Source organism: Intestinirhabdus alba (genome assembly GCF_009711095.1).
GTDB lineage: Bacteria > Pseudomonadota > Gammaproteobacteria > Enterobacterales > Enterobacteriaceae > Intestinirhabdus > Intestinirhabdus alba.
Genome location: NZ_WMJZ01000001.1, coordinates 286,761 through 339,869, shown reverse-complemented (window position 1 = coordinate 339,869; position 53,109 = coordinate 286,761). Strand labels below are relative to the sequence as shown.

Here is a 53,109-nt window from a genome sequence, read left to right as displayed (position 1 = left end):
GCATTGATACGGCTGGCCGCGTAGCCGTCGTTATGCTGAGTGCCGATGGCCATCTGCGTCGTATCGGCCATGTTAATGGCCAGATCGCCCGTCAGATCGATCCGGCTTCCGGTCACGGCGTAAACGCCCCGGCTTCCCGCCGCGCCGGTGATGGTCAGATCCTCGCCGGTAATCACCCCGCCGCCCAGCGCCCACAGCCCCAGGGCCAGACTACCGTTGCGATCGACGGTAATATCGCTGTTTTTGAGATTAACGGTAGCGCCGGTAAACTGTGCCGAAGCGCCGTAGGAGCCGCCGGAGAAAACCGTATTCCGCTTATCCACCGTGCCGAAATAGTTGAGAGTAGTGTTCTGACCGTTAGCCACCAGCCCGCCGCCCCGGGCTGCGGAAATGTGGCTGTCCGCGCCAATATCAGCGGTGCCTTCGCGTACTTCAATGCCGTTAGCGCTATTGCCAGTGGTTTTTACCGTCAGCGCTTGCGCCGTAACCTCACCAAAACTCCAGATACCGTGCGCATCCGCGCCGCTGGTTTTAATCAGGCTGCCGCTGCCCAGATCGACGATAGCGTTATTTTGCACATTGATACCCAGGGCATCATCGCCCTGGGTATCAATGGACAGCGCAGTGGCGATAAAGCGTGCCGGGCCGTTGGCTGCCGTGCCGTTCAGGCCGTCGACATAAACGCCGTGGCTGCCACGTCCATTTGTTTTAACGGTGCTGCCGCTGCCCAGGTCAGCGCTGCTGCCGTAGTCGGAAATAGTTAACCCTGTGCCGCTGTCGCCGATTGTTTCAATAGAAAGCCTGTCGGCCACCAGCGTCGAAGCGGTATCGATCACCACCCCTGCCGTCATCGAACCAGCCGTGCTTACAACCTTAATCCGGCTACCTGTCCCCAGATCGGCATACGCATTTTGGCCGAATATATTCAGGCCAATTGCATTTTTACCGTACGCTTCGACAGTCAGGCCGTTTGCCGTTAAAACGCTACCAGCGCCTTTAATCTCAACCCCTTTCGCGTACAGGGTCGGGTCGGAAGCAATAACGGTAACGTTATTACCAAGATCAATGGTGCCTGTTTCACCAAAGGGATTCAGTACGCCATAAAGGCTGGCCGAAGTTTCGCCCTTGTCGGCAACAATACGCACGTTATCATTGACCGCTATGTTGGCACCGCTTTGACTACCTATATCAGCCGCCTGCGCCTGGGGGAGGAAAATACTCCCGCTCAGACTCAGTAAACCCGCATGCGCCAACCCGCGCCGGCGGAAGGCTTTCTTAAATTTATCCGTTTCAGTTCCCTGGGATACCCTGTTATGTAATTTCAAGTCCATACTCCCTTTCCATGACGAGATTACAAGCCAGACGGCCATAATGGGTGTAATATGGCCGTACTTTTCCTGCTAAAGATTGAGGGCTTTTTTACCTGCCGGGCAGCGCCCGACAAGAGACGCAGCGTTTTGAATGCCCGTCCGGACCTATTAAGGTGAGCGTAGCGAGCTAATCCTTACGAGCTACATATCTGTAGGGGGCACACTCCTGTGCCCCGGTTAAACATCGCTGCGCCAGACCCTTTAATACATCCGTTACCTGCGCGATTAAATCTTTCCGATAGCGTCAGAAAGTTTTATTTTATTCACCCTGGTATTGTCTGATAAATATAGGGCAGAGTGATATATACCCGTCATACTTCAAGTTGCATGTGCGTTGGCTTCGGGTTACTCGTCTCATCCATGAGACTCGCCCTGACGGGCCGCCGCTGCGCGGCGTTCAAATCTGCTCCAGGCAGATTTGTCGCTCACCCCGGTCACTTACTCCAGTAAGCTCCTGGGGATTAATGAGAGACAGCCTGCGGCTGTTCAAAACACGCTGCGTTTTGTCCTGCAACTCGAATTATTTAGGGTATAAGCCAGTTATTATCTGAAAACTTATCGCCCGATAGTCAGATCAATAATACTCACGAGTAAAGCCCAACCGGCGTCGGCAGCGGCAATTAACAGAAGTTGAAGCTAATGCCCGGTCCCGGTACAGAGTGTGGGCTCTGGAACAGCCTGCCACCAGCGGATAACTCGCAGTCTCGCAAATTACTTAAAAGGCATCAACCTGTTTTTCCCGGATTAAGTAGATGTTAAATGCGCAAATTCCACGCGCATAAGCAAGATCTCATTCACATTAAGATCCAGGCCATTACGCCAGCCCCCCCCTGTTTTGATATTTTCCTTTATTAATTTGCCATTGGGCAGGCGCGCAGACGGCACTATTACCCGGCGTCTCCGTAAGCCTCTCGCGGAATATGCCCGTCACCACTGCCCCGGCAAGGCGATTATTGGCAAGATTTTTAACGGATACATTCTCAGCCTTCCAGCGTTAACCTGCGCTATTCCTGGCTACATTTTCAGATTCACTCACCTGCAATATCCTGGATCGCAAGCTTGCTTAACTTACTTTTTACCCCACCACATAATAAAGCGCACGGGATTACAGGGTGCGGTAAACGGGCGTAAAAAAGCCGACGATAAACGCCGGCTCAGGTTGTTGACGAAGAGGGAAAAAACGTGGTTTTTCCCTCTTTGTGGTTAGCCGCCGAAAATCAATGAATTGATTTTCCCTGTTTATTTTTGTGGTGATTATGGCCGAACGAGTTCGGCCTGGGGTTTGTCATCAGTCTCAGCCGACGATAAACGTCGGCTGTGTTTCACACCGCTGGCGCTACTGGCGGCGGGCTTTCACCGCCTCAGAGAGCTGGCGCAGCAGCGACTCCGTATCGTCCCAGCCGATGCAGGCGTCGGTGATGCTCTTACCATAAACCAGCGGCTCGCCGCCGTCCGGATTCTGGTTACCCTCCACCAGATGACTCTCTACCATCACGCCGATGATCGCCTTCTCGCCGCCCGCCACCTGGCGACAAACGTCGGTGCAGACGTCCATCTGCCTTTTAAACTGTTTGCTGGAGTTGGCGTGGCTGAAATCGATCATCACCTGCACGGGCAGACCTGCCTTCCCAAGCCCCGCTTTAACCTCCGCGACGTGCTTCGCGCTGTAGTTCGGCTCTTTGCCGCCGCGCAGGATAATGTGGCAGTCGCCGTTGCCGCTGGTGTTGACGATGGCCGAATGCCCCCACTTGGTTACAGAAAGAAAGCAGTGCGGCGCACCCGCGGCATTGATTGCATCAATGGCCACCTTGATTGTGCCGTCCGTTCCGTTTTTAAAACCGACCGGACAGGAGAGGCCGGAGGCCAGCTCGCGGTGCACCTGCGATTCGGTAGTGCGCGCGCCGATGGCCCCCCAGCTCATGAGATCGGCCAGATACTGCGGGGTGATCATATCCAGAAACTCGCCCGCGGCCGGTAGCCCGCTGTCGTTGATATCCAGCAGCAGCTTGCGGGCGATGCGCAGGCCGTCATTAATCTGAAAGCTACCGTCCATATGCGGATCGTTAATCAGCCCTTTCCAGCCCACGGTGGTGCGCGGCTTTTCAAAATAGACGCGCATAACGATTTCCAGCTCGCCCTTCAGGCTTTCGCGCAGCGCCAGCAGGCGAGCGGCATACTCTTTTGCCGCCGCCGGATCGTGAATTGAACACGGCCCGATAACCACCAGCAGACGATCGTCACTGCCTTTTAAAATTTTATGGATCGCCTTCCGGGCGTGGGCCACCGTATTGGCCGCGTTCTCGGTGGCCGGAAATTTTTCCAGCAGGGCGACAGGGGGTAATAACTCGTTGATCTCTTTAATGCGTAAATCGTCGTTCTGATAATTCATCTCTGTTCCAGCGTTGCCATATTTATATTAATGAATGCAATCCCTCCAATCTATCTCTTCAGTCAGGAAGTGTAAACGTGATTTTACAGTTCCCCCAGACTAATCCTGGAAACCGGCAAAAAAACGCCAGATGGTCGCGAAAAACAGGATCTGACCTACAATTTTTATCTGTAAACGCTCTGTTTATTCTCTTTTTCAAGATTCCGTGCTGACTTACAGACAACACACAGAATCTTCAACCATCGCCCGGCGACTTCGCTGGCTTATGCACCGCGGAAAGACGTTGTTCGACTCTCACATGACAGGAGCACCGTATGAAAATGACTAAACTGGCAACCCTATTCCTCAGCGCCACCCTCAGCCTTGCCGGCGGTGCCGCGCTGGCCGCCGAAACCGGCGCTGAAACGAATAACGGACAGGCAAACGCCGCTGCGGAAGCCGGACAGGTAGCACCAGACGCCAGGCAGAACATAGCGCCGAACAACGTTGATAACAACGATATCAACGCCGGTGGCGATCTGCACCATTCAGACGGCACCTCCACCAATAATGACGCTATGAGTAAAGATGAGATACATAAAAATACGATGTGTAAGGACGGTCGCTGCCCCGACGTTAATAAGAAAACACAATCAGGTAACGGCACTAAAACCGACGGCACCACCCAGTAACGAAAAGCATCATCCGGGCGGGAGGGCGATGGCCCTCCCTTTTATTTAACCGGCAGGATGTCATACAGTTAAGAGGTTAACCACAACGGACTGACGCTCATGGCACATTCACCCTCCAGCAACACCGATTCCACTCCCATTGATAATAATGCCCGCCGGCTGCTGTTAGCGTTCTGCGTCACCGCCGGGTTTATGCTGCTTGAGGTAGTCGGCGGCCTGATCTCCGGCTCACTGGCGCTGCTGGCGGACGCCGGACATATGCTCACCGACGCGGCGGCCCTGCTGTTTGCCCTGCTGGCGGTACGCTTTGCCCGGCGGCCACCGACCCTCAGACATACGTTCGGCTGGCTCCGTCTCACCACGCTGGCCGCTTTCGTCAACGCCATCGCGCTGGTGTTGATTACCGGTTTAATCGTCTGGGAAGCGGTTGAACGTTTCCGTGTCCCCCGCCCCGTTGCCGGAGGGCTAATGATGACGATTGCGGTCTGCGGACTGCTCGCCAATCTGCTGGCCTTCTGGCTTCTGCACCGGGGTAGCGATGAAAAAAATCTAAACGTCAGGGCCGCGATGCTTCACGTCTTCGGCGACCTGCTGGGATCGGCCGGTGCCATCATCGCGGCGCTGATTATTATCTGGACAGGCTGGACGGTAGCAGACCCGATTCTTTCCATTCTGGTCTCGCTGCTGGTGCTGCGCAGCGCCTGGCGGCTGCTGAAGGAGAGCGTAAACGAGCTGCTGGAGGGCGCGCCCGCCTCGCTGGACGTTGCCGCCCTGGCGCGTCATCTGAACCGGGCGATCCCTGAGGTACGCAACGTGCACCATGTACACGTCTGGATGGTGGGGGAAAAACCGCTAATGACCCTGCACGTACAGGTGATCCCACCGCACGATCACGACGCGCTGCTTGAGCGCATCCAGCACTTTCTTAATCATCATTATCAGATTGCGCACGCCACCATTCAGATGGAGTATCAGCGCTGCAGCGGGCCGGACTGCCGCCTCAATCAGGCGTCGTCCGGCCATGTTCATCATCACCATCACTGACGGGAGAGCGCGCGGGAACCTCTTTCACGCGCGCTGTTAATCCACATCCGGCTACCGTTCAGGGCAATAAAGGTGAGAATCAGATACTCCAGCGACATCGCGTATACGCCCTGCAGGGCAAAAATAACCACGCTGATAACGTTGATTGCTACCCACAGCAGCCAGTTTTCCACATATTTGCGGGTCATCAGGATCATCGCCACCACCGACAGCACCATCATGCACGAGTCCCAGAAGGGGAAGGCGTCCGGTTCCAGCACGGGCATCGAGACCGCCAGCCCCATCGCCTGCATCATGCTCACCGCCGCGTGGGTCAATATGGCGAAGACCGGATCGATAAACGCCGTCATCAGACCAATCACCACTACGCAGACCACCAGCCATCCCAGCGCCTTCGACGCAGGGAGCCAGCGAATTTTCAGCGCCGCCTCGTTACGGTCGGTCTGCCGCGACCAGGCGTACCAACCGTAAATATTCGCGCCAAAGAAAAAGAGCTGCAGCAGCAGGCTGGCGTAGAGCTGAATTTGAAAAAAGATAATCGCAAACAGCGTGACGTTGACCAGGCCGAAAAAGTAGTTACTGATTTTCTCCATGCTGGCCAGCCCGATACACAGCAGCCCGGCCAGCGTACCAACGGCTTCGATCCACGACAGATCGTAGCCACCGGCCCCAAACGGAATATGCACCAGGATATTCTGCGTACTGAAAAAATCCATCTTGACTCCCCAGAGCGTAATGTGACGCGAAGTGGTTGTTAAAGCACGTAGTGTAGCCGCAAATTCCGGCATACGGTTTTTGCCCTTTTCCGCCGGGGCGGGATTAAAGATAAGTGCTGTCGACTCATCCTCCCGTAGCCCATCCATCGCTAACGACCTGCGCGGCCATGGCTGGCAGTCCCGCTTCCCTGGCCGATATCCTGACAGCGCTTCGGATGCTCGTTCAGCTCTGCGATAGCGCTGAAGCAACGTCCCCTTCGGCGCGTGCTTTGACCACAGCACAGGTATCCGTAGTCTGGCCAGGCGACAGGCGTGGCAAAACCTGACGAAAGCAAATAAATGACCGCGCGGCCCGCCGGATGTTTTTCATATTTAACGAAAAGACATATTAAAGCATTTTTGTGGCTAAGTTAAATTAATTTTGTTTTGTATATTAAACAAAGCGGAAATACCATAAAAAAAAAACGCTTGCTTTTATATTGTCTCCACCTGCGGCGGGGCATGTTGCCGTTTAGTTTGTCAGAAGTGGCGTGATGGATGGATCGGCAAAGGCGTCTATAGGGGCAATGGGCCAGATGAAATAAACCGGAAAACGTCATCGTTGAAAGGTATGGAGCGCCAAAGGCGTCGCAAGCGCCTTTTAGGTCGGTGCTCGTGCTCGCCCTGCGGGCCGTCGCCGCAGGCGGCTCCGTTGTCTCACTTCGTTCGACCCGAACCTGCTGCAGGCTGCCTCGTCTCCTCCTGAGACTCGCCCTGCGGGCCAGCGCTGCCGCGCCGGGCAAAATTGTTCCCGACAATTTTGTCGAATCATTAATATCGCAGATAGCAAAAAGGCACCTTTAGGGTGCCTTTTTACACTGGTGGGTCGTGCAGGATTCGAACCTGCGACCAATTGATTAAAAGTCAACTGCTCTACCAACTGAGCTAACGACCCCTTATGGGATTTACTGCTTTGTCCGTTCAGTAACGCTGGTTTACACAGAAGCTGAACCGTTCTCGCTTGCCTCACGCCTGAAGTCGCCATTATCCGAAGAATGGTGGGTCGTGCAGGATTCGAACCTGCGACCAATTGATTAAAAGTCAACTGCTCTACCAACTGAGCTAACGACCCCTTGCGGGATTTTACTGCTTTGCCTGGTCAGGCAACGGTGGGTCACACAGAACGGAGCTGAACCTGCCTCGCTCTCTTCACACCTGAACTCTCTTTTATCTGAAGCATGGTGGGTCGTGCAGGATTCGAACCTGCGACCAATTGATTAAAAGTCAACTGCTCTACCAACTGAGCTAACGACCCGGTGGTGGGTGATGACGGGATCGAACCGCCGACCCCCTCCTTGTCAGGGAGGTGCTCTCCCAGCTGAGCTAATCACCCGATACTACGCTGGAAAACCGCTTCCAATTTAACCAACAGAACCTGCAGAGTGGTCGGATACGCCTCTATAGAGCGCCGCTACGGATGTAACGTTATCCTTTACACGCTGTTCTCATTTCTGCCTGAAAAAATGGTGGGTCGTGCAGGATTCGAACCTGCGACCAATTGATTAAAAGTCAACTGCTCTACCAACTGAGCTAACGACCCATTTTTATGCTGCTTTCGGGGAGCGCGATATCCCGTGGCAACGGCGGCATATATTACTGATTTAAGATTTCAGCGCAACAAAAATTTTGATGCAGATCGCTTAACTGCCCAGGAATCACACGACGCGACCAGAAATAATACGTTTCCTGGTCGCATGCTGAACGTTACAGCGCGCCAAGGCGTTTTTGCGCCTGCCTGGCACCGTCGGTGCCGGGATATTTGGCGATAACCTGCTGATAGACTGCTTTCGCTTTCGCGACATCGCCTTTGTCCTGCATAATAACGCCGACTTTAAACATCGCGTCCGCGGCCTTCGGCGATTTCGGGTAGTTCTTCACCACCGAGGCGAAATAGTACGCCGCATCATCTTTTTTCCCCTTATTGTAGTTCAGCTGGCCGAGCCAGTAGTTGGCGTTTGGCTGATAGGTTGAATCAGGGTACTTCTTGATGAAATTCTGAAAGGCCACCAGGGCGTCGTCCTGGCGGGACTTGTCCTGCACCAGTGCGATAGCCGCATTGTAGTCGCTGTTGGCGTCACCGCTTTGCACCGGCGCGCTGCTCGTTGCCCCGCCCGCTGCCGGCGCTGACGTTGAGCCTGTCGCCGCCCCGCTTGCGTCCGCAGGCGGCACCGCCGTCGATCCGCCGTTGCCCAGGCTCTCCATCTGCTGCAGGATCTGCTTCTGGCGCTCAATCACCTGATTCAGCTGATACTGATTTTCCTGAATCTGGCCGCGCAGGGAATCAATATCGGACTGGTTATCGGTGAGCTGCTGCTGGAGCTGAGTTAAAAGCTGACTGTGGGCATTAGAAATGCGTTCAAGTTGAGTGACGCGGTCTTCGACCGAGCCTGAGCCGACACTACTGATTGGCGCCTCTGCAAAAGCGGCCCAGGGGGCCGCTATGCCAATCAGTAACGACAGACCCAACAGATGATGTCTGAAGTTACTGCTCATGCCATTCTCTTAGTAGACCAGTACGGCACGACGGTTTTTGGCGTAAGCCGACTCGTCATGACCCAGTACCGCAGGTTTTTCTTTACCGTAAGAAACGATGGAAATCTGGTCAGCGGATACGCCTTTACCCTGCAGGTACATCTTAACGGCGTTAGCACGACGCTCGCCCAGGGAGATGTTGTATTCCGGCGTACCCCTTTCGTCCGCATGGCCTTCTACGGTCACTTTGTAAGAGGGGTTGCTGCGCAGGAAGTTGGCGTGCGCATCCAGCATAGCCGCGAAGTCGGAACGGATATCGTATTTATCCAGATCGAAGTACACGATATTGTTCTGCTGCAGCTGCTGCATCTGCAGACGCGCCTGCTCTTCAGAGGACATGTTACCGCTGCCGTTGCCGTTCGCATCCATGCCCATACCCGTACCGGCACCCATCATACCTTCGCCGCTCTGGTCATTGCTGGCGTTCTTATTGGAAGAACATGCTGCGATTGCCATAACAGGCAGAGCGATCATCAGCCCTTTCAGCACTTTGTTCAGTTGCATTTCAATGATTCCTATATTAATCAATTAATTATTATCACAGATACGGCGACCAGGCAGGCGATTTAACCTGTCCATCGGTTGCCGGAAGACGCGCTTTGAAACGCCCATCTGTAGAAACCAGATTCAGCACGGATCCCATCCCCTGAGAAGAGCTGTAGATAACCATAGTGCCGTTGGGTGCCACACTTGGCGTTTCATCCAGGAAGGTTGACGACAGAACCTGTACGCCCCCCGTTACCAGATCTTGTTTGGCAATGTGCTGCTGACCGCCGTTGGTGCTGACCATTACCATAAATTTACCGTCGCTGCTGATGTCAGCATCCTGATTCTGCGAACCCTCCCAGGTAATACGCTGCGCCGCGCCGCCGTTAACGTTCACTTTATACACCTGTGGACGACCGGCCTGGTCAGAGGTAAAGGCCAGATTCTGGCTGTCCGGGAACCAGGTTGGTTCGGTGTTGTTGCTGCGCCCGTCGGTTATCTGACGAATTTGCCCGGAGGCGATATCCATCACATACAGGTTCAGGCTGCCGGTTTTAGACAGGGCGAACGCCAGCTTGCTGCCGTCGGGGGAGAACGCCGGCGCGCCGTTATGACGCGGGAACGAGGCCACCTGACGCACCGCGCCGTTGGACAGGGTCTGGATCACCAGCGCGGAACGCCCGCTCTCAAAGGTGACATAGGCCAGCTTTGCGCCGTCCGGGGACCATGCCGGCGACATCAGCGGCTGCGAGGAACGATGCACCACGAACGGGTTGTAGCCGTCGTAGTCGGAAACGTGCAGCTCGTAGGGGAACTGGCCGCCGTTAGTCTGCACCACGTAGGCGATGCGGGTGCGGAACGCGCCCTTAATGCCGGTCAGCTTCTCAAACACTTCGTCGCTGGCGGTATGACCCGCATAGCGCAGCCACTGCTTGTTCACTTTATAGGTATTCTTCGCCAGTACCGTACCCGGCGCGCCGCCGGTATCAACCAGCTGATACGCCACGCTGTAAGAGCCGTCCGGATTCGGCGTTACCTGCCCGACCACCACGGCGTCGATGCCCAGCGCTGACCATACGGCAGGCTGCACCTCCTGAGCGGTGCCCGGCTGCTGCGGCAGACGAGCGCGGTCCAGCGGGTTAAATTTACCGCTGTTGCGCAGATCCGCGCTCACGATACCGCCGATATCTTCAGGCGCGGCACCCGGCCCCGCCCACTGGAACGGCACAACGCCGATGGGGCGCGCCGAGTCGTTCCAGTCAGTAATATCAATACTGACCGTCGCGTGCAGCGCTGTCGCCCACAGCATCAAAAAACCCAATGTAACTCGTAATGCCTGCTTCATTGTCTCTCCCTTATCCAGGCGATAAGCCCGCGATAATTTAGCAGATTATTAACAAATCAATATACATAAAACGACCAGAACTCAGCGACAATCGTAGATGACTATCCCCGCCGTAGCAGGGAAAGTGTCATTTAAGGGGTAAAGTTCAGAGATGCGTCCTTAAACACTTCATACACCGCCTGACTTGGTGGCTTTGGAAACTTCGCCTGCTTAACCGCCGCCAGCGCGGCCTGACATAGCGCAGCATCTCCCCCTTTCGATTCAACGTCCAGTACCCGTCCATCGGGTGCCAGCTGGATATGCAGCCGACAAATCTTCCCTGCATAGAGCGATTTATCGTTAAGCTTACTGACGATAGCCGCCCGAACCTGATCCTTATAAGAGTTGATATCAGCGCCCGATGCGCCACTGTTTTTAGTATTACCACTCCCGGCAGGCGAAGCATTGTTCCCTTGCGTTCCGACCCCCGTTTTCGGTGCATTCTTACCGGAGCTGAGATCGCCGAAGAGATCATCAACGTCCGATGCGGCGGCTTTCTCTGCGGCAGCCTTCTTCGCCGCTGCGGCTTTTTCAGCGGCTGCCTTATCAGCGGCCGCTTTCTTCTTCGCCTCGGCGGCGGCTTTGGCCGCCTCGGCCTCCGCTTTCTTCTTCGCCTCGGCGGCGGCTTTGGCCGCCTCGGCCTCCGCTTTCTTCTTCGCCTCGGCGGCGGCTTTGGCCGCCTCGGCCTCCGCTTTCTTCTTCGCCTCGGCGGCGGCTTTGGCCGCCTCGGCCTCCGCTTTCTTCTTCGCCTCGGCGGCGGCTTTGGCCGCCTCGGCCTCCGCTTTCTTCTTCGCCTCGGCGGCGGCTTTGGCCGCCTCGGCCTCCGCTTTCTTCTTCGCCTCGGCGGCGGCTTTGGCCGCCTCGGCCTCCGCTTTCTTCTTCGCCTCGGCGGCGGCTTTGGCCGCCTCGGCCTCCGCTTTCTTCTTCGCCTCGGCGGCGGCTTTGGCCGCCTCGGCCTCCGCTTTCTTCTTCGCCTCGGCGGCGGCTTTGGCCGCCTCGGCCTCCGCTTTCTTCTTCGCCTCGGCGGCGGCTTTGGCCGCCTCGGCCTCCGCTTTCTTCTTCGCCTCGGCGGCGGCTTTGGCCGCCTCGGCCTCCGCTTTCTTCTTCGCCTCGGCGGCGGCTTTGGCCGCCTCGGCCTCCGCTTTCTTCTTCGCCTCGGCGGCGGCTTTGGCCGCCTCGGCCTCCGCTTTCTTCTGCGCCTCGGCGGCGGCTTTGGCCGCTTCGGCTTCCGCTTTCTTCTGCGCCTCGGCGGCGGCTTTAGCCGCTTCGGCCTCAGCCCGCTGTTGCTGCTCCTGCGCCTTTTGCGCCGCCTCCTGCGCCTGCAAACGCTCTTTCTCCAGTTGCTTCAGACGCTCCTGTTCGGCGGCCTGCTTTTCACGCAGCTCTTCAGCCTGCTGCTGCGCCTGTTTTTCACGCTGCTCCTGCGCGCGCTTCGCGCTTGCCTGCTGCTGCTGTTGGCGATTGTAGTTTTGTACGACCGCGCCGGGATCCACCATCACGGCGTCGATGGCGGAGCCTCCGCCCCCCCCTGACGCTTCGATATGCTCATCGAACGAACTCCAGATCAGCACCGCAAACAGTATGATATGCAATACCGCAGAGATGATTATCGCCCGCCTGAGTTTATTATTTTGTTCGGTTGCCTTTGACACTCTCGGTTCCCAAAAACTCGTAACCTGCTAAGCAGATGTTTAAATCGGCTGCGTCATCAGGCCGACCGACTTCACACCCGCGCTATGTAACAGGTTCAGCGCTTTAATGATTTCATCGTAAGGCACATCTTTTGCACCACCGATTAAGAAGACTGTTTTCGGATTAGCCTGAAGACGGCTTTTCGCTTCCGCAACAACCTGTTCCGGCGGCAGCTGCTCCATGCGATCCTTCTCCACTACCACGCTGTACTGCCCCACGCCGGAAACTTCAACGATCACCGGCGGGTTGTCATTACTGCTGACCGCCTGCGATTCGGTCGCATCCGGCAGATCGACCTCCACGCTCTGGGTGATAATGGGTGCCGTTGCCATAAAGATCAACAGCAGCACCAGCAGTACGTCCAGCAGCGGGACGATATTGATTTCAGACTTAAGGTCGCGACGATTCCGCCCGCGCAATCTGGCCATGGTTTACCCCTTGTCGCTCTCGCTAACGGTAAACGCCTGGCGGTGCAGAATCGCGGTAAACTCTTCCATAAAGTTGTCGTAGTTCAGCTCCAGCTTATTCACCCGCTGATTTAGTCGGTTGTAAGCCATTACCGCCGGTATCGCCGCAAACAGGCCGATCGCCGTCGCGATCAGCGCCTCCGCGATGCCCGGTGCCACCATCTGCAGCGTCGCCTGTTTTACCGCCCCGAGGGCGATAAAAGCATGCATAATCCCCCAGACGGTGCCGAACAGGCCGATATAGGGGCTGATAGATCCGACGGTGCCAAGAAAAGGAATATGCGTTTCAAGATTTTCCAGCTCGCGGTTCATTGAGATTCGCATGGCGCGGGACGCCCCTTCAACCACCGCCTCCGGCGCGTGGCTGTTGGCGCGATGCAAACGCGCAAACTCTTTGAACCCGCTGTAGAAGATTTGTTCCGAGCCGGTGAGATTATCGCGTCGCCCCTGGCTCTCCTGGTAGAGACGAGAAAGTTCGATACCGGACCAGAACTTGTCTTCAAACGCTTCGGCCTCCCGGGCCGCGGCGTTAAGAATCCGGGTTCGCTGGATAATAATGGCCCAAGATGCGATTGAAAAACCAATCAAAATCAGCATGATAAGTTTAACCAGAAGGCTTGCCTTCAGGAACAAATCAAGGATATTCATGTCAGTCACTGCTTAAACTCCGCGACAATAGACTTGGGAAGCGCACGAGGCTTCATTTTGAGTGGATCAACGCAAACAACTAACGCTTCCGCTTCGTTGAGCAGCGTATTCTCTGCGTTGACGATTCGCTGCGTAAACACCATTGAGGTGCCGCGCATTGAGGTAACTTCCGTCTGAACTTCGAGCATATCGTCAAGCCGTGCGGGCGCGTAGTATTCCAGGGTCATTTTGCGCACCACAAAGCCGATCTGCTCCGCCAGCAGCGCCTGCTGGCTGAAGTGATGATGACGCAGCATCTCCGTACGCGCCCGTTCATAAAAAGCAACGTAGCTACCGTGATAAACCACGCCGCCGGCGTCGGTGTCTTCATAATAGACACGAACCGGCCATCGAAATATATACCCGCTCATTTATGCTGCCTCTTCGTTGGCTTTACTGATTTAATCCGGCCATTCGGCTTTCGCAAATACGAAGCATAGCCGGCCTTAACGCCAGAAGGCAGCATAGATGATATTACACAGCGCGTTGTATTCACTTTACATCCCGGTAAGGCAACAAAGGTACTTCTGATCGCTGCTACTATACGCGCGGTAGTGAAGCTTGGGAATGGGAGGAAGTTAAGGGAGAGTAAAAATTTATAAGCCTGCCCTGGCCCTGACTTTTTAAGGAGAATTCCTATTCAAAAGAAGAAATAAAATAGGCCAACGCACAGCACAATATCGGCCAGCAGCGGCGAAAAAATCCCCTGCCAGAGCGCCGTATGCGGGCGAAATCCAACGCCGTGAATCACCCCGGCACAGACCGCCCACATCAGCAGCAAACCGTGCCAGATTTCCAGCCCGCTGGAGCGGGCGGCAAAGCGCGCCGGGTCCCAAAACATACAACCTGCTAACAGTAGCGCCATGACCAGGGAGAGCGCCCTCAGCGAGCGCCTGTCCATAATCTGATAAAGAGAGTTCATTCTACAACCTCCAGGCAGACAAACCCGGCGCTTACCTGAGCAAGCGCCGGGAAAGGGGTCGGCGGGTCGCCGAGATGCCCCCGGCATCACGGCGACCGTTCTGCGTCAGTGCTCTTCCTGGCCGGCCTTACCTGCTTCGACATGCTCCAGCGCCAGCGCTGTAATAATTCCGAATGCACAGGCAAGAAGCGTTCCCAGAATCCAGGCGAAATACCACATAATTTAGCTCCTTCCTTAGTACAGAGAGTGAGTATTGCTTTCAATATGTTCTTTAGTGATGCGGCCAAACATCTTCCAGTAACACCAGCCGGTATAGAGCAGAATGATCGGCACCAGCACCGCGGCAACCCAGGTCATCACATTCAGAGTTCGCTGGGTGGAGGTGGCATCCCACATGGTCAGGCTGGCGTTCATCATGGTGCTGGAGGGCATCACGAACGGGAACATCGCAATACCGGCGGTCAGAATAATGCAGGCCAGGGTCAGCGAGGAGAACAGGAAGGCCAGGGCCCCTTTTTCCATCCGCGAAGTAAGCATCGTCAGCAGCGGCAGCACCACGCCGAGCGCCGGGATCAGCCACAGCACCGGCGTACAGTTGAAGTTCGTCAGCCACGCCCCGGCCTCGCGGACTACCTCTTTATTCAGCGGATTAGAGGCGGCACGATGGTCCAATACGGAGGTCACGACGTAACCGTCAATGCCGTACACCACCCAGACGCCCGCCAGCGCGAAGCAGACCAGCGTCACCAGCGCCGCAATCTGCGAGGTTGCGCGAACGCGCAGCTGCAGCTCGCCCACGGTACGCATCTGCAGATATGTTGCCCCCTGGGTCACAATCATCGCCACGCTCACCACGCCCGCCAGCAGGCCGAACGGGTTCAGCAGCTGGAAGAAGTTGCCGGTATAGTAGAGGCGCAGATCCCCGTCAATATGGAAGGGAACACCCTGCAGCAGGTTGCCGAAGGCCACGCCGATCACCAGCGGCGGCACAAAGCTGCCAATGAAGATGCCCCAGTCCCACATATTGCGCCAGCGGCTCTCTTCGATCTTCGAGCGGTAGTCAAAGCCCACCGGCCGGAAGAATAGCGAGGCCAGCACGAGGATCATCGCCATATAGAAGCCGGAAAACGCGGCGGCGTAAACCGTCGGCCAGGCGGCGAACAGCGCGCCGCCGGCGGTGATCAGCCACACCTGGTTACCGTCCCAGTGGGGGGCGATGCTGTTAATCATAATCCGACGCTCGGTGTCACTACGTCCGAGAACGCGGGTGAGCATCCCCACCCCCATGTCGAATCCATCGGTGATCGCAAAGCCAATCAGCAGAATGCCAACCAGCAGCCACCAGATAAAACGTAAAACTTCATAATCGATCATTTGACGACTCCTGTCTTAGCGTGCCGGCTGAGAGGCCGCGGTGGGCGACTCAAAGTGATAGCGACCGGTTTTCAGGCTGCTGGGGCCAAGGCGGGCGAACTTAAACATCAGGAACAGCTCCGCCACCAGGAACAGGGTGTAAAGGCCGCAGATCAGGATCATCGAGAACAGCAGATCGCCGACCGTCAGCGTTGAGTTCGCCACGGCGGTAGGCAGCACCTCGCCGATGGCCCAGGGCTGACGCCCATACTCGGCGACGAACCAGCCCGCCTCGACGGCAATCCACGGCAGGGGAATACCGTACAGCGCGGCGCGCAGCAACCATTTTTTCTCGCCGATGCGGTTACGGATCACGCTCCAGAAGGAGAGCGCGATAATCGCCAGCAGCAGGACGCCGCACGCCACCATGATGCGGAACGCGAAATAGAGCGGCGCGACGCGCGGGATGGAGTCTTTCGTCGCCTGCTGGATCTGCGCTTCGGTCGCATCGGTGATATTCGGCGTATAGCGCTTCAGCAGCAGGCCATAGCCCAGATCTTTTTTCATGCTGTCGAACTGCTCGCGTAGCGCCGGATCGTCGGAACCGGTGCGCAGCTGTTCGAGCAGCGCGTACGCCTTCATCCCGTTACGGATGCGCTCTTCGTGCTGCGTCATCAGCTCTTTCAGACCGGTGACCGGCGTATCCACGGAGCGTGTGGCGATGATGCCCAGCGCATAGGGGATCTGAATCGCCATTTTATTCTCGCGCGCCTCCTGGTCCGGGATCCCGAACAGGGTAAAGGAGGCTGGAGCCGGCTGGGTTTCCCACTCGGCCTCAATGGCGGCAAGCTTGGTTTTCTGCACGTCGCCCATTTCGTAGCCGGATTCATCACCAAGCACGATAACCGAGAGCACGGCGGCCATACCGAAGCTGGCGGCGACGGCAAAGGAGCGTTTGGCAAAGGCGACATCGCGCCCCTTCAGCAGGTAGTAAGCGCTGATGCCGAGGATGAACATGGCACCGGTCACATAGCCGGAGGCCACGGTGTGTACGAACTTCACCTGAGCGACCGGGTTAAGCACCAGCTCAGAGAAGCTGACCATTTCCATACGCATGGTTTCGAAGTTGAAATCCGAGGCGATGGGGTTCTGCATCCAGCCGTTGGCGACGAGGATCCACAATGCTGACATGTTGGAACCGAAGGCCACCAGCCAGGTGACCGCCATGTGCTGAACTTTGCTCAAACGATCCCAGCCGAAGAAGAAAAGCCCCACAAAGGTGGATTCAAGGAAGAAGGCCATCAGACCTTCGATCGCCAGCGGCGCTCCGAAGATATCGCCGACGTAGTGGGAGTAATAGGACCAGTTAGTCCCGAACTGGAACTCCATGGTCAGACCGGTTGCCACACCCAGCGCGAAGTTGATGCCAAACAACTTGCCCCAGAATTTGGTCATATCTTTATAAATTTGTTTGCCGGAAAGAACGTAGATGGTTTCCATAATGGCCAGCAGGAACGCCATACCGAGCGTCAGCGGCACAAACAGGAAGTGGTACATCGCGGTCAAGGCAAACTGTAAGCGCGACAGTTCGACTATATCTAACATTATGACTCCTTGCTCATCGCATGAAGACTCCGAGAGTGAACCCCGGCGGACAGGGTTACACGCATGCCCCAATAGAAATGTATTTGCCCGCTCTCATCGCCGGCGTTCTCCCGGACGAAGAAACATCAATGATGAAAGGTTGCAAACGTGTTGATAAAAAACCCAAATTGATGCTGCAAATATATTACGCCGTAATACCCATACAATAAACAGGTTTTTACAGAGTTGTAATCGTATTTTTCGATACCGATCAATTAATAGCTAATTTAGCTTTATCCCACTACTTTGATCGCCAACAATTTATCTCCTTTATAAAAAATTTTCCAGAAAATAAACGTTGATATATATCAAAATCAAGCCAGCACCTTAACAACACTGGCATTCCGGCAATAACGGTAACCTTATTGTTACTTTTTTGTTTAAATTAATTAACGATAAAGTTTCAAAAAAGATATATTCCCTAAATAATTCAAGTTGCAGGACAAAACGCTGCGCGTTTTGAACGGCCGCAGGCTGGCCCCGAAGGGGTGAGGCCCCCGGGCCGAATAAAGCCAACGCACATGCACCCTGAAGTATGACGGGTATATGCAGGCAGAAAGTGAAGTCCTGTCGTCGCCAGGCCTGGTGCATATAGATGTCCCTGGTCAGAGATCCGAGGGGTGATATTTAAAAAATATTTTACATAAGCAAAATTGACTGGTTTTCGATTTACCTTATTTTCACTTTATATTTAACATAGCGTCTGGTCCACCGGGCGTCATTGGCGCGGACAGTTTGCACCGGGACCACGCGCGGGTTACGTGTTTTCTAAAGGATGCGCGAGCGCCAGCGCGGAATTGTTCAGGCTTCGGCGGGGGAATTGAGCGCTGCGTTGAACGGACGGCCAGAAAGGAGGCCCGTACTCAGACCTCCGAAGAGTGATATTGCTACAGCGGATTAATAATCAGCACGGCAGTACCGGAAAAATCCCCTGCCGGTAGCGTTCCGGTCGGCAGCCGGGCCGTAATGTGGTGCTGCGAATCGCCAGCAGGCATGGAAAGTTGTAGGCTTTGGCTAAGATCGCGATCGTCAAACGCTACCGGAACGTCAAAGGATTCGCCGCTGGCATTGAATACCGCGATCGCCCCTTTGCCTCCACTAAGCTCCATTACGGTCTTTACATCGCCGGTACAGTTAACGCCGATATCTTTACTTACCGTCTGTCCCTCTCCTGAATTCACGCTGCCGAAATCGAACTCCGCCCCGTCGTTCAGGAAGCTGCAGGTGACGTTTGACGGGTTTGGATGCATGCAAATCGTATCGGGACCGATATAGGGAGATCTATCGGAAATATCACGTATCGCAACGGGTTCAAAACAGAGTTCGGCCGCCGGAGGGGGCGTGGTATTGGGCTCAGCAACCCTGATTCTCACAAAACCGACACTGCTATAATAAGTTATATAACGTTGATAAAGTTCAGCCCAGGTCTGACTATCACCCACGCTAAGGCACTCAAGATCCTGCCCCCAGTAACCGTGATAAGGAATAAATTTTCCCTCTTTTACCGGAGCCATACAAAACTGGGTAACGCCCTGCGGAATAAGCTCTTTTTGCGCCGGGGAAGTCCCCCCCATCGAACCTATCGAAAAATAGTAGCCGCCCGCCTGCGGGTCCCATCTTATGGGCGGTGTTGCTATCGGTACACCAACCGAGGCAAACGTATTACCGACGCCGAAGAACGTAATAATCAATAACCAAAGGCCTGTTTTTCTCATCACGGCTCCCGTGGTGTGAGTGATGGTAAAGCAGATAAACCGAAGCTAAGCCAGCCTCGTCCCCTACGGCGTCCGTCGTCTTACGCCGGACGCTCTGCCCCTATTCATAATCCAGCCGGAAGGTGGCCGTCGCCGAAAATTCCCCCGGTACGATCCCCCGGGTCGCCAGCGCCTGCGGCTCGCCCTGCACGTAGGCCCGCCACCGTAGCTGCATCTCTCCGGTGACCAGTTGCGTCGCCGCCCCCGCCTTCTCCAGCGCCAGCGGCGTGCCGTCCATCGCCTCCAGCCCTATCGCAATGCCTTTTGCCGTGCTGCCGGCATCGAGGGCCAGCAGCCCCGGCAGACCGGTCGCCGGCGTGCCGCTGAAGGTCACGCTCAGGGTGTTCGCCAGCGACGGATCGCACTCCGTCAGATGCAGCGTAAAGGGCACGCCCTTCGTTCGCGTGTCGGCATACAGCGCTTTGTCTATCACGCTGCCAAACTCCAGCCCGATGGTCTCTTCTCCCGGCGGGATCGTACACGGATCCGCCACCAGGGTGCCGCCAAAGGTTACGTTATCCTCAGCGGCCATCCCTGGCAGCGTAAACGTCATCGCCAGCACGCCCAGCCAGTGCAGTCGCCTCATATTTCCCCTCTCACTGATAAATAACCTGCAGGGTGGCCGTTGCGCTGAACAATCCCTCTTCCAGGGCGACTCCCGCCGCCTTCACCGGCACCGCCTGCATCACCGGCGGGTGATCCACACTCACCGCAATCGGCTTACCAAAAGTAATCGGTTCGCCCTCCACCAGCACGCGAATCGCCAGCCCGTCGACCGAGCTCTGCACCGCCGAGGCGTCAAACGCCGCCGGAGCGGTAGTGGTCATCACAATATTCAACCCGCTCCGGGGGCTGTCGGGATAGCAGATCAGGTGGTACTCCACCGGCTGAATGTAGCGGCGACCATCTACCCTGTTGACGCCAACGCGGCGGCCAAAGTCCACCGCCACCGGCTGCCCGCCGTTAATCGCGCAGGGCGGCGGGTCTATCAGAGTTCCTTTAAAGGCCATCTCTGTGGTCAGATTAGTGGCTAAAGCGGGTCGCAGACAGAACAGAACCCAGCCCGTCGCGATCGCCAGGACGCCGCAATAACGCCTCATCGTTTTATCTCCTTACTGATAGGCTACGGTTAGCGTGGCCGAAGCGCTAAACGCTCCGGCCGTCAGCGAGCCTCCCGGTGCCTTCACCAGCTGCGCCCGCAGCACCGGCGGCGCGCTACGGCGGATGGCCAGCGGCGTGTTCAGCGGTATGACCTTCCCGTCGCCAGACAGCCTGATCCCCAGATCCGGCTGACTGGCCTGCAGCACCGTGGCATCAAACCCGGCCCCGACGCCGCCGATGGTCATATTCAAGGTATCCGCCGCAGCGCCGGCGCAGTCGAGGATATAATCCACGTTCTGACTGTAAATCCCGCTCTCCACTTTGCTGGTCATCACCTCATCGCCGAAATCCACCGTAATCGCTCTCCCGTCATTAATGTTACAGGGCGGCGCGTTAACGGTGACCTTCACCGTCAGCGTGGCTGCAATCGTACCGGCCTGCGCCGGGCCGCCGGAAAATAGCAGCAGGAGCAAGGGCAGCGCCAGGACGCGCACGGGCAGCGCGTTCATCAGTCATACTCCAGATCGACATTCAGCAGCGTATGCCACGGCCCGACCCGCAGAGGCGCTGCGGTTCGCTCCGTCGTCAACGTATAGCTGAGCGTGTCCTGCCCCGGACTCAGCAGCAGCGGCGCGGCGTTCTCATCGAGAGAGACATCCCGGCCATCGGCGTCCTTCAGGCGCAGCGCCAGTCCGGAAACGCCGTGCACCGCCAGTAAATGCGGATTGTCCGGATCGGTGGCGGCGGTGAAATGAACCGACACGGCCGGCTCATCGTCGCTCCACAGCAGATTGTCAGAGCGTTCGTCCCGGTTATGCGCCGGGGCGGCGATGCAGTCACGCAGCCGCAGCCGCAGAGGAACCGGCCTTCCCCGCTCGCCGGGATGCTGCAGCCGCCGCGTCGGGATATTGCCCATATCGACAATCTGCCAGGCCGAGGACATTTCCAGCCGACACGGACTCTCGGTCAGGCTACCGACTACCTGGAGCACACCCGTTTCACCGTCCACCTCCGACGGCGTCGCGGCCTGCGCTCCGCAGGCGACCAGTGCCAGTAGCGACCCGCCCAGACGCCACACTATTTTGTGGTTCATTATTTACCTCCACGGCACGGGCAGGTCAGCGGCTGCGCACCGGCGAAGCCGTGCAGGCGTTGCCAGAGCAGGTAAACTTCAGCTGCGGACGGCCGCCGTAGTCGTTGATATAGGTGAGCACCGGACTGTTTCCCAGCGCTGCGGCGTTCACGCTCAGCGCAGCATGCTGCTCCCGCGGTGCCAGCATAAGCGGCTTAAAGCCTTTGACCGGCTGGCCGCCGGGGCGCGTGCTGCCATCCACCAGCGTGACGTAATAGGGCGTCGGGTTGTTTACCAGCCAGCGCTCGCCGCTGCGGGTGAGCGTCACGCGCTCCTGCCACGGGGTGTCTGACTTTGCCGGTATCAGCGCCTTCGGACGGAAAAAGAGCTTAATCCGCGTCTGCAGCGCCAGCTGTAGCGTATTTGGTTTCGTGGAGCGTGGCGGAATTTCCCGCAGGTTAAAGTAGTACAGCGATTCGCGATCCTGCGGTAGCGTGCCGATATCCGGTAGCGTCTGAATGCGTACCTGGCTCCTGGCCCCCGGCTCAATGCGCTGCACCGGCGGCAGAACCGTCATCGGGTGGGTAATCTTGCGGCCCTGTTCATCCTCGATCCAGCCCTGGGCCAGATACGGCAGCTGCTTGTTCTCATTGCTCACCGACAGACTGACCGATTTTTCTCCACCTTCCACCACGACGCGGGTCCGGTCCAGCGCGATAGCCGCCAGGGCCGACGTACTCAGCGTACAGAGCAGCGCACCCGCGCCAGCCGTCAGGATTATTTTGTGGTTCATCATTCTTTTACCTGTGCTTGTAGTTTGTTTCTGACATCTTTTTTGAGGGCCGCAGACGACACCGGCGTACACGGCAGCAGCAGCCCGTGAGTAAGATCCGTCGGCAGGCTATCGGGCAGCGTAATCATGCAGCGCCCGTCGACGCCCCACGTCACCCGCATGGTATCGCCCGGATGGATGCCGCTCAGATAGACGTTGCCCTCATCCCCCACCACGCCGGTATTCTGCCCCTGCCCGTTCTCAACGCCAGCGCCGAACGGCGGCGTGCCGCCCTCAGGCAGGCGGATAGTCGCCATCGCCCTGGCTCCGGACACCACGTCAAACTTCCGGTAGCCGATGGCACCTTCGGTCAGGGTATCCTGTACCACCGTCCTGCTGGCTTCGGCATTGTCGGGCAGCGCGTCAAGGTCAATGCTCATCCGACTGCGGTAATAGCTGTTGACGTCGGAAACCACCGCCTTGCCAAAACGGTTGGTGAGCACGCTGCTGCCGAACCCCTTCACCGGAATATCCGGCACATCTCCGGTATCCAGCAGCATTCGCGTCCCGCCCTGAGAGCCGCTGCGGTGCAGCGCGGCCCCCTTCGCCGTTGCGGTTGCCCCCCCCTGCAGGCTCAGGCTCAGCGCCGAATAGCTGCCGCTCTGATAGCTGGCGTTCAGGTTGGTCGTCACCCTGTCCCCTTCGTGGGTCCAGTAGCCGGACGCCATGCTGTCTCCGTGCGACAGTCCGCTGCTTATCTGATAATAATCATGGTCACCCGCGCGATCGTAATAGCTCAGCTGGTGCGTGTTGCCTCCCTGATTAATCGTGGCGTTGTAACTTAGCGATCCCGTACCGCCCCAGGGCAGGGAAACCGACAGATACACCCCTTTATCATCCATCTGGTAATAGCGGCTGCGGTAGGCGGTAGCCGACAGGCTAATGTTGCGAATATGGCCGATATCAAAATAGCGCGACATCGTCAGGGTGTAGCGGTTGTTTGTCGGCCGATCCCAGTAGGTCTGGTGGCTGTAGTTGAGATAGACATCCGCTCCCCAGTCGGCCAACTGCTGATTAAAGGTAATGGTGTAAAGCTCCTTACTGGAGCCTTCCCGCTCGCCGTAACGCCGCGCGTCGAGGTATTCGCCCATGCTCATAAAGTTCTGCTGCGAGAAGCGATAGCCGGCGAACGTCACCTGGCTGCCGGTGGAGTCAAAGCGCTTGGAGTAGCTCAAGCGCCAGGAGTTACCCCGCCGCCCATCGCTTTCATAGGGCAGGCTGGCCCGGGAGCTGGTCATATCAAACGAAACGGCACCGAACATCAGCAGATCCCGCCCTACCCCCAGGGCCAGCGCATCGTACTCAGCGCTCCCTACGCCGCCGCCGTACAGCGACCAGCCGTTGTTCACCCCCCAGGAGAACTCGCCGGTGGCGAACATGGGCCCGTCGGTATGGTGCTGCGCGTCGGAAGGCCGGCCGCTGGCCAGCTTATAGCGTATTTGCCCCGGTCGGGTCAGATACGGAACGGAGGCGGTATTGACCGTAAACTGCTGCACGGTGCCGTTCTGCTCCTCCACCCGCACGTCCAGCGTGCCGCTGACCATGTCATTCAGATCCTGAATACGAAACGGCCCGGCCGCCACCTGGGTTTCCTGGATCACGCGCCCCTGCTGGCTGATAATCACTTTGGCGTTGGTTTTCGCCACCCCGGTAATTTCCGGCGCATAGCCGCGCAGGTTCGGCGGCAACATACGGTCATCCGACTGCAGGCTGATTCCGCTAAAACGAAAGCTGTCAAAAATATCGGAATAGAGGGCGCTTTCGCCGAGGGTTAGCTTCGCCCCCAGGGCGGGCAACGCGCGCCAGGCGTAATATCGATTCCAGTCCCAGCGCTTTTCGCGGCTTCCCTGACCGCGGCGGACGCTCGCCTGCCAGTCGGCGCGCAGCCGCCACGGTCCAACGTTAATCCCGGCCGTACCGTTGCCGTTCAGCGACTGGCTGTCGCCCCCGCGCTGTTCGTGCCGGGTCTGGGCGTCAACGTAATAGTCAAACAGCACGCCCGGAATTCCCTCATCCCACTGTGACGGCGGATCCCAGTTCGGTGCCCGGTAGACGAGGTCGCTCTGGGGGATATTCAGATAGAGCGTGCTGCTTCCCAGATCGCCCCTCACCCCGATCCCCGACAGGCTGTCCGGATCGAGGCAGCGCCCATCATGCAGCCAGCGCAGATCGGAACGGACCTCGTCCTTCAGGCCCAGCATATCCACCAGCCTCGGCGTCAGGCAGGGAATACTGCTTTTGGGATCGCTCTCCGGTGCCAGCCACTCAATATTCTGATCGGGAATTTCATCTTTATTATTGACCCGCAGGGACATCACATATATCCCCGGCATGATATAGCCCGCCCGGGAAAAACGACTCAGATCGATATTGGTTTTGTCATGCACATCCAGAATGTCCGTATTAAATTCGATCTCGTCGGCCACGGCGCAGAGCGGCAGTCCCAGCAGCGCCAGAGACAGCAGAACGGCCAGTTTGTGCGGCTTCAGAGTACGGCCTGGCGCTAGTGTAGACATCACCATAAATCTTTATTCCGGAGTAGCTGAAAAGATAATGTGTCCTGGCTCTACGCCCCGGCGGATCGCCGGACAACGTTAATCAGTAGTAATCAATCTGAAAACGCAGCGCCGTACGAAAATTGCCGGTACGGGGCAGCTGGCCGTTGCTGACCAGACGCAGCGTATAGTCCAACTGCTGCGACGCCCCGCTCAGCGCACCGGGCGGCAGGGGTTCGCCTGGCCGGGCGAGATTGCCGCGCGCGTCCTCTACCTGCAGCGCCACGCCCCTCGCACTGCCGCCGAGGCCGAACCAGCCGCCGTCATCAGGCCCATCGAACATCACGCGAAAATAACGCCAGTCGGGTAGCGCGGCGTTCAGGCGGGCAAGATGGCAGTGAATCAGCCGAATGCTGAACGCGCGAGAGGCACCCTTGCCGTCGCGGACGATTGTGCTGACCGGAATTGTTCCCATATCCACCGTCTGATCGCGACTCTGCGTATCAATAGCGCAGGGCGTCTCGATAACGCTTCCCTGCACGTTGACGCGCCCGTGACCGCGATCCGGCGAGCCGGCCAGGCCAACCTCACTGTACAGAAGTACGAGCAGAACGAGCGGTAGAGAAAAAAGGAGTCGACTTATCACGGCGGTTCTCCGGCGCACAGATCCCCCGCGCGCCGTCGTGCGCGGGGCGTACATCTTACTGATAGCTCAGCATAAAGTTGGCGATACTATTGAATTCACCCGGATTAACGGCGGCTCCATCCCCCTGCAGATAGGCGGAAAATTCCAGCGTCGCCGCCTTTTCGCCTGCCGCCAGCTGTTGAGCCGCTGTCGGTTTACCCAGTTCAATGGCCTTGCCGGTGCCATCGGTCAGCACAATACCCGCGCCTTTTACGTCACCGGTGATACCCAGTTTGCCCTTTTGGCCTTCCGCGCCGGTAAAGGTAGTGGTCACGCCTTTAGCCACGCTCAGGGAGCAGTTTTCCAGCTGAATCTGGAAAGTCTTCGGCGCAGAGCTGCCGCCGTTATCCAGAAGGACGTTTGAAATCTGCCCCAGCTCAACGGTCTGGCCGTCGGAATCAGGATTGACGGAGCAAGGCGCATCAATAACCGTACCGTGGAAATTCACGATGCCATGCCCCTGATCGGGCGGAATCGTCACCGGAGCGGGATCTTCCGCATGCGCAAAAGAAGCAAGGCCCATCACTACAGATGCCGCCAGCATAATTTTATTCAGTTTCATTTCTTTTCCTTTAATAAGGGTTATATTTACCCATTGCCAATTAAGTGTTTTTTACAAACCAAACGCATCCCTTTCCGTACATTGACGGAAATAGAAAAACAGCTCACCTGTATTTCCCACCCCCTCCGCCATTCGGAATTCATATTTCAGATAGCGTTTCCAAACTCATCCCTGACGCGGTAGTCATGGAGTAATAAACGCCAGCAAAACCTGAATAGCGTTATCCAGATCAATTTATGCTAGTCGCGAACAGTTATTAGCTCGGGGGTAATACTACATATCTTTTCTAAAACTGACAAACCTGAAAACGACCATAAATCAAATTCAATATTAAATTTCTCACATAAAAGGCTGCTACTTTTTTTACGACGAGTTACTTGGCTACACCCCAAGAATCCAGTATAAAACACTAATTTTTGAATACAATAAGGTATAAAGATCGTAAATTGATATTTTTTACGATAAAATTCCCCCCCGTTTAGCCATAACCTCTGATTAACAATAGTGTGTAAAATGTTACTTAAAAGATAAAAATAATCACCTTCGCTCATCTGAATCGTCATGAGGTAGGAATATGCCAGGAACAGAACTGCGTGATAAATTGTCCATTAATGACAAAATGGTTATTGTCTCACTTAAGGAAATTTACAAAAATAGAGTTATCAACTCATCTCAACCACCGACATGGATAAGCACTCGAGATATAGCAGAACACTGCAATATAAATATTTACCGGGCCAGATACGCACTACTTAAGTTAGAAGCACGAGGAATCGTTGCGAAGCAAACTAATAAATCTAAAAACCATAGCTGGAGACCTGTTGAAGACCATTTCTTATTATAAAAACATCACCAGGATAAAAGACCTGAGCCGCAAAAATCTGAATTTGGGGGAAATATGCACAGAAAAGGCCGCAGAACCAGCACCAACTCTCTGGAGCTGTATGAACACTACAGCCAGCTTCAGCGCATTGAAGACGCGCTACGCCAGTGGAACGGAGGGATAGAGGCTATCAGAGACAATATCATGCGCGTTGCCAATACCCCGGGCGGGCAAGAGCCGGAAATTGCCGTACTGCTGAATACGCTGGACCGCTACTTTCTCGATCTGGGCGAGTTGCTTGTCCCTATCCCGAAGCATGCACAGGAGATATATTATCCCCTGGCCGTCGGGCATGCCCGACACATATAAAAAAGGCCATCATCCGATGGCCAACCATGTCGAAAACGGAGCAGCCCCGCGCCCTTTGCGCGACAAACGCGGGGGCGGGGCTGTTTTACTTTTATACCCGTCATACTTCAGGCTGCATGTGCGTTGGCTTTATTCGGCCTGCGGCCTCCCCCCCTCGGGGCCAGCGCTACGGCTGTTCAAAACGCGCCGCGTTTTGTCATGCAACTCGAATTATTTAGGGTATATCTCACTTCATTACGGCCTTCAGCGCTTCGCCGATATCGGCAAGGCTGCGCACGGTTTTCACCCCTGCGGCTTCCAGGGCGGCGAACTTCTCGTCCGCCGTTCCCTTGCCGCCGGCGATAATCGCCCCGGCGTGGCCCATCCGTTTCCCTTTCGGCGCGGTAACCCCGGCGATATAGCCCACCACCGGCTTGGTGACGTGATCTTTAATATACGCCGCCGCCTCTTCTTCGGCGCTGCCGCCGATCTCGCCGATCATCACGATCGCCCCGGTCTGCGGATCGTCCTGGAACAGCTTCAGGATGTCGATAAAGTTAGAGCCGGGGATCGGATCGCCGCCGATACCAACGCAGGTGGACTGGCCAAAGCCGTAGTCGGTGGTCTGCTTGACCGCTTCATAGGTCAGGGTGCCGGAGCGGGAGACGATGCCCACCCTGCCCGGCTGGTGAATGTGGCCCGGCATGATACCGATTTTGCACTCGCCGGGGGTGATCACGCCGGGGCAGTTCGGCCCGATCATGCGCACGCCCGCCTCGTCAAGCTTCACCTTCACGGTCAGCATATCCAGGGTAGGGATACCTTCGGTGATGGTGATAATAAGCTTAATGCCCGCGTCGATGGCTTCCAGAATGGAGTCTTTGCAGAACGGTGCCGGCACGTAAATGACGGATGCCGTTGCGCCGGTGGCCTCTACCGCCTCGCGCACGGTATTGAATACCGGCAGGCCAAGGTGGGTGGTGCCGCCCTTGCCCGGCGTGACGCCGCCAACCATCTGCGTGCCGTAGGCAATGGCCTGCTCGGAGTGGAAGGTGCCCTGGCTACCGGTAAAGCCCTGGCAGATAACTTTGGTATTCTTATCAATCAAAACGGACATTATTTCCCCTCCACTGCGGCAACAACCTGCTGAGCTGCATCCGTCAGACTTTTCGCTGCAATAATATTCAGGCCGCTGTCAGCCAGTTTCTTCGCGCCCAGCCCGGCGTTGTTGCCTTCCAGACGCACGACGACCGGGACGTTAACGCCCACCTCTGCCACCGCGCCGATGATGCCGTCGGCAATCAGATCGCAGCGCACGATGCCGCCGAAGATGTTGACCAGCACGGCCTTCACGTTGTCGTCGGAGAGGATAATTTTAAACGCTTCGGTCACACGCTCTTTCGTCGCGCCGCCGCCCACGTCGAGGAAGTTGGCCGGCTCGCCGCCGTGCAGCTTAACGATATCCATGGTCCCCATCGCCAGGCCCGCGCCGTTAACCATGCAGCCGATATTGCCGTCCAGCGCCACGTAGTTCAGCTCCCACTGCGCCGCCTGGGCTTCGCGCGGGTCTTCCTGCGACTGGTCGCGCATTTCGCGCAGATCCGCCTGGCGGAACAGGGCGTTGCCGTCAGCGCCCAGCTTGCCGTCGAGGCAGATCAGGTCGCCCTGGCGGGTGATCACCAGCGGGTTAATTTCAATAAGCGCCAGGTCACGCTCGAGGAAAATGGTCGCCAGGCCCATAAAAGTTTTGGTGAACTGCTGCACCAGTTTACCTTCCAGACCCAGCTTAAAGGCCAGCTCGCGCCCCTGCCAGGGCATCGGGCCGGTCAGCGGATCGAGGGCCACCTTGTGGATCAGGTGCGGGGTTTCTTCCGCCACTTTTTCAATTTCCACGCCGCCTTCGGTGGAGGCCATAAACACCACGCGGCGGGAGCTGCGGTCAACCACCGCGCCAAGATAGAGCTCTTTAGCGATATCGGTTGCCGCTTCCACCAGGATCTGATTCACCGGCTGGCCGCTGGCGTCCGTCTGGTAGGTCACCAGCCGCTTGCCCAGCCAGTGCTCGGCAAAGGCGCGGATCTCTTCCTTGCTGTTTACCACCTTCACGCCGCCCGCTTTGCCGCGGCCGCCAGCGTGAACCTGACACTTCACTACCCACGGACCGGCACCGATTTTCGACGCCGCCTCTTCGGCCTGACGCGGAGTAGTACAGGCATAACCCACCGGCGTTGATAAGCCGTAGCGGGCAAAAAGTTGTTTTGCCTGATATTCATGTAAGTTCATCTGTTCTGTCCATCCTTCAGGTAATCGTTATCTTTAAACCCGCAGGCCGCGCGGTATATATGCCCGGCGGCGCTCCGCTTCTCCGGCCTGCGGGGCAGGTGATGCTCTTGCTGACTACACGTCCAGCAGCAGGCGCGTCGGATCTTCCAGCAGCTCTTTAATGGTGACCAGGAAGCCGACGGATTCACGGCCGTCAATCAGCCGGTGGTCGTAGGAGAGCGCCAGATACATCATCGGCAGGATCTCCACCTTGCCGTCCACCGCCATCGGACGATCCTTAATGGCATGCATACCGAGGATCGCGCTCTGGGGCGGGTTAATGATCGGCGTGGACATCAGGGAGCCGAATACGCCGCCGTTGGTGATGGTGAAGTTGCCGCCGGTCAGATCGTCCACCGTCAGCTTGCCGTCGCGGCCCTTCAGCGCCAGCTCTTTGATTTTTTTCTCGACGTCGGCCATGCCCAGCGCGTCTACGTCACGCAGCACCGGCGTCACCAGGCCGCGCGGCGTGGAAACCGCCATGCTGACGTCAAAATAGTTGTGGTAAACCACGTCGTCGCCGTCGATGGAGGCGTTCACCTCCGGATAGCGCTTCAGCGCTTCCACCACCGCCTTCACGTAGAAGGACATAAAGCCCAGGCGGATGCCGTGACGCTTTTCAAACGCTTCGCCGTACTGCTTGCGCAGATCCATAATCGGCTTCATGTTGACTTCGTTGAAGGTGGTCAGCATGGCGGTGGCGTTTTTCGCCTCCAGCAGACGCTCGGCCACGCGCTTGCGCAGACGGGTCATCGGCACGCGCTTCTCGCTGCGCGCGCCGGGCTGAGGCTGCGCCGCTGGCGCAGCCGCCGGAGCGTTGGCCTCAGCCTGCGCCGGGGCTTTCGCCAGATGCTTTTCCACGTCTTCGCGGGTGATGCGGCCGCCGACGCCGGTGCCGCTAATGGCGGCGGCCTCAAGGCCGTGTTCGGCCAGCAGACGACGGATGGCCGGGCTTAAGGCGTCGTTGTTCTGCTCGCTCAGCGAGGCCTGCTGGCGCTGCGCCGGGGTGGCGTCCTTTTCTTCCGGCTTCGCGCTGGAGGCTTTGCCCGCGCTGTTGCCTTCGCGCAGGCGGCCGAGGATCTGTCGCGAGGTGACGGTGGTGCCCTCGTCTTCCAGCACCGCATCGAGAACGCCGTCCGCCGAGGCCGGAACTTCCAGGATCACCTTGTCAGTTTCGATTTCCACCAGCACTTCGTCACGAACAACCGCATCGCCCGGTTTTTTGTGCCAGGTCGCCACGGTGGCGTCGGCGACGGACTCAGGCAGGTCAGGAACAAGAATATCTACGCTACTCATTATTTATCCTTTATTTAATCGACGTTCAGCGCGTCATTAACCAGATCTTGCTGCTGCTTCTGGTGAACGGACATATAACCTACCGCCGGAGAGGCGGAGGCCGGGCGGCCCGCGTAACGCAGGGCGGACCCAGACGGAATCACTTCGCGGAAGTTATGCTGGCTGCAGTACCACGCTCCCTGATTGAGCGGCTCCTCCTGACACCAGACAAAATCATGCACGTGGGCGTACGGCTTCAGCGCCTCCTGCATCGCCTGGTGCGGGAACGGGTAAAGCTGTTCGATGCGCACGATGGCAACATCTTTTTGATCGTTCTTCCGGCGCTGCTCCAGCAGGTCGTAATACACTTTGCCCGAGCACATCACCACGCGCTTCACCGCCTGCGGGTCCAGTTCATCAACCTCGCCGATGGCCGGCAGGAAGGCACCGTTAGCCAGCTCGTCAAGGCTGGAGACCGCCAGCGGATGACGCAGCAGAGATTTCGGCGACATCACCACCAGCGGACGGCGCATCCCGCGCAGCGCCTGACGACGCAGCATGTGATAAACCTGCGCCGGGGTCGACGGCACGCAAACCTGCATATTCTGCTCGGCGCAGAGCTGCAGATAGCGCTCCAGGCGCGCGGAGGAGTGCTCCGGCCCCTGCCCTTCATAGCCGTGCGGCAGCAGCATCACCAGGCCGCACATCCGGCCCCATTTCTGCTCGCCAGAGGAGATGAATTGATCGATCACCACCTGGGCTCCGTTGGCGAAGTCGCCAAACTGCGCTTCCCAGATGGTCAGGGTGCGCGGCTCTGCGGTGGCGTAGCCATATTCGAAGGCCAGCACCGCCTCTTCAGAGAGCACGGAGTCCCAGACCCGGAAAGTGCCCTGCCCGTTATGCACGTGCTGCAGCGGGGTGTACGTCGAACCGTTGACCTGGTTGTGGATCACCGCGTGGCGATGGAAGAAGGTGCCGCGGCCGGAGTCTTCGCCGGACAGACGCACGGGAATGCCCTCATCGACCAGGGTGGCATAGGCGAGGTTTTCCGCCGCGCCCCAGTCGAAGAGCTTCTCGCCCGCCGCCATAGCCTGGCGATCGCCATAGATCTTCGCGACCCGCGATTGCATTTCAATGGCTTCCGGCACCGTACTGATGCGTTTGGCCAGCTCCTGCAGGCGCTTCATCTCCACCCTGTTCGGATACGCCTCGTCCCACTCGTGGTTGAGGTAGGGTGACCAGGTAAAGGAGTGCATATTCATCGGACGCCACTCTTTTACCACGCACTCGCCGGAATCCAGCGCGTCGCGATAGAGGTTCACCATCTCGGTGGCGTCCTCCAGGGTGGCGACCCCGTCCTGCTCCAGCCGGTCGGCGTACAGCTTACGCGGGGTCGGATGCTTTTTGATTTTCTGGTACATCAGCGGCTGGGTGGCGCTCGGCTCGTCGGCTTCGTTGTGGCCGTGACGGCGGTAGCACACCAGATCGATAAACACGTCGCGCTTGAAGGTGTTACGGAAGTCCAGCGCCAGGCGGGTGACGAAGGCCACCGCCTCCGGATCGTCCGCGTTAACGTGGAAGATCGGGGCCTGCACCATTTTGCCGATATCGGTGCAGTACGGCGTGGAGCGCGCGTCCAGCGGGTTGGAGGTGGTAAAGCCCACCTGGTTATTGATGACGACGCGCACGGTGCCGCCCACTTCATAGCCCCTGGCCTTCGACATGTTCAGGGTCTCCTGCACCACGCCCTGGCCGGTAACCGCCGCGTCGCCGTGAATAGTGATCGGCAGCACTTTATTGCTGCCCGGCTCGTCCAGCCTGTCCAGGCGGGCGCGCACGGATCCGATGACAACCGGACTGACGATCTCCAGGTGCGACGGGTTAAACGCCAGCGCCAGGTGGACCAGGCCGCCTTCGGTTTCGATATCCGATGAGAAGCCCATGTGGTACTTCACGTCGCCGGTGCCGAGATGCTCTTTATGTTTACCGGAAAATTCGTCGAACAGATCCTGCGGCCGTTTACCCAGCACGTTTACCAGCACGTTCAGGCGGCCGCGGTGCGCCATCCCCAGCACCACTTCGCGAGTGCCGCTGTTGCCCGCGTGGCGGATCATCTCTTTCAGCATCGGGATCAGGGCATCGCCGCCCTCCAGCGAGAAGCGCTTGGCTCCGGGGAACTTCGCTCCCAGATAGCGCTCCAGCCCTTCGGCGGCGGTCAGTTCGCTAAGGAAACGCTTCTTCTCTTCGCTGCTGAACGCCGCCCGACCGGATTCGATACGCTGCTGGATCCAGCGTTTCTCTTCGGTGCTGGTGATGTGCATATACTCCGAACCGATCGGCCCGCAGTAGGTCTCTTTAAGGGCGGCGATTAGCTCGCCTAACTTCATCGTCTCTTTACCGCTGGCGAAAGAGCCGACGTTAAAGCTTTCCTGGAAATCCGCCTCGCTCAGATCGTGAAACGCCAGATCGAGATCCGCCACGTTCTCCTGCTGCCACAGCCCAAGCGGATCGAGATCCGCATGCTGATGGCCGCGAAAACGGTAGGCATTGATCAGCTGCAGGACTTTAACCTGCTTCACGTTGGTATCGGGATCGGAAATCGTCGAGGAGTAACGTGAGGCATCTTTCGCCAGACGGCGAAAGTAGTCACGCATTTGAGAGTGGAGTTGATCCGGTTTGACTCCGGTGCCCGGTAACTGCTGGAACGTTGAACGCCAGTTAGCGTCTACCGAGTCAGGATCGGTTAAGAAGTCTTCATAGAGCTGTTCTATCCAGCTCTGGTTTGCGCCAGAGAGGTAAGAAGAGTCCAGCCAGGCTTGCAAAGCGCTGTTCTGCATCGTGATCCCTTAAGCATCTTTGTTATGCTTACTTCGCCGTGGATACTACTACGCACATATCACATCAGATGTGCGTGCCGGGGTTCACCTGCGAGCTCTTGTTGGCCCGCGAAGGAACCTTTAAAAACTGCCATTAATCTTCTGCGTTCAGGCTACGACTTCGTTGGCTGCTTTCGCTTACTCCAGTCACACAGCGATCTCTGTTCCGGAGATGTACTCAGTTGCCGCCCTGTCTCGCTCTGAGCGTCCCGATTACGGGTACTGCAATGTAGCGGTTTTTAAAGGTTTCCTGTTTTTTGCCCGGTGGCGCTACGCTTACCGGGCCTACTGTCTCACAGGTCGGATAAGCGCAGCGCCATCCGGCGTGTTACTTACGCGCTACGCTGCAGCAGCATCGACTTAATATGGCCGATAGCCCGCGTCGGGTTCAGCCCCTTGGGGCAAACGCTGACGCAGTTCATGATGCTATGACAGCGGAATACGCTGAATGCATCGCTCATTCCCTCCAGGCGGGCGTCGGTTTCCGTATCCCGGCTGTCGATCAGGAAGCGATACGCCGCCAGCAGACCCGCCGGGCCGATAAACTTGTCCGGATTCCACCAGAACGACGGGCAGGAGGTGGAACAACAGGCGCATAAAATACATTCATACAGCCCGTCAAGCTTCTCCCGCTGCTCCGGCAGCTGTAAATGCTCGCGCGCCGGAGGATTCTGCCCATTATTCAACAAGTAAGGCTTAATCTTCTCATATTGTGCATAGAATTGCCCCATGTCTACCACCAAATCGCGGATCACCGGCAGACCGGGCAGTGGACGTATCACAATTTTCTTTCCTGACCGGTTCAGGGCGGAGATCGGCGTGATGCATGCCAGCCCATTTTTACCGTTCATGTTCAGACCGTCTGAGCCGCATACGCCCTCGCGGCAGGAGCGGCGAAAAGTGAGCGAGGGATCTTTTTCCTTCAGCTGCAGGAGGGCATCCAGCAGCATCATGTCGCGCCCCTCCTCCGCCTCAAGGGTGTAATCCTGCATGTGCGGAGCGGTGTCGACATCCGGGTTGTAGCGATAAATTGAAAATTCAAGCCTCATGTTTCCTGTCTCCGCATTAGTAGGTACGAATCTTCGGCGGGAATGCCGGACGCAGCTTCGGTTCCATATTCACCTGACGTCGCGTCATGGATTCCGTCTCTGGCAGATAGAGGGAGTGGCACAGCCAGTTCGCATCATCGCGCTCCGGATAGTCGAAGCGGCTGTGAGCCCCGCGGCTTTCGGTACGGAAGTTGGCGGAAACGGCCGTCGCAAAGGCGGTTTCCATCAGATTGTCCAGTTCCAGACATTCAACGCGCTGGGTGTTAAATTCGCTGGAGGTATCGTCCAGACGGGCGTTTTTTAGCCGCTCGCGGATAACCTTTAGCTGCTCCAGCCCCTTCGCCATTGCCTCGCCTTCGCGGAACACCGAGAAGTTATGCTGCATACACTCCTGCAGCGCTTTGCGGATAGCCACCGGATCTTCGCCGTCGCGGTTGCTGTTCCAGCGGTTCAGACGTTCCAGAGAACCGTCGATATCCGATTCGCTGGCGTCGCGCAGCGCGCCCTGCTCCTGAATCGACTCCTGCAGATGCAGGCCCGCCGCCCGGCCAAAGACCACCAGATCGAGCAGCGAGTTACCGCCCAGGCGGTTAGCCCCGTGGACCGATACGCAGGCGATTTCCCCTACCGCGAACAGCCCCGGAATAACCACATCTTCGCCCTGGGCGTTGACCGTCAGCGCCTGGCCTGTCACCTTCGTCGGAATACCGCCCATCATGTAGTGGCAGGTGGGGATCACCGGGATCGGCTCTTTCACCGGATCAACGTGGGCGAAGGTGCGGGAAAGCTCCAGAATGCCCGGCAGGCGCGATTCCAGCACCTCTTTACCCAGGTGGTCGAGTTTCAGCTTCGCATGAGGCCCCCACGGGCCGTCGCAGCCGCGGCCTTCGCGGATTTCAATCATAATGGAGCGCGCCACCACGTCACGGCCCGCCAGGTCTTTGGCGTTCGGGGCGTAGCGCTCCATAAAGCGTTCGCCGTGCTTGTTCAGCAGATAGCCGCCTTCGCCACGGCAGCCTTCGGTAACCAGTACGCCCGCCCCGGCGATGCCGGTCGGGTGAAACTGCCACATCTCCATATCCTGCACCGGCACGCCGGCGCGGATCGCCATACCCACGCCGTCGCCGGTGTTGATATGGGCGTTGGTGGTGGACTGATAAATACGCCCCGCGCCGCCGGTCGCCAGCACGGTAGCGCGGGCTTTGAAGTAGACCACTTCGCCGGATTCAATACTCAGCGCGGTGCATCCCACCACCGCCCCGTCCTGATTTTTGACCAGGTCCAGGGCATACCATTCGGAGAAGATAGTGGTGTGATTTTTCAGGTTCTGTTGGTAGAGGGTGTGCAGCAGGGCGTGGCCGGTGCGGTCCGCCGCCGCCGCGGTGCGCGCCGCCTGCTCGCCGCCGAAGTTTTTCGACTGGCCGCCGAACGGACGCTGATAGATACGCCCGTCGTCGAGACGAGAGAAAGGCAGCCCCATATGCTCCAGCTCCAGAATCGCCTCCGGGCCGGTTTTACACATATACTCAATCGCGTCCTGGTCACCGATATAGTCCGACCCTTTTACGGTGTCGTACATATGCCATTCCCAGTTATCTTCATGGGTATTGCCCAGCGCCACGGTAATGCCGCCCTGGGCTGAAACGGTGTGCGAACGGGTCGGAAACACTTTGGAGAGCAGCGCGCAGGTCTGACCGCTCTGGGAAATTTGCAGCGCCGCGCGCATACCCGCGCCGCCGGCACCAATAACAACAGCATCAAATTCTCTGACTGGCAGTTTCATCACGCACCCCACACCACAACAAATCCATAAATAACGTACACCGCCAGCGCCACCACGATTGCCAGCTGCAGAATCAGGCGCACGGCCAGCGGCTTAACGTAGTCGGTCAGCACCTGCCACATGCCAATCCAGGCGTGGATCAGGACGGAAAACAGCGCCAGCAGCGTGAAAACTTTGGTGAAGGCCAGGGAGAAGAAACCGCTCCAGGCCTCGAAGGTCAGCTCGCCGCTTATCGCGAAAAAGCCCACCATGTAGAGGATGTATAAGGTCAGAACGATAGCGGTAGCACGAACAAGGATAAAGTCATGCACGCCGTTGCGTCCCAGAGCGGAGGCGTTGCTTACCATACGAGAACTCCTGCGAGAATTGAAAGCACGACGGTGATGATAAAAGCGATGCTGGCGGAGCGCCGACCGGCGTCAAAGGTCTCTTCCAGATAGCCAACATCCATCAGCATGTGGCGAATGCCGCCCACCGCGTGGTACGCCAGCGCGGTCAGGATGCCCCACATAATAAATTTGACGAAGAAGCTCCCCATCACGGCGGAGGCCTGGCGGAACCCTTCCGCAGAGGAGAGGCTCATGCCCAGCAGCCACAGCAGAATGCCGACCGCCACAAAGACAATGACGCCGGAAACGCGATGGAGAATGGACGCTATCGCCGTGATTGGGAACCGGATCGTTTGCAGATCCAGATTGACAGGTCTTTGTTTTTTCACATTTCTTATCATGAATAACGCCCACATGCTGTTCTTATTATTCCCTTTGGACTTCCGGCCAGTGGAGGATGCCAGCTGTGCCTGAAAGACGACGGGATCGCCTTCCTCCGGTCTGCATGCGGTCAGACAGCGTCCTTTTCTATAACTGCACGTCATATAAAACACCGCTTCCAGATGTTAAAACGACGGGTTACAACGCTGGGTGGCTCGGGACTGCAGGGTCTTCCGGAGGCCTGGCGGCAGTATAGGACGTTCACAAAATCATTACAATTAACCTACATATAGTTTGTCTGGTTTTATCCCGAACAGTGATCCACATCACGATAAGAACATTTTCTTAATTTTTAATCATATAATTTGACAATCATTCAACAAAATCGTTACAAACAACGCCAGGCAGAGCATATAATACATAAAAGTTATGGGGTCACTCTTTAACCATCCGGGGCGTTAAGTTTACGCTGCACGCCAGCGGCAATGCAGGATGCCATGGGATCGGAGAGGACGTCACGCGCTGTAAACCGCGTGTAAAAAGGAAGCGATCGGGCCGAACCTCGCGCCGGGTGAACTCCCCTGCGCCAGCGGTAAACTTAACCACCCGTGGGCCGCCTTCGGCGAAAGATCGGGACGTCAGGCACTCCGTTGCCTGGTAAGTAAACAGTATCGAGGTCTTGACCCATCTCTCCATGACAGTTATTAGTGTTAGACAGGTTAAAAAATTCTGATTGCTAAGTTGTTGATTTGTTGCTTAATGAACATAGTTGACCGTTTTACCCCCTGAACAGCTCAGGTGGCAGGAGATAACGCCAGCCGTTTTACACCGCGTTTACCCTGCCCGCCGGGGACGAGGCGAGAGATCGAATAACACCAGCGTCCACGCGGCCTGAAACAGGAAGGGGTTATCTGCCAGCGCCCATTGCTCTGTACCCTGCTTTTCTTTGTCTTCTGCAGAGCGGAGCCAGACACAGACGGATAACGGTCGATCGTGCATACACAACGTCATTCATGCGGCATTAACGCGGCGGCGATGATATTTCCGGAAACGCAGGCGGTTCTCTGCGCCCGGTTTTTTCAGCGCACAACCGACGCGGTGTCGGGGTGAAGGTCGGCGTGCAGGAAGCAAATCTAACTTCCGGCAGTCTCAGGCAACAAGGCGCTAAGGAGACCGTAAATGGCTGATACAAAAGCAAAGCTCATCCTGAATGATGATGCGGCTATTGAACTGGATGTGCTAAAGGGCACGCTCGGACAGGACGTTATTGATATTCGCAGTCTGGGTTCAAAAGGGATGTTTACCTTTGACCCCGGTTTTACCTCTACCGCATCCTGCGAATCCAAAATCACCTTTATTGACGGCGACGAAGGTATTTTGCTGCATCGCGGCTTTCCGATTGACCAACTGGCGACCGAATCCAGCTATCTGGAAGTGTGCTATATCCTGCTGTACGGCGAAAAACCGACCAGGGAAGAGTACGACGAGTTCAGAACCACGGTCACCCGCCACACCATGATCCACGAGCAAATTACCCGCCTGTTCCACGCTTTTCGCCGCGATTCGCACCCGATGGCGGTAATGTGCGGGATCACCGGCGCGCTGGCGGCCTTCTATCACGATTCGCTGGACGTCAACAACCCGCGCCACCGTGAAATCGCCGCCTTCCGCCTGCTCTCCAAAATGCCAACCATGGCGGCGATGTGCTACAAATACTCCATCGGCCAGCCGTTCGTCTACCCGCGCAACGATCTCTCCTATGCCGGTAACTTCCTCAATATGATGTTCTCCACCCCGTGCGAAGAGTATGAGGTGAACCCTGTGCTGGAGCGGGCGATGGATCGCATTCTGATCCTGCACGCAGACCACGAGCAGAACGCCTCGACCTCCACCGTGCGTACCGCCGGCTCCTCCGGGGCGAACCCGTTCGCCTGTATCGCGGCGGGGATCGCCTCCCTGTGGGGACCGGCGCACGGCGGTGCTAACGAGGCGGCCCTCAAGATGCTGGTGGAGATCAGCTCCGTTAAGCACATCCCGGAATTTGTCCGCCGCGCGAAGGACAAAAATGACTCTTTCCGCCTGATGGGCTTTGGCCACCGCGTGTACAAAAACTATGATCCGCGCGCCACCGTCATGCGCGAAACCTGCCATGAGGTGCTGAAGGAGCTGGGCAGCAAAGACGATCTGCTGGAAGTGGCCCTGGAGCTGGAGCATATCGCCCTGAACGACCCCTACTTTATCGAGAAGAAACTCTATCCGAACGTCGACTTCTACTCCGGCATCATTCTGAAAGCGATGGGCATTCCCTCCTCCATGTTCACGGTGATCTTTGCTATGGCGCGCACCGTAGGCTGGATCGCCCACTGGAACGAAATGCACAGCGAAGGGATGAAGATCGCCCGTCCGCGCCAGCTGTATACCGGCTACGCGCAGCGCGACTTTACATCAAATATCAAGCGGTAATCTCTGCTGCCGGATGGCGCGTCCCTCCGGCAGCTTACCCTGCGCTTTTTTTGACCTTCGTTAACATCCTCCGCCTTTCTCTGTGTTTTACTGCGTTTTCGTCACGATTACGCAGGGAGCTAAGGATGGTCGTTTTACGGTGGGGGCTACTGTTTCTGGCATCCGTTCTGCTTTCCCTGCTCTTTCTCCAGCTTCATCTCCCGGCGGCGCTGCTGCTCGGCCCGATGCTCGCCGGGATCCTGTTCAGCCTGAAGGGGATAAAGCTCGTCCTTCCCCGCCAGGCGTTCCTCGCCGCCCAGGCCATACTCGGCTGCATGATAGCCCAACACCTGACCGGTTCGATAGTCACCACCCTGGCGGTCAACTGGCCGGTGGTACTCGCCGTTCTGCTGGTAACGCTGCTCTCCGGCGCGGCGGCCGGCTGGCTGCTGGTGCGCTACAGCGCGCTGCCCGGCAGCACCGGCGCGTGGGGCTCCTCGCCCGGCGGCGCGGCGGCGATGGTGGCCATGGCGCAGGATTACGGTGCCGACATTCGCCTGGTGGCCTTTATGCAGTATCTGCGGGTGCTGTGCGTCGCGGCGGCGGCGGCGCTGGTGGCCCGGCTGCTCCCCGGCGGCGGCGAAGCGGTCAGCCAGCCAATCGTCTGGTTTCCACCGCTCAGCCTTAACCTGCTCGACACCCTGCTGCTGGCCGCGGTCGCCGGTATCGCCGGACGCCTGCTGCGCATTCCCTCCGGTGCGATGCTGGCCCCCATGCTGGCGGGCGCGCTGCTGCACGCGGGCGGCATTATGGTGATTGAGATACCGGAGTGGCTGCTGGCGATAGCTTATATTGCCATCGGCTGGCGTATCGGGCTGGGATTCGATCGACAGGTTCTTTTTGTGGCGCTCCGCCCGCTACCGCAGATCCTGCTGTCGATTCTCTTCCTGATGGCCGTCTGTGCGGCGATGGCCTGGGGCCTCGCCCGCTATATGCAGATCGATTTTATGAGCGCCTGGCTCGCCACCAGCCCCGGCGGGCTGGACACCGTGGCGGCGATCGCCGCCGACAGCAGGGGCGATATGGCGCTGATTATGGCAATGCAGACCCTGCGCCTGTTCAGCATTCTGCTGACCGGCCCGGCGATCGCCCGCTTTCTTTCCACCCGCGCGGCGAAAAGTAAACCCCGGGCGGTCGGCTGAGCGCCAGCGGGCCAAATCAGCCCTGACAGCCCGGACACCAGTAAAAGGGCCGCGAGGAGAGCGTGGTCTTCTCAATGACCCCGCCGCAGCGCTCGCAGGCTTCGCCGTCGCGATGAAATACCCTGAAGCGAAACAGCGCCCCGTGGTGCTTGTTTTCATCCACCTGACCACGGGTACTATAAGAGAGGCGCGGCAGATCCAGCAGCGCGTGGGAGAGCGCCTCCAGCTGCGGCGCGCTGAGATCCTTCGCCTTGTGCGCCCCGTTCAGCCCCACCTGCCAGAGGATCTCCACCCGCAGATAGTTGCCCAGCCCGGCGAGAAACGCCTGATCGAGCAGCAGCCCGGAAAACTGCCGGTTGCGAAAGCGCGGTGACAGTAGCCGCGCTTTCACCGCCTCCGCCGTCAGCTGCGGATCGAGCACGTCCGGCCCCACCCGCAGCAGAAACGGATGGACGGCCAGCTGCTCAGGGGTCAATATTTCAATATCGGAGGCGCTGTACAGCAGGATGGTTTTATCGGCGGCCTGCAGCCTGACGCGCAGCACCCGCGTGGTCTGCGGGGGTTCGCCGGTGTCAATGACCCGCCATACGCCGTAGAGCTGATTGTGGCTGTAGAGGGTCAGCCCGCCGGAGAAGTGGGTCAGCAACGCTTTCCCCCTGGTCTCTATGCGGCTGACGCTCTGGCCAGTCAGCTGAGATTCGTAGACCTTTAACTGCGCAAAGGCAAACCAGACGTCGGTCAACGGTTTACCTACGATCGCCGCCTCCAGGTTATCCGCCGCGCGGCGGATTTCAGGACCTTCAGGCATCTTTGTATCCTTCATTCATAAACTGCGCCGACAGCGGTACGCTGAGGTTGGTCGGCGACAGGCGTCAATGGCCCAAGAGAATCACCCCGCGCGTATCACCGCCGGAGAGAGCCAATAATAGCCTCTCCCGGCACGGCAGACCACTTCCCACGAGGGGTTAACCGCCCGTAAAACCCCGGGGCTACGCGAACATCAGGAAGTACATCAGGAAGATATTAACCAGCAGCAGCAGCGCGCCGGTGGGAGCCTGCGCTTTGATAACCGCATTTTTATCCGGCAGCTCCAGCAGCGCGGCGGGAACAATGTTGTAGTTCGCCGCCATCGGCGTCATCAGCGTACCGCAGTAGCCGGAAAACATGCCGACCGCCGCCATCACCGCCGGGTTGCCGCCGTGCTGCAGCACCAGAATCGGTATACCGATGCCCGCCGTCACGATCGGGAAGGCGGCAAAAGCGTTGCCCATCACCATCGTCAACAGCGCCATGCCGACCACGTACACCACCACCGCGATAAAGCGGCTGTCGACGGCGAGGTACGTCTGGGTAAGCCAGGCGATGCCGCTGCCGACGCCCGCCGCGGTAAACAGCAGCCCGAGGGTGGCGAGGATCTGCGGCAGAATAAAGGCCCAGCCGATGGCGTCCAGCAGCCGGCGCGCCTCCTGAATGGGCTGATGCACCCGCTCACGGGTGATGTTAACCGCCATCCCAAGGCCAATCAGCGTCCCGGCGGTCATCGAAAACAGGGTGACCAGGGTGGCGTGATTGCCCGGTCCGAACAGCGCGCTCTGCAGGCCCGGAAGATGGTTAAACAGCAGCACGCCGATCACGGTAACCACCGGGATCGCCAGCGCCGGATAAAACAGCCGGTTGCCCAGCCGAAGGGCGCTCTCCTCCCGCTGCTCGCGAGTGCGCTGATGGTAGCTGCCCAGCCTCACGCCGCCGAAACCGGCGATCAGCGCCAACAGGACCACCGCCGCGCCGACGGCGATATTCATCGTCCGCCTGTCGCCCACAAGCGAACAGGCCCAGTCGCCGAGCAGAAACAACAGGCCATAGATGCCCCAGAACAGGCCGGTGGTCAGGCGTCGCGGGTTGGCCCTATCCCGCCAGGACATTACCGCCACAATCAGTAATATGACGCCCGCCAGCCAGTAGAGATAGCTTTGCTGAAAATTCATAGCGTCTCTCCTTTCACCGCGGCGGCGGGCGTTTTCGCCAGCTCGCGCTGCAGATAGCGATCCAGCCGCCACAGCCGCGCGCCGTGGATCAAAAAGGCGCAGGCGGCCGTCGGGATCCCCCACAGGGCGATATGCAGCGGCTCGGTCTGAATACCCCCCGACTCCAGCATAAAGTTATGCATAAAAATGATCGCGCCGAAGGCGACAAAGATATCCTCGCCAAAAAACAGCCCCACGTTGTCGGTGGCGGCCGACATAGCCCGCAGCCGGTAGCGCACCGCGCCGGGCAGCGGGCCATGATGTTTTTCCGCCGCGCCTTCCGCCATCGGTGCCAGCAGCGGACGCACCATCTGCGGGTGGCCGCCGAGGCTGGTCAGCCCCAGCGCCGCCGTCATCTCGCGCGCAAAAAGATAGACCACCAGCAGGCGGCCGGCGGTGGCGCTGTGAATTTTCGCTATCCACGCCTGGGCGCGCTCCTTCAGGCCGTGACGTTCCAGCAGGCCAATCACCGCCAGCGGGATCAGCAGAATAAACGGCAGATTGCGGGTATTAAGAAATCCTTCGCCCAGCTTTTCGAGGATCGTGGCGATGGGCATCTGCGCCGCCAGCCCCGTGACGATCCCGGCGACAATCACCACCAGCACCGGATTAAAGCGTAATAGAAATCCGACCACGATGACGGCGATACCCGTCAGCGGCCAGAGAGATACGACCTCTCCCATAAGTTCACTCCTGTTCGTTGTTGTGTTCCGTTGTGTTGTTTATCCCCGTCATACTTCAAGCTGCATGTGCGTTGGCTTCTGGTTACTCGTCTCATCCATGAGACTCGCCCTGACGGGCCGCCGCTGCGCAGCGTTCAAATCTGCTCCAGGCAGATTTGTCGCTCACCCCGGTCACATAGTTCGCTATACTCCCGAGGATGAATGAGGGACATCCCTGTCCCTCACCGCAGGCGACCTGCGGTCGGGCAAATTCGTTCCTGACGAATTTGTTGCTCGCTTGCCGCGTGATTCGGCCTGAGGGCCTCACCCCTTCGGGGCCAGCCCGGGGGCTGTTCAAAACGCGCTGCGTTTTGTCATGCAACTCGAATTATTTAGGGTATATCCCCGTCATACCGCGCGCTGGCCTTTTTCGCTCCCGGCCGCTTAGTGAGGCAGGCGGCCGAAGAGCCGTGAGGAACGTGGCCGCTCCTTCGCGAAGGCTGTCGGGCCGTTTGGGGGGAGTGTCACCGCGGCCTCTCTGCGGAGGCTGAGTGCGGAATTATGCCGTAACGGTAATGCCGTGCGCGTTAAAGGCGGCGCGCAGGCGGCGGGCGAAAGCGAGTGCGTGCTCGCCGTCGCCGTGAATGCAGACCGTCTGCGCCACCACCGGTGCCCATTCGCCGGTGATGCTTTTTACTTTTCCCGTCTGCACCATCTCCAGGGTCTGGGCCAGCGCCCGCTCCTCTTCGGCGATCAGCGCCCCCGGCTGGGTGCGCGGCACCAGGCTGCCGTCGGCCCGGTAGCCGCGATCGGCAAAGACCTCCTGGCGGGTCGCCAGGCCGTGGCGTTCGCCCGCCCGAATCAGCTCGCTGCCCGCCAGCCCCACCAGCACCAGCGCCGGATCGCAGGCGCGCACCGCCTGCGCGATGGCGTCGGCAAGCTCCGGCTCCCGCGCCGCCTGGTTATAAAGCATCCCATGAGGCTTAACGTGCCGCATTCTGCCCCCCTCCGCGCCGGCGATAGCCGCCAGCGCGCCCAGCTGATACAGGGTCTGGGCGTAGATGGTCGCCGGAGGCAGCGTCATGGCGACGCGGCCAAAATTTTCCCGGTCCGCAAAGCCGGGATGTGCGCCAATCGCCACCCCGTTTTTCAGCGCCTCGCGCACGCAGGCCCGCATGGTTTGCGCATCCCCCGCGTGAAATCCGCAGGCGATATTGGCAGAGGAGACCAGCCGCAGCAGTTCGCTATCGCTGGCGCAGCCCTCTCCCAGGTCGGCATTAAGGTCAATGTTCATTGTTGAGTCGCCATATGAGCTGTTCCAGATAGCGCTGCCGCTCGCGACGCGCCTGAAGCGCCTCGTCCAGCGAGCACAGCACAAAGTGAATCGGCTGTCCGAGGGGGATCTGCGCCAGGTGGTACATATCCGCCTCGATGATGCAGGCGATGCGCGGATAGCCGCCGGTGGTCTGGGCGTCGTTCATCAGCACGATGGGCTGGCCGTTATGCGGCACCTGCACCACGCCGGGAAGCAGCCCGTGCGACAGCATCTCGCGTCCGGTAACCCGAACCAGCGGCTGTCCCTGCAGGCGGTAGCCCATCCGGTTGCTCTGGGGGCTGAGATGCCAGGGCGAACGCCAGAACGCCTCCTGCGAAACCGGGTCGAACTCGTGGTACTCCGGCCCCGGCAGAGCGCGAATATGGTTACCCCACAGCAGCTGCCTGACCCCCTGCGCGCCGGTAAACTGCCGGGCAGGCCGGCCCGTAGTCAGCCGGTCGCCCTCCTTCAGCGGCCGCCCGTCCAGCCCGCCGATGCCAACCTTCAGATCGGTGCTGTACGACCCCAGTATCGACGGCACCTCAATGCCGCCCGCCACCGCCAGATAGCTGCGCATACCGCGCAGCGGCCGCTGCAGGGTCAGCCGCTGGCCTGCCCGCACCGGCAGCCGCCAGCCGGTCCACACCGCGCGGTCGTCGAGCTGCGCTTCGCAGTCTGCGCCGGTCAGGGCAAACCAGCCGTCGGCCGCGAACTCCACGCTCAGCTGTCCGAGGGTGATCTCCAGCGCCGGAGCGTTGGCGTCATTACCCACCAGCAGGTTAGCGATATTCAGCGCCGGTTGGTCCAGCGCGCCGCAGCGGCCGATCCCCGACTGGCGCAGGCCGTGGCGGCCGCCGTCCTGGACGGTGGTGCAGATCCCCGCACGTAAAATCGTCAGCATACCCCCTCCTTCTGCGGCACAAAGCGCACGCTGTCTCCCGGGCGCAGCAGAACCGGCTCGTCCCGCCGGGGATCGAACAGCCGGAGCGTCGTACGGCCGATCAGCTGCCAGCCTCCCGGCGTTGCCAGCGGATAGACGCCGGTTTGCGATCCGCCGATGCCAACGGAGCCGGCGGGGACCTGCAGCCGCGGCTCCGCGCGTCTTGGGGTGTGCAGCCGCTCCGGCAGGCTGCCGAGATAGGGAAAGCCGGGCTGAAAGCCTAAAAACCAGACCACGTAATCCACCGACGAATGCAGCTCCACCGCCTGTCTTTCGCTCAGGCCGCTGTGCCGGGCCACTTCCGCCAGATCCGGCCCCGCCTCGTTGCCATAAATAACCGGAATGTCGATCGACCGGGAGTCCGGCTCCAGCGCCTCGCTCTCCTCCCACCAGCGCTGCAGGCGCTCAAGCGCATCCAGCGCCAGGGTCTGCGGCTCGCGCAGAATCACCGTAATATTGTTCATCCCTGGAATGGCCTCAACCACATCCGGCATATCGACCAGACGCCGGGCCAGCCCCCAGATACGTTTCTGGCTCGCCAGCGTGACGGGCGGCTCCAGCTCCAGTACCACCGCCGTTTCACCTAACAGATAACAACGCGCTCGCTGCACATCTCCCCCTTTGGCTAATAAGTTATGCGGGATTGGGAATATCGATAAAGGTCACGTCCAGATCGGTGGTTTCATTCAGCCACTCGCTGAGGGCGCGGATGCCGCCGCGCTCGGTGGCGTGATGTCCGGCGGCATAAAAATGTAGCCCCTGCTCCCGGGCCGAATGGATGGTCTGCTCGGAGAGTTCGCCGCTAATAAAGGCGTCAACGCCGAAGCGCGCCGCGCTGTCGATAAAGCTCTGGCCGCCGCCGGTACACCAGGCCACGCGGCGAACGATCTCCGGCCCGGTATCACCGCACCACAGCGGCTTGCGGCCAAGGCGTGCCTCGATCCACGAGGCCAGCTCCGAGCCAGGAACCGGCATCAGCAGCTCGCCCCACGGCACCAGCGGTTCAATTTCGCCCATTACGGTGATGCCAAGCAGCGCCGCCAGCCGGGCGTTATTGCCCAGCTCAGGGTGGGCGTCCAGCGGCAGATGCCAGCCGTAGAGATTAATATCGTGGGTCAACAGGGTCTTCAGACGACGGCGCTTCATACCGCGAATCACCGGCGACTCCCCCTTCCAGAAATAGCCATGATGAACGATGACCGCATCCGCCTGCAGGCGCACCGCTTCATCCAGCAGCGCCTGGCTTGCGGTCACGCCGGTGACGATTTTGCGCACCGTCTCTTTGCCCTCAACCTGCAGGCCGTTCGGCGCATAGTCACTTATCGCCGCGCCGTTCAGTTTGTCATCGATCAGTTTTTCCAGCTCGGTGTTTTTCATCATCGCCTCCCCTTAATTAAGAAATCTGCGCGTTAGTCAGGCTGCGTTCCTTAACGGTGCGCGCTCGCGCCGCCTCCCCTTAACCAGGGAACACTGCCTAACATAGCGTCACCCTGCCGGTTCGTCATCCGTTAATTCTTCGACACATTAAGAAACAATCGCAACCTTTCAGAAGGTGAATGAGTGGGTCACTCATGGGACATTTCATGTATATTTATGCAAACAGAAAGCATATTGCATAGATAATTCGATCTGCATCAAGATTTTAACCTTAAGGCACTCCACGCCCGGCGGACATCCCCGCCGGGCGCGAGACGGCTACCCCGGAAAAACCATGAATAAGCAAGCCTCTCAGCCGCGCGCCATCTATTACGTCGTCGCGCTTCAGATTTGGGAATATTTCAGCTTTTACGGCATGCGCGCCCTGCTGATCCTCTATCTCACCAACCGGCTCCACTACGATGACGCCCACGCCTATGGGCTGTTCAGCGCCTACTGCTCGCTGGTGTACGTCACGCCGATCCTCGGCGGCTTCCTCGCGGATAAGCTGCTTGGCAACCGCATGGCGGTCATGCTGGGGGCGTTTCTGATGGCCCTCGGCCACCTGGTGCTGGGGGCCAGCGAGATCGCGCCGACCTTTCTCTATCTGTCGCTGGCGATTATCGTCTGCGGCTACGGCCTGTTCAAATCCAACATCAGCTGCCTGCTGGGGGAGCTGTATCAGCCGGACGATCCGCGCCGCGACGGCGGCTTCTCGCTGCTGTACGCGGCGGGCAATATTGGCTCCATCGTCGCCCCCATCGCCTGCGGCTATGTGCAGGAGGAGTACAGCTGGGCGATGGGCTTTGCGCTGGCGGCCATCGGCATGGTGGCCGGGCTGATTATCTTCCTGTGCGGCAAGCGACACTTCGCCCACACCGCCGGCGTGAACCGGGCGGCGCTGCGCGCCAGAACCGCTGCGCTGCCCAACTGGGGCTGGCTGCTGGTGCTGCTGGTGGCGGCACCGCTGCTGGTCACCGTACTTTTCTGGCAGGAGTGGGCCGTCTATGCGCTTATCGTCGCCACGGCGATTGGCCTGGCGGTGCTGGTAAAAATTTTTCGTCAGGCCCAGACCCCGCAACAGCGCAAAGCGCTGGGGCTTATCGTCACGCTGACGGCCTTCAGCCTGCTGTTCTGGGCCTTTGCCCAGCAGGGCGGCAGCTCCATCAGCCTCTATATCGACCGCTTCGTCAACCGCGATATGTTCGGCTATTCGGTGCCGACCGCCATGTTCCAGTCGGTTAACGCCTTTGCCGTCATGCTGTGCGGCGTGGTGCTGGCCTGGCTGGTCAAAGGGCGCGCCGGGGGCAACCGCAGCGTGCGTATCTGGGGAAAATTCGCCCTCGGCCTCGGCCTGATGAGCGCCGGCTTCTGCATCCTGACCCTGAGCGCCCGCTGGTCCGCCGCCTACGGCCACTCCTCAATGCCGCTGATGATCGCAGGCCTGGCGGTGATGGGCTTTGCCGAGCTGTTTATCGATCCGGTGGCCATGTCGCAAATTACGCGCATTGAGATCCCGGGCGTTACCGGCGTATTAACCGGCATTTATATGCTGCTCTCCGGGGCGATCGCCAACTATCTGGCGGGCGTAATCGCCGACCAGACCTCCCAGAGCGCTTTCGACGCCGCCGGGGCCATCGGTTATTCCATTAACGCTTATATCGGAGTGTTTAGCGAGATCGCATGGGGGGCGCTGGGCTGCGTGGCGCTGGCGCTGCTGATTTGGCTGTATCAGGCGCTCCGCTACCGCAGGCACCCTCTGGCTCCGGCATCCTGAGAGCTTCCGCTAGCCCCGGCCTTTGCGCGCCGCCTCCCAGGCCGCCAGGGTTGCCGCCCGGGCCTGCGGGTGATCGACGATCGGCGGCGGGTAGTCGAGGGTGACGCCGGCCCGGCTCGCCCAGCGCCACGGCTGGTGAATCGCCTTTCCCGGCACTTCGCGCAGCTCCGGAAGCCAGCGGCGAATAAACTGCCCGTCGCGGTCGAATTTTTCGCCCTGGGTGGTTGGGTTAAAAATACGGAAATAGGGCGCGGCGTCGGTGCCGGTTGAGGCAGCCCACTGCCAGCCGCCGTTGTTAGCGGCGAAGTCGCCGTCAATCAGCTGCGACATAAAGTAGCGCTCTCCCTGCCGCCAGTCGATCAGCAGATCTTTAACCAGAAAGCTGGCGGTAATCATGCGCAGGCGGTTATGCATCCACCCGGTGGCGTTCATCTGGCGCATAGCGGCGTCGACAATGGGATAGCCGGTGTTGCCCTCCTGCCACGCCCGCAGATGCTGCGGATTGTCCCGCCAGCCGACGCCGTCGGTCCAGGAAAGAAACGGCTGATGCCGACACAGCGCCGGATACCAGACGATCAGATGCCGATAAAATTCCCGCCAGATAAGCTCGTTCAGCCAGACGCTTCCCGCCCCGCCCTCCAGCGCCGCAGGCTGCTCCGCCAGCAGTCGGTGCAGGCACTGGCGCGGCGACAGAGTGCCGATGGCCAGGCTGGCGGAGAGGCGGCTGGTGCCCTCCTCCGCCGGAAGATCGCGGCGCTGCGCATACTCTTGCGCCCCGCGCTGACAGAACTGCCGCAGCCGGGCTATTGCCCCGGCCTCCTGGGTCGGGAACAGCGCTTCGTCAAAATCCTGCTGCGGATAGCGAAGGACGACGGGCGTCAGCGCGGAGGTCAGCGCTCCGCCCCTGCGCACAGCGGGGGCCGCCACGCAGTCGGGCATCTCCTCCTGCAGACGCCTCAGCCAGGCGTTTTTAAACGGGGTGAACACTTTATACATCTTGCCGCTGCCGGTCAGCACCGCGCCCGGCGGCAGGATCGTGCCGTCGTCAAAGCCTTCGCACACCACCTCGCCGAGGGTGCGCTCTACCGCCGCGTCCCGCCGTCGCTCATTCAGCTCATATTCATAGTTATAAAACAGGCGGCTGACCGCCTGCTCCCGGCAGACACGACCCAGCGTCTCCACGCTGGCGGCAAAGTCCGGCACCTCATAAAACAGCAGCGGAATACCCTTCTCCGCCAGCCCGGCCTGCAGCGCGTTCAGCCGGGCGGCGATCAGCGCCGCCTGCCGCGGGGCCATCTCATGGGCCGCCCACTGCGCCGGCGTGGCGATAAACAGCGCCAGCACCCGTGCGCCCTCGCTGCGGCAGGCGGCGGCGAGGGCAAGATTATCGTGCAGACGTAAGTCGCGGCGAAACCAGACCAGATGGGTGGTCATAATGCTCCTGGATAAAAAAGATTTAGCTACCGTAGCGCAGACTCAGGGCTTCGGGCCAGGGATCGAAATAGCGCTGCCCGGAGAGCCAGGCGTCCGGGTATTCCGCCATATAGTGTTTGAGAAGCGTTATCGGTGCCAGCAGCGGCTGGGTCGCCCGCCGGTAGCCGTCGATGAGGGTCGTCAGCTCCTGGCGCTGGCGGGCATTGAGCCGGTCGCGGAAATAGCCCTGCACGTGCATCAGCACGTTGGTGTGGTTCCGCCGGGTGGCGTGGTGGGAGAGCAGGTCCATCAGCCGCTGGCGATAGTCGATAAAAAACGCCTCCAGGCTGTCCCATTCGTGGACCGCCGCCACAAAGCGTCCCAGCTCGCGGTAGGCCGGCTGGGAGTGGGCCAGCAGCAGCAGCTTGTAGCGGCTGTGATAGTCGAGCAGCGCGCCGCGCGACAGCCCGCGCTGGCGGACGCCGTTCAGCTCGTGCAGGGCGTAGATCCGCTCAACAAAGTTTTCGCGGATCTGCGGATCGTGCAGCCGCCCGTCCTCCTCCACCGGCAGCCAGGGGAAGGTCTCCATTAGCCGCCGGGTGTAGAGGCCGCGCCCGGCCTTGCGGTTGTTGTTACTCCCGGACTCATAGATCCGCACCCGCTCCATGCCGCAGCTGGGGGATTTGGCGCAGACGATATAGCCGCACAGATGCTCAAGGCCGGCGACCCGGCGCGCGCTGAAGTCGTTCATCGCCCCGGTAAGATCGCCTGCCCGCCCGTCGCTGTAGCGCAGGACGATAGCTCCGTCGTCGGCTTTCACCAGCCGCAGCGCCGGGCGCGGCACCGGCAGGCCGATGGCCATCTCCGGACAGACCGGGGTAAATGTCACCCACGGCGACAGCGTTTCAACGGCAAAAGCCAGCCGCTTATGGCCGCCGTCAAAGCGTACCGCTTCTCCGGTCAGGCAGGCGCTGATGCCTACGGGAATTTTTTCGCTCATGGCTACTCCTTATCTCTTTTGTGATAAGTGTAGCCGTCGCGCGCAAAAGCTCCTTAGGCTGTGTCCTTTAACCGGGCGTGGCGTCGACGCTCACGAACGGTTCAGAGACACAGCCTTAGCTGGCCTCAGCGACCGATGCCGCCTTTTTAGGCACCAGGGTGCCAACCAGCTCGTTAAGGTCCGCCAGATTCCAGACGATAGCCTCTTTTAACAGCAGAACGATATGCGCAGGGTGGCTGAAAAATTTATTCAGCTCGCCGAAGCTAAGCTTTGCCCGCTGACCGTCGGGGCGGGTGTAGATCACCATTCCGTCCGTCAGGATGCGGCGGGTCCATTTTTCCAGCCGCTGGCCGTCAATCGCGCTGGTAAAGGCCGAGATCAGCGCCAGAACATCAACTCCGCCGTTGCCGTCGCGGGTGAAAAGCGCGTTCAGGTCGCTGGACTCGGCGTTTTTCAGCAGCGGTGCCAGAAAGTCCTTCTGCAGATCGGCAACAAACGCCAGCCGCTGCCACGGGTCCAGCTGCACGACGGTCAGCGCTTTTTCACCGATGGCGATCTCTTTTAATGCTTTGCTCATTTTTTTGTCCTTAATATCGTCATTGCGGGGCGATTATCTTTCCCGCAGGGCTTCGTTGATTTTGTTGAAGGGTTTAATCAGGTAGCTGGCGACCGTTTTATTGCCGGTGACAATATCCACGGAGGCCACCATCCCCGGAGAAATAAACAGCTTGTGCTGGTTTTTGGTCAGCAGATGATCGCTGCTGGTTCTGATCAGCACCCGGTAATAGACCAGATCCGGCTTGCGCTCATCTTTGATGGTATCCGGCGAGATGGTGACCACCCTGCCGTCCAGCCCGCCGTAAATCGCATAGTCATAGGCGGTAATTTTCACCTTCGCCTTCTGCCCCGGATGAATAAAGGCGATATCGCGGGGCTGGATCTGCGCCTCTATCAGCAGGGTGTCGTCAAGGGGCACGATATGCATCAGCACGCCGTTTGGCGGGATGACGCCGCCGACGGTATGGTTCTGTATATCCTTTACGATGCCGCGCACCGACGAGCGCAGCGTCGATTTCGCCACCATATCGGAGCGGCCGCGCAGGGCGTGCTTCAGCGAGGCGATTTCGGCGGTGACTTTCGCCAGCTCCTCCCGCGAGCGCAGACGGTAGTTGCCGCGCAGCTCCTCTTCCTTCATGTTCAGCTCCACCAGCTGGCGCTTCAGGCGGATCACGTCCACGGTGCTGGACGCCCCCTCCCTGGCCAGCCGCGAGTTGATGGACAGCTCGTTATCAATCAGCCTGCGGGCGTCGTTGATATTTTTGATAGAATCCTCAAACTGGCTTTTGCGCGAGGTGTAGAGCCGGGTTTCCGCCGCGATCAGCTCCGGGTATCCGTCCAGCTCGGGTGAAAACGCCAGCGCCTGGCCGTTGCCTTCGGCGCTGAGCCGCGCCTGCTGCGCCAGCAGGGCGCGGTATTTCGCCTCATGCTCCTCCAGGCTGGAGGTGGTGCGCACGCTGTCCAGCTGCGCCAGCACCTCTCCCGCCAGCACGATCTGTCCTTCTCTGACGTTGAGCTGCTGCAGGACGCCGCCGTCCAGCGACTGGATCAGCTGTTCACGGGAGCTGGGGATCACTCTGCCGTTGCCCTTGGTGACCTCGTCGATGCTGAACAGCGAGGCCCAAAGCGCAAACAGCAGCAGAAAGCCGAGAATGCACAGCATGATGCGCTTCGCGCCGCTCAGGGTCAGCTCGCCGGGGCCGCCAAAGGTCAGCCCGCCGTCAAGGATCGTATCCGACGGATCGCTTTTATGCTGCAGGATAATGCGGCGGGTAAAG

48 protein-coding genes, 5 tRNA genes and 1 pseudogene are annotated in these 53,109 nt (G+C 58.8%); 7 read left to right on the top strand and 47 right to left on the bottom strand.

What is annotated here, in order from left to right:
* A pseudogene (locus tag GJV78_RS01630) lies at positions 1-1,331 on the bottom strand (autotransporter outer membrane beta-barrel domain-containing protein); the annotation flags it as partial.
* 1,375 nt (positions 1,332-2,706) lie between these two features.
* The gene (gene aroG / locus GJV78_RS01625) at positions 2,707-3,759 is read right to left on the bottom strand and encodes a 3-deoxy-7-phosphoheptulonate synthase AroG (RefSeq protein ID WP_155106666.1); all 1,053 of its coding nucleotides are present in this window, start codon (positions 3,757-3,759) and stop codon (positions 2,707-2,709) included.
* 314 nt (positions 3,760-4,073) lie between these two features.
* Here aroG and GJV78_RS01620 point away from each other — a divergent pair, with 314 nt between their 5' ends.
* Positions 4,074-4,430 (top strand): YbgS-like family protein, encoded by a 357-nt coding sequence (locus tag GJV78_RS01620; RefSeq protein ID WP_155106665.1) that lies wholly within the window; start codon positions 4,074-4,076, stop codon positions 4,428-4,430.
* A 99-nt stretch (positions 4,431-4,529) separates the two neighbouring features.
* Positions 4,530-5,474 (top strand): CDF family zinc transporter ZitB, encoded by a 945-nt coding sequence (gene zitB, locus GJV78_RS01615; RefSeq protein ID WP_155106664.1) that lies wholly within the window; start codon positions 4,530-4,532, stop codon positions 5,472-5,474.
* Here the strand turns inward: zitB and pnuC are convergent.
* From pnuC to GJV78_RS01485, 26 genes are all read right to left on the bottom strand, one after another.
* Positions 5,468-6,190, bottom strand: a complete 723-nt coding sequence (gene pnuC / locus GJV78_RS01610) for a nicotinamide riboside transporter PnuC (RefSeq protein ID WP_155106663.1) — start codon at positions 6,188-6,190, stop codon at positions 5,468-5,470. The genes zitB and pnuC overlap by 7 nt on opposite strands.
* An 858-nt stretch (positions 6,191-7,048) precedes the next feature.
* A tRNA-Lys gene (locus GJV78_RS01605) sits at positions 7,049-7,124 on the bottom strand.
* Positions 7,125-7,225: 101 nt separating this feature from the next.
* Positions 7,226-7,301: transfer RNA gene (locus GJV78_RS01600), tRNA-Lys, on the bottom strand.
* A gap of 107 nt (positions 7,302-7,408) precedes the next feature.
* Positions 7,409-7,484 (bottom strand) — tRNA-Lys (locus GJV78_RS01595).
* A gap of 2 nt (positions 7,485-7,486) precedes the next feature.
* Positions 7,487-7,562: transfer RNA gene (locus GJV78_RS01590), tRNA-Val, on the bottom strand.
* Between the two features lie 131 nt (positions 7,563-7,693).
* Positions 7,694-7,769, bottom strand: a tRNA-Lys gene (locus GJV78_RS01585).
* Positions 7,770-7,933: 164 nt separating this feature from the next.
* Positions 7,934-8,722, bottom strand: a complete 789-nt coding sequence (cpoB, locus tag GJV78_RS01580) for a cell division protein CpoB (RefSeq protein ID WP_155106662.1) — start codon at positions 8,720-8,722, stop codon at positions 7,934-7,936.
* Between the two features lie 9 nt (positions 8,723-8,731).
* Positions 8,732-9,265, bottom strand: coding sequence for a peptidoglycan-associated lipoprotein Pal (pal, locus tag GJV78_RS01575; RefSeq protein ID WP_155106661.1), 534 nt, complete (start codon positions 9,263-9,265; stop codon positions 8,732-8,734).
* 34 nt (positions 9,266-9,299) lie between these two features.
* Positions 9,300-10,592 carry a Tol-Pal system beta propeller repeat protein TolB gene (gene tolB, locus GJV78_RS01570; protein ID WP_155106660.1) on the bottom strand — a complete coding sequence of 431 codons (1,293 nt, stop codon included), beginning with the start codon at positions 10,590-10,592 and terminating at the stop codon, positions 9,300-9,302.
* A gap of 131 nt (positions 10,593-10,723) precedes the next feature.
* Entirely contained in the window at positions 10,724-12,283 is a 1,560-nt protein-coding gene (gene tolA / locus GJV78_RS01565; RefSeq protein ID WP_167519308.1) for a cell envelope integrity protein TolA, read from the bottom strand.
* 39 nt (positions 12,284-12,322) lie between these two features.
* The gene (gene tolR / locus GJV78_RS01560; RefSeq protein WP_155106659.1) at positions 12,323-12,751 is read right to left on the bottom strand and encodes a colicin uptake protein TolR; all 429 of its coding nucleotides are present in this window, start codon (positions 12,749-12,751) and stop codon (positions 12,323-12,325) included.
* A 3-nt stretch (positions 12,752-12,754) separates the two neighbouring features.
* Positions 12,755-13,447 (bottom strand): Tol-Pal system protein TolQ, encoded by a 693-nt coding sequence (gene tolQ / locus GJV78_RS01555; RefSeq protein WP_167519307.1) that lies wholly within the window; start codon positions 13,445-13,447, stop codon positions 12,755-12,757.
* Entirely contained in the window at positions 13,444-13,848 is a 405-nt protein-coding gene (gene ybgC, locus GJV78_RS01550; RefSeq protein WP_155106658.1) for a tol-pal system-associated acyl-CoA thioesterase, read from the bottom strand. Before ybgC ends, tolQ begins: the two co-directional genes overlap by 4 nt.
* A 269-nt stretch (positions 13,849-14,117) precedes the next feature.
* A complete protein-coding gene (ybgE, locus tag GJV78_RS01545; protein ID WP_155106657.1) occupies positions 14,118-14,399 on the bottom strand; it encodes a cyd operon protein YbgE in 282 nt (93 codons plus the stop codon).
* Between the two features lie 105 nt (positions 14,400-14,504).
* Positions 14,505-14,618, bottom strand: a complete 114-nt coding sequence (gene cydX, locus GJV78_RS01540; protein ID WP_155106656.1) for a cytochrome bd-I oxidase subunit CydX — start codon at positions 14,616-14,618, stop codon at positions 14,505-14,507.
* 15 nt (positions 14,619-14,633) lie between these two features.
* A complete protein-coding gene (gene cydB, locus GJV78_RS01535) occupies positions 14,634-15,773 on the bottom strand; it encodes a cytochrome d ubiquinol oxidase subunit II (RefSeq protein WP_155106655.1) in 1,140 nt (379 codons plus the stop codon).
* Between the two features lie 15 nt (positions 15,774-15,788).
* Positions 15,789-17,357: a cytochrome ubiquinol oxidase subunit I gene (gene cydA / locus GJV78_RS01530; RefSeq protein ID WP_155106654.1), complete on the bottom strand. Its 1,569-nt coding sequence runs from the start codon at positions 17,355-17,357 to the stop codon at positions 15,789-15,791.
* A 926-nt stretch (positions 17,358-18,283) separates the two neighbouring features.
* On the bottom strand, positions 18,284-19,111 hold the full coding sequence (locus tag GJV78_RS01525) for a hypothetical protein (RefSeq protein WP_155106653.1): 828 nt from the start codon (positions 19,109-19,111) through the stop codon (positions 18,284-18,286).
* A 100-nt stretch (positions 19,112-19,211) separates the two neighbouring features.
* Entirely contained in the window at positions 19,212-19,736 is a 525-nt protein-coding gene (locus tag GJV78_RS01520) for a fimbrial protein (protein ID WP_155106652.1), read from the bottom strand.
* 10 nt (positions 19,737-19,746) lie between these two features.
* Positions 19,747-20,250, bottom strand: coding sequence for a fimbrial protein (locus tag GJV78_RS01515; RefSeq protein WP_155106651.1), 504 nt, complete (start codon positions 20,248-20,250; stop codon positions 19,747-19,749).
* Between the two features lie 12 nt (positions 20,251-20,262).
* Positions 20,263-20,760, bottom strand: a complete 498-nt coding sequence (locus GJV78_RS01510; protein ID WP_155106650.1) for a fimbrial protein — start codon at positions 20,758-20,760, stop codon at positions 20,263-20,265.
* Entirely contained in the window at positions 20,760-21,344 is a 585-nt protein-coding gene (locus GJV78_RS01505; RefSeq protein ID WP_155106649.1) for a fimbrial protein, read from the bottom strand. Before GJV78_RS01505 ends, GJV78_RS01510 begins: the two co-directional genes overlap by 1 nt.
* A 25-nt stretch (positions 21,345-21,369) precedes the next feature.
* Positions 21,370-22,116, bottom strand: a complete 747-nt coding sequence (locus GJV78_RS01500) for a fimbria/pilus periplasmic chaperone (RefSeq protein ID WP_407929009.1) — start codon at positions 22,114-22,116, stop codon at positions 21,370-21,372.
* Positions 22,116-24,671 carry an outer membrane usher protein gene (locus GJV78_RS01495; RefSeq protein WP_230979036.1) on the bottom strand — a complete coding sequence of 852 codons (2,556 nt, stop codon included), beginning with the start codon at positions 24,669-24,671 and terminating at the stop codon, positions 22,116-22,118. The genes GJV78_RS01500 and GJV78_RS01495 overlap by 1 nt, the downstream gene beginning before the upstream one ends.
* 82 nt (positions 24,672-24,753) lie before the next feature.
* Complete coding sequence (locus GJV78_RS01490) at positions 24,754-25,296, bottom strand: fimbrial protein (protein WP_167519306.1); 543 nt, start codon at positions 25,294-25,296, stop codon at positions 24,754-24,756.
* Between the two features lie 55 nt (positions 25,297-25,351).
* Complete coding sequence (locus GJV78_RS01485) at positions 25,352-25,897, bottom strand: fimbrial protein (RefSeq protein ID WP_155106645.1); 546 nt, start codon at positions 25,895-25,897, stop codon at positions 25,352-25,354.
* 574 nt (positions 25,898-26,471) lie between these two features.
* Here GJV78_RS01485 and GJV78_RS23900 point away from each other — a divergent pair.
* The gene (locus GJV78_RS23900; protein WP_155106644.1) at positions 26,472-26,741 is read left to right on the top strand and encodes a FaeA/PapI family transcriptional regulator; all 270 of its coding nucleotides are present in this window, start codon (positions 26,472-26,474) and stop codon (positions 26,739-26,741) included.
* A 54-nt stretch (positions 26,742-26,795) separates the two neighbouring features.
* A complete protein-coding gene (locus tag GJV78_RS01475; protein ID WP_155106643.1) occupies positions 26,796-27,089 on the top strand; it encodes a hypothetical protein in 294 nt (97 codons plus the stop codon).
* A gap of 226 nt (positions 27,090-27,315) precedes the next feature.
* Here the strand turns inward: GJV78_RS01475 and sucD are convergent, their stop codons facing one another.
* The 8 genes from sucD to sdhC form a co-directional block, all read right to left on the bottom strand.
* On the bottom strand, positions 27,316-28,185 hold the full coding sequence (gene sucD, locus GJV78_RS01470; RefSeq protein WP_155106642.1) for a succinate--CoA ligase subunit alpha: 870 nt from the start codon (positions 28,183-28,185) through the stop codon (positions 27,316-27,318).
* A complete protein-coding gene (gene sucC / locus GJV78_RS01465) occupies positions 28,185-29,351 on the bottom strand; it encodes an ADP-forming succinate--CoA ligase subunit beta (RefSeq protein ID WP_155106641.1) in 1,167 nt (388 codons plus the stop codon). Before sucC ends, sucD begins: the two co-directional genes overlap by 1 nt.
* A 114-nt stretch (positions 29,352-29,465) precedes the next feature.
* Entirely contained in the window at positions 29,466-30,686 is a 1,221-nt protein-coding gene (gene odhB / locus GJV78_RS01460; protein ID WP_155106640.1) for a 2-oxoglutarate dehydrogenase complex dihydrolipoyllysine-residue succinyltransferase, read from the bottom strand.
* Between the two features lie 14 nt (positions 30,687-30,700).
* Positions 30,701-33,502, bottom strand: coding sequence for a 2-oxoglutarate dehydrogenase E1 component (gene sucA / locus GJV78_RS01455; protein ID WP_155106639.1), 2,802 nt, complete (start codon positions 33,500-33,502; stop codon positions 30,701-30,703).
* 371 nt (positions 33,503-33,873) lie between these two features.
* Positions 33,874-34,590, bottom strand: coding sequence for a succinate dehydrogenase iron-sulfur subunit SdhB (gene sdhB, locus GJV78_RS01450; RefSeq protein WP_155106638.1), 717 nt, complete (start codon positions 34,588-34,590; stop codon positions 33,874-33,876).
* Positions 34,591-34,606: 16 nt separating this feature from the next.
* Positions 34,607-36,373 (bottom strand): succinate dehydrogenase flavoprotein subunit, encoded by a 1,767-nt coding sequence (gene sdhA, locus GJV78_RS01445; RefSeq protein WP_155106637.1) that lies wholly within the window; start codon positions 36,371-36,373, stop codon positions 34,607-34,609.
* The gene (sdhD, locus tag GJV78_RS01440) at positions 36,373-36,720 is read right to left on the bottom strand and encodes a succinate dehydrogenase membrane anchor subunit (protein ID WP_155106636.1); all 348 of its coding nucleotides are present in this window, start codon (positions 36,718-36,720) and stop codon (positions 36,373-36,375) included. Before sdhD ends, sdhA begins: the two co-directional genes overlap by 1 nt.
* The gene (sdhC, locus tag GJV78_RS01435) at positions 36,714-37,118 is read right to left on the bottom strand and encodes a succinate dehydrogenase cytochrome b556 subunit (RefSeq protein WP_167519304.1); all 405 of its coding nucleotides are present in this window, start codon (positions 37,116-37,118) and stop codon (positions 36,714-36,716) included. The genes sdhD and sdhC overlap by 7 nt, the downstream gene beginning before the upstream one ends.
* Before the next feature lie 1,144 nt (positions 37,119-38,262).
* On the opposite strand from sdhC, the gene gltA reads away from it, so the two are divergent.
* Positions 38,263-39,546 (top strand): citrate synthase, encoded by a 1,284-nt coding sequence (gene gltA / locus GJV78_RS01430; protein WP_155106634.1) that lies wholly within the window; start codon positions 38,263-38,265, stop codon positions 39,544-39,546.
* Positions 39,547-39,671: 125 nt separating this feature from the next.
* Positions 39,672-40,727, top strand: coding sequence for an AbrB family transcriptional regulator (locus GJV78_RS01425; RefSeq protein WP_155106633.1), 1,056 nt, complete (start codon positions 39,672-39,674; stop codon positions 40,725-40,727).
* 16 nt (positions 40,728-40,743) lie between these two features.
* Here the strand turns inward: GJV78_RS01425 and nei are convergent, their stop codons facing one another.
* The 7 genes from nei to GJV78_RS01390 form a co-directional block, all read right to left on the bottom strand.
* Entirely contained in the window at positions 40,744-41,535 is a 792-nt protein-coding gene (gene nei / locus GJV78_RS01420) for an endonuclease VIII (RefSeq protein ID WP_155106632.1), read from the bottom strand.
* 181 nt (positions 41,536-41,716) lie between these two features.
* Entirely contained in the window at positions 41,717-42,712 is a 996-nt protein-coding gene (locus GJV78_RS01415; protein ID WP_155106631.1) for a DUF979 domain-containing protein, read from the bottom strand.
* A complete protein-coding gene (locus GJV78_RS01410) occupies positions 42,709-43,434 on the bottom strand; it encodes a DUF969 domain-containing protein (RefSeq protein WP_155106630.1) in 726 nt (241 codons plus the stop codon). Before GJV78_RS01410 ends, GJV78_RS01415 begins: the two co-directional genes overlap by 4 nt.
* Before the next feature lie 538 nt (positions 43,435-43,972).
* A complete protein-coding gene (pxpA, locus tag GJV78_RS01405) occupies positions 43,973-44,707 on the bottom strand; it encodes a 5-oxoprolinase subunit PxpA (RefSeq protein WP_155106629.1) in 735 nt (244 codons plus the stop codon).
* Entirely contained in the window at positions 44,697-45,629 is a 933-nt protein-coding gene (pxpC, locus tag GJV78_RS01400) for a 5-oxoprolinase subunit PxpC (RefSeq protein WP_155106628.1), read from the bottom strand. Before pxpC ends, pxpA begins: the two co-directional genes overlap by 11 nt.
* A complete protein-coding gene (pxpB, locus tag GJV78_RS01395) occupies positions 45,623-46,279 on the bottom strand; it encodes a 5-oxoprolinase subunit PxpB (RefSeq protein WP_167519303.1) in 657 nt (218 codons plus the stop codon). The genes pxpC and pxpB overlap by 7 nt, the downstream gene beginning before the upstream one ends.
* 22 nt (positions 46,280-46,301) lie before the next feature.
* Positions 46,302-47,045 carry a type 2 GTP cyclohydrolase I gene (locus GJV78_RS01390; RefSeq protein WP_155106679.1) on the bottom strand — a complete coding sequence of 248 codons (744 nt, stop codon included), beginning with the start codon at positions 47,043-47,045 and terminating at the stop codon, positions 46,302-46,304.
* Positions 47,046-47,379: 334 nt separating this feature from the next.
* Between GJV78_RS01390 and dtpD the strand changes: the two genes are divergently transcribed.
* Positions 47,380-48,861, top strand: a complete 1,482-nt coding sequence (gene dtpD, locus GJV78_RS01385) for a dipeptide permease DtpD (RefSeq protein ID WP_155106627.1) — start codon at positions 47,380-47,382, stop codon at positions 48,859-48,861.
* 9 nt (positions 48,862-48,870) lie between these two features.
* Here dtpD and phrB read toward each other — a convergent pair whose 3' ends face one another.
* The 4 genes from phrB to GJV78_RS01365 form a co-directional block, all read right to left on the bottom strand.
* The gene (gene phrB / locus GJV78_RS01380; RefSeq protein WP_155106626.1) at positions 48,871-50,295 is read right to left on the bottom strand and encodes a deoxyribodipyrimidine photo-lyase; all 1,425 of its coding nucleotides are present in this window, start codon (positions 50,293-50,295) and stop codon (positions 48,871-48,873) included.
* Positions 50,296-50,317: 22 nt separating this feature from the next.
* Positions 50,318-51,274, bottom strand: coding sequence for a YbgA family protein (locus GJV78_RS01375; RefSeq protein ID WP_155106625.1), 957 nt, complete (start codon positions 51,272-51,274; stop codon positions 50,318-50,320).
* Positions 51,275-51,389: 115 nt separating this feature from the next.
* Positions 51,390-51,851 (bottom strand): phage tail assembly chaperone, encoded by a 462-nt coding sequence (locus GJV78_RS01370; protein ID WP_155106624.1) that lies wholly within the window; start codon positions 51,849-51,851, stop codon positions 51,390-51,392.
* Positions 51,852-51,884: 33 nt separating this feature from the next.
* Entirely contained in the window at positions 51,885-52,994 is a 1,110-nt protein-coding gene (locus tag GJV78_RS01365; RefSeq protein ID WP_230979041.1) for an HlyD family efflux transporter periplasmic adaptor subunit, read from the bottom strand.
* Between the last annotated feature and the right edge of the window lie 115 nt (positions 52,995-53,109).

Excerpts from the sequence above, each read along its gene's own strand:
- aroG (WP_155106666.1), bottom strand. The coding sequence starts at position 3,759 with ATGAATTATCAGAACGACGATTTACGCATTAAAGAGATCAACGAGTTA.
- GJV78_RS01620 (WP_155106665.1), top strand. The coding sequence starts at position 4,074 with ATGAAAATGACTAAACTGGCAACCCTATTCCTCAGCGCCACCCTCAGC.
- zitB (WP_155106664.1), top strand. The coding sequence starts at position 4,530 with ATGGCACATTCACCCTCCAGCAACACCGATTCCACTCCCATTGATAAT.
- pnuC (WP_155106663.1), bottom strand. The coding sequence starts at position 6,190 with ATGGATTTTTTCAGTACGCAGAATATCCTGGTGCATATTCCGTTTGGG.
- cpoB (WP_155106662.1), bottom strand. The coding sequence starts at position 8,722 with ATGAGCAGTAACTTCAGACATCATCTGTTGGGTCTGTCGTTACTGATT.
- pal (WP_155106661.1), bottom strand. The coding sequence starts at position 9,265 with ATGCAACTGAACAAAGTGCTGAAAGGGCTGATGATCGCTCTGCCTGTT.
- tolB (WP_155106660.1), bottom strand. The coding sequence starts at position 10,592 with ATGAAGCAGGCATTACGAGTTACATTGGGTTTTTTGATGCTGTGGGCG.
- tolR (WP_155106659.1), bottom strand. The coding sequence starts at position 12,751 with ATGGCCAGATTGCGCGGGCGGAATCGTCGCGACCTTAAGTCTGAAATC.
- ybgC (WP_155106658.1), bottom strand. The coding sequence starts at position 13,848 with ATGAGCGGGTATATATTTCGATGGCCGGTTCGTGTCTATTATGAAGAC.
- ybgE (WP_155106657.1), bottom strand. The coding sequence starts at position 14,399 with ATGAACTCTCTTTATCAGATTATGGACAGGCGCTCGCTGAGGGCGCTC.
- cydX (WP_155106656.1), bottom strand. The coding sequence starts at position 14,618 with ATGTGGTATTTCGCCTGGATTCTGGGAACGCTTCTTGCCTGTGCATTC.
- cydB (WP_155106655.1), bottom strand. The coding sequence starts at position 15,773 with ATGATCGATTATGAAGTTTTACGTTTTATCTGGTGGCTGCTGGTTGGC.
- cydA (WP_155106654.1), bottom strand. The coding sequence starts at position 17,357 with ATGTTAGATATAGTCGAACTGTCGCGCTTACAGTTTGCCTTGACCGCG.
- GJV78_RS01525 (WP_155106653.1), bottom strand. The coding sequence starts at position 19,111 with ATGAGAAAAACAGGCCTTTGGTTATTGATTATTACGTTCTTCGGCGTC.
- GJV78_RS01520 (WP_155106652.1), bottom strand. The coding sequence starts at position 19,736 with ATGAGGCGACTGCACTGGCTGGGCGTGCTGGCGATGACGTTTACGCTG.
- GJV78_RS01515 (WP_155106651.1), bottom strand. The coding sequence starts at position 20,250 with ATGAGGCGTTATTGCGGCGTCCTGGCGATCGCGACGGGCTGGGTTCTG.
- GJV78_RS01510 (WP_155106650.1), bottom strand. The coding sequence starts at position 20,760 with ATGAACGCGCTGCCCGTGCGCGTCCTGGCGCTGCCCTTGCTCCTGCTG.
- GJV78_RS01505 (WP_155106649.1), bottom strand. The coding sequence starts at position 21,344 with ATGAACCACAAAATAGTGTGGCGTCTGGGCGGGTCGCTACTGGCACTG.
- GJV78_RS01500 (WP_407929009.1), bottom strand. The coding sequence starts at position 22,116 with ATGAACCACAAAATAATCCTGACGGCTGGCGCGGGTGCGCTGCTCTGT.
- GJV78_RS01495 (WP_230979036.1), bottom strand. The coding sequence starts at position 24,671 with ATGTCTACACTAGCGCCAGGCCGTACTCTGAAGCCGCACAAACTGGCC.
- GJV78_RS01485 (WP_155106645.1), bottom strand. The coding sequence starts at position 25,897 with ATGAAACTGAATAAAATTATGCTGGCGGCATCTGTAGTGATGGGCCTT.
- GJV78_RS23900 (WP_155106644.1), top strand. The coding sequence starts at position 26,472 with ATGCCAGGAACAGAACTGCGTGATAAATTGTCCATTAATGACAAAATG.
- GJV78_RS01475 (WP_155106643.1), top strand. The coding sequence starts at position 26,796 with ATGCACAGAAAAGGCCGCAGAACCAGCACCAACTCTCTGGAGCTGTAT.
- sucD (WP_155106642.1), bottom strand. The coding sequence starts at position 28,185 with ATGTCCGTTTTGATTGATAAGAATACCAAAGTTATCTGCCAGGGCTTT.
- sucC (WP_155106641.1), bottom strand. The coding sequence starts at position 29,351 with ATGAACTTACATGAATATCAGGCAAAACAACTTTTTGCCCGCTACGGC.
- odhB (WP_155106640.1), bottom strand. The coding sequence starts at position 30,686 with ATGAGTAGCGTAGATATTCTTGTTCCTGACCTGCCTGAGTCCGTCGCC.
- sucA (WP_155106639.1), bottom strand. The coding sequence starts at position 33,502 with ATGCAGAACAGCGCTTTGCAAGCCTGGCTGGACTCTTCTTACCTCTCT.
- sdhB (WP_155106638.1), bottom strand. The coding sequence starts at position 34,590 with ATGAGGCTTGAATTTTCAATTTATCGCTACAACCCGGATGTCGACACC.
- sdhA (WP_155106637.1), bottom strand. The coding sequence starts at position 36,373 with ATGAAACTGCCAGTCAGAGAATTTGATGCTGTTGTTATTGGTGCCGGC.
- sdhD (WP_155106636.1), bottom strand. The coding sequence starts at position 36,720 with ATGGTAAGCAACGCCTCCGCTCTGGGACGCAACGGCGTGCATGACTTT.
- sdhC (WP_167519304.1), bottom strand. The coding sequence starts at position 37,118 with ATGTGGGCGTTATTCATGATAAGAAATGTGAAAAAACAAAGACCTGTC.
- gltA (WP_155106634.1), top strand. The coding sequence starts at position 38,263 with ATGGCTGATACAAAAGCAAAGCTCATCCTGAATGATGATGCGGCTATT.
- GJV78_RS01425 (WP_155106633.1), top strand. The coding sequence starts at position 39,672 with ATGGTCGTTTTACGGTGGGGGCTACTGTTTCTGGCATCCGTTCTGCTT.
- nei (WP_155106632.1), bottom strand. The coding sequence starts at position 41,535 with ATGCCTGAAGGTCCTGAAATCCGCCGCGCGGCGGATAACCTGGAGGCG.
- GJV78_RS01415 (WP_155106631.1), bottom strand. The coding sequence starts at position 42,712 with ATGAATTTTCAGCAAAGCTATCTCTACTGGCTGGCGGGCGTCATATTA.
- GJV78_RS01410 (WP_155106630.1), bottom strand. The coding sequence starts at position 43,434 with ATGGGAGAGGTCGTATCTCTCTGGCCGCTGACGGGTATCGCCGTCATC.
- pxpA (WP_155106629.1), bottom strand. The coding sequence starts at position 44,707 with ATGAACATTGACCTTAATGCCGACCTGGGAGAGGGCTGCGCCAGCGAT.
- pxpC (WP_155106628.1), bottom strand. The coding sequence starts at position 45,629 with ATGCTGACGATTTTACGTGCGGGGATCTGCACCACCGTCCAGGACGGC.
- GJV78_RS01390 (WP_155106679.1), bottom strand. The coding sequence starts at position 47,045 with ATGAAAAACACCGAGCTGGAAAAACTGATCGATGACAAACTGAACGGC.
- dtpD (WP_155106627.1), top strand. The coding sequence starts at position 47,380 with ATGAATAAGCAAGCCTCTCAGCCGCGCGCCATCTATTACGTCGTCGCG.
- phrB (WP_155106626.1), bottom strand. The coding sequence starts at position 50,295 with ATGACCACCCATCTGGTCTGGTTTCGCCGCGACTTACGTCTGCACGAT.
- GJV78_RS01375 (WP_155106625.1), bottom strand. The coding sequence starts at position 51,274 with ATGAGCGAAAAAATTCCCGTAGGCATCAGCGCCTGCCTGACCGGAGAA.
- GJV78_RS01370 (WP_155106624.1), bottom strand. The coding sequence starts at position 51,851 with ATGAGCAAAGCATTAAAAGAGATCGCCATCGGTGAAAAAGCGCTGACC.
- GJV78_RS01365 (WP_230979041.1), bottom strand. The coding sequence starts at position 52,994 with ATGCTGTGCATTCTCGGCTTTCTGCTGCTGTTTGCGCTTTGGGCCTCG.